This is a genomic window from Blautia sp. AM29-29, from assembly GCF_003480555.1.
Classification (GTDB): domain Bacteria; phylum Bacillota; class Clostridia; order Lachnospirales; family Lachnospiraceae; genus Fusicatenibacter; species Fusicatenibacter saccharivorans.
Genome location: NZ_QUJD01000017.1, coordinates 1 through 57671, shown reverse-complemented (window position 1 = coordinate 57671; position 57671 = coordinate 1). Strand labels below are relative to the sequence as shown.

The following is a 57671-nucleotide window of genomic DNA, read 5'->3' as shown; positions in this document are numbered from 1 at the left end:
AAGCCGATCACCGGAATCGTGACGATCACTTTGCTCACGGTTGCTCTCACGGTAATTTCCGTTGTGTCTCCACTGATCACATTTTTTACGGATGCGGTTCCGGCAGCGGTGTCGAGGGACTGTATCGTATAGATATACTTTCCGGAATTGTCATCAACCAGGATTTTGTCTCCCGTCGCAACCGATGACGTATCTGTCTTCTTTGCGTACGTGACAGCGCCGCGGGAAATGTTGGTATTTCCCATCCCGTCTGAGACAAGTGTCGTGATGCCGGCAAACGGCGGAATCACCAGTGCGCCTGCTGACAGGATTGCAAGCAGAAGCAGCGTATTCACAATTACCTTCAGTAATTTTGACATATTCAATTCTCCTTGTATTCTCAGTCTTTGCCCCCTATTATAACCCCTTTTCTTCGATTATGCAAGAAAACGTTACGCATCGTGTCCCGGCCGCCCGGTTCCGCGTGTCGAATTTTTCGATTTTTTCTTGAAGATCTGTCCTGTTTCTTCTATACTATATACATAACCAAAGGGGGAATACTTTCATATGAATACACTGATCAAAACCATCGAAGATCTTTCCCTGAACGCATGGCCGTCTCACCAGATCGAGCTGTACGACGGATGGATTCTTCGTTTTTCTTATTTTTATACACACCGGACCAACAGCGTCGAGCAGATCGGGCCGTCCACGATTCCGGTGGAGGAAAAAGTGCAGTACTGTGAGGAGATCTACCGTCGCTGGGGTACACCGGCAATTTTCAAGATCAGTCCGCTTGTCAATCCCGGCTTTGATGCAATGCTCGCCGACCGCGGCTATGTAGTCCAGCACACGACGCACGTCATGACAATGGATCTGGCGAACTTTGCCAAAAAGAATCCTGCCGTTGCCGTGACCGTCAGCAGCTTTATCCCGCCGAAATGGATTGACAGCCTCTTTGCTTTAAAGAGCACGACGAACGTGATGCACCGCATGGTCGTTCCTTCGATGTACCGCGCCATTCCAAAAGAAACCATCTGTACCTCCATCCAGGATGAAACCGGAACGATCATTGCCACCGGCCTTGGCATCCGCGACCGCGATTACGTCGGTGTCTATGCCATCCATGTGCATCCTGCGTACCGCCACCGCCACTACGCTTCCTCGATCTGCCGCACAATCCTCTCCGAGGGAATCCGGCTCGGTGCAACGAAAGCGTATCTTCAGGTTGTTGAGGGAAACACGCCTGCGATCACACTGTATGAATCGCTCGGTTTTTCCTATCTCTATACCTACTGGTTCCGCGCGAAGAACGTGGTCTGATTTTCGTCTGATTTCACATAAAAAAGCATAGCAAAACGGCATGTCAAAATTTTCTGACATGCCGTTTTGCTCTATGTTTATGCTATAAGTGCAGTAAGATTATTCAGCAAAAGGACTGCTTAAATATTTTTCAACGCCGTCCATGGCTTCGCTCTCGTCTTTTCCGTTTGCGGTCACGGTAACTTCCTCGCCATTGTCCAGACCAAGTGTCATCATACCCATAATGCTCTTCGCATTTACTTTTTTTCTGCCGCTCTCGACATAGATTTCACTTTCGTACTGGCTCGCTACCTGTACCAGCATGGCAACTGGTCTCGCCTCCAGGCCGCTTGAAAGACGAATTGTGATTGGTTTCTTAATCATAATACTTCTCCTCCTTGTTTCCTTCGCAAATCTTCTGCAATCTCTTTTAGTTTCCTTAATCTATGATTAACTCCGGATTTACCAACAACCGGCGTTAACATCTTGCCCAGTTCCAGAAGCGATGCTTCCGGGTATTGTAAACGGAGCCTTGCCATCTGCTCCAGCGGTTCCGGCAGAGAAGAAAAGCCTGTGGTTTCTTCGATATACCGGATATCTTCGATCTGGCGGATCGCCGCGCTGACCGTTTTGTTGATGTTGGCAGTTTCACAGTTCACCTTTCGGTTGACACTGCCGCGCATTTCTTTTAAGATCCGCACGTTTTCCAGATTCATAAGTGCGATGTTGGCTTCCATGATGCCAAGCATCTCCACAATCTGTGCGCCTTCTTTCATATAAACCACATGGTGATTTTTCCGGAGAACGATCCGTGCATCAATTCCAAAGCTTTTCAGAAGTTCCTGCACCTGTTCTGCTCTCGGTGCATCGGGGCAGACAATTTCGAGATGGTAAAACCGGTTGGGATCGCTGATGGAACCGGACGCTAAAAATGCGCCCCGCAGAAATGCCCGTTTGCAGCACTGACGCTGTACCACAACAGCCGGAATCGGCATTGCTAACTGCCGGTCTGTCTCGTGTAACTTCACTGCCTGCAGAATCTGACGGGTTTCTTCCCTGTCATTTACGCGGATCAGATACGTATTTTCCTTCTGATTCAGCTTAACTGCAAGCTCTGCCTCTATATTAAATGTTTTTTTCAATAAAGTAAAGTACTTTCTTGCCACATACGCATTCTCTGTCTGAATCCGTATCGTCCCGTCCTTCTCGGAAATCTGTCCGCAGAGTGACAGGATCGCCGCTGTTTCCGCAATCTGGCAGTGGCGTGCCGTCGGAAGATGTCTCGATAATTCCTCTTTTACCTCGCTTGAGAATGACATCCTTCCACCTCTAAATTCCTTTTCGGATGGCGTCTTTTTCCAGATCCCGGTGCTCAATCCGGATTCCATAGTCCTTCGCGTTGGAAAGACGCCGGTACAGCTCGTTGGCAAGGGTTACGGAACGGTGTTTTCCGCCGGTGCAGCCGATGCTGATAATGAGCTGATGCTTGCCCTCGGAAATATAATTCGGAATCAGAAAACGGATCATATCCTCTAATTTTTCCGCAAACACCTGCGCTGTCTCAAATCCCATCACATAATCCCGCACCGGAGCATCGTTGCCGGAGAGCGGGCGCATGCCTTCTACGTAGTAGGGATTCGGCAGGAACCGCACATCGAAAACAAGGTCCGAATCCGCCGGGATTCCGTATTTGAATCCAAATGAGAGCACAGTAATCATCAGATTTTTGAATTTCTGATCCTGCACGAAAATCTTATCGAGCTCCGCTTTCAGCTCTCTTGTGAGAAGCTGGCTCGTATCGAGAATGTAGTCCGCATCTTTTTTCAGGAACTCAAGTGCTTTGCGCTCTTTTCTAATTCCCTCATCCACCCGTCCAAGACCTGCCAGCGGGTGCGTTCTTCTCGTCTCTTTGTATCGTTTGACCAGCACGTCATCGGACGCGTCCAGAAACAGGATCTCATAGCAGATTCCGTTGATGCTCATCCACTCCAGAACATTCTGCAGGTCCGGAAGCGCCTGGCCGCTTCGGATATCGATTCCAACTGCCACTTTCTGGATTTCTCCGGAAGTACCGTCGGCGGTAAGCTGTGCAAATTTTTCAACCAGCGGGATCGGAAGGTTATCGACGCAGAAATATTCCGCGTCCTCCAGCATTTTCAACGCAGTACTTTTTCCCGCACCGGACATGCCGGTCACAATTACAAAACGCATGTTTTTTCTCCTTTGGTGGATAACGAAAATCAGAATTCCCCGAGGAACTGGATTTCCGGCTCAAGCTGTACGCCAAACTGTTCTTTTACTTTTGCCTGGATCTGACGGATCAGTTCCATCACATCCGATGCGGTTGCACCGCCTGCATTGATCAGGAAGCCGCAGTGTTTTTCCGATACTTTTGCACCGCCGACTGCGTAGCCGGAAAGTCCGGCATCCATCACAAGCTTGCCTGCGAAATAGCCTTCCGGCCGTTTGAATGCGCTGCCGGCGCTCGGATACTCGAGCGGCTGTTTCCCTACCCGCTTGTTTTTCAATTCCTGCATGCGGGCAAGAATTTCTTCTTTATCTCCCGGAACAAGCATAAGTTCTGCTCCAAGTACGACGTAGCCTCTGTCTTTGATGACGCTGGCACGGTAGCCGAAGCCGAGCTCTTCTTTTTCCAGTTCCCGGATCTCACCTTCTCTTGTGAGTACAGTGACATTCTGTACAATATCCTTCATCTCTCCGCCGTAGGCTCCCGCGTTCATACGGACGCCGCCGCCTAAAGTTCCAGGGATTCCGGAGGCAAACTCCATACCGGAAAGACCGGCTTCTCTTGCCGCCTGGCTGATGGATACAAGCATGCTTCCGGCTTTCGCCCGGATTCTGTTTCCTTCCACTTCGATTCCCTGAAAGTTTTTGTAAACCGAAAGAATCACACCGTGGTAGCCCTCGTCACTTACAACGAGATTGCTGCCGTTTCCGGTGACGAACCACGGGATCTCTTTTTCTTCGCAGAGAGCCACGATTTTTCTGATTTCTTCTTCTGTATGAGGAGCGACGAAATAATCTGCCGGACCGCCCACACGGAAGGTCGTATGATTTTTCATCGGTTCTGCGGTCTGTACCGCATCTTCCCCTGCAATTGCATAAAGTTCTCTGACAATCTCTTCTTTGATCACGATTTTTACCCTTTGCCGCATCTGCGGCCGAACATTTCATTACGAATTACTACGAATTACAGATTATACTTTTTAGACGCGAAAGCAGCCGACATCCCTCACTTCTTCGTTCGTTCTGCCAGCCGCTGTTTTTCTTCTTCGTCTGCCCGCCTTTTTGCAGGCTCACGGGGTATTCTACCACGAACCCTCAAAAAGTGCAACGAACTTTTTCGTTCCGGCTCTTTTTTCTATCAGATCTTCCGGATTGGTATCATTTCCTACATCAGACAGTCTTTTCCATGGATTCTCGCCGGGGTGACAAGCACCATCTGATTCATGAGATTTTCTTCTGAAAGAACAGCAACGCGCAGATATTCTCTCGTGTGTCCCGTCCAGTAATGGACGCCGTCGATCTCGACTTCTTCTTCCATGAGCACTTCCAGCTCTTTTCCGAGGAAGCCTTCCATATATTCCTGTCTCCGTCTCTCGTCCAGTTCCAGCAGAACGTGGCTGCGCTTCGTCTTCTCCTGCTCCGGAATCTGGCCTGCCATCGCTGCGGCGCGGGTGCCTTCTCTTCTCGAATACTTGAAGATGTGAGTCTCGAAGAAATGAATGTCCTCGACAAAGGCGCGCGACTCTTCAAACTCCTCCTCACTCTCCTGCGGGAAACCGACAATCACATCGGTCGTCAGCGCCGGATTTCCATATACCTTACGCAGCAGATCGCATTTGTGTTTGTATTCTTCTGCGGTATATTTCCGGTTCATCCGCTTCAGTGTTCCATTGCTTCCGCTCTGCAGCGAAAGATGGAAATGCGGGCACACCTTCGGCATTGCGGCGATCGCCTCTGCAAACTCTTCGGTGATGATGCCCGGCTCCAGGGATCCGAGACGGATTCTTCTGATGCCGTCCACTGCATCAACAGCGCGGATCAGGTCGAGCAGCGTCTCTTTTTCGCCCTCTGGGAAATCGAGTCCGTAGGAGGAAAGGTGGATACCGGTCAGCACGACTTCCTGGTATCCGGCCTCCACCAGACGTTTTACTTCTTCTACCACATCACTCTGGCGGCGGCTTCTGACTCTGCCGCGCGCGTACGGGATAATACAATAAGTACAGAACTGATTGCATCCATCCTGTACTTTCAGGAATGCGCGGGTGTGCTCCGCCGTTTTGCTGATCGAGAGTGTCTCGTACTCACGGTTGTGTGTCATATCCACGAGGAAGCTCTTACACTCCGCGTCGGATGGTTTTCCACCATCCTCACGTTCTGCCAGAAAGTTTTCCAGAATATCCACAAGATCTTTCTTCTTATTATTTCCGATGATCAGATCAATCGCCGTATCCTCTTCGAGTTTTTCCCCAGCCGCCTGCACATAACAGCCGCAGGCCACGACAACCGCATCGGGATTCATCTTTTTCGCTTTGTGCAGCATCTGCCGCGATTTCCGGTCCGCAATGTTCGTCACGGTACACGTATTGATAATGTAAACATCCGCTCCCGGTGCAAAAGGCACGATCTCGTACCCTCTGTTTTCGAGGAGCTGCTGGATGGCTTCCAGCTCATATGCGTTCACTTTACACCCAAGATTATGCAAAGCTACCGTTTTTTTCATGCCATACTCCTTTCTTCTTCATCTTTATTATTAAAAATCACGAAGATTCCACTTTATCTTTGTATGTTTTCGCATTGACTTTTTCCCCTCCAGACGGTAAGATAAAGCTGTTAAATGAGGGTAATAAATAATGTTAACCAAATAACAGGGAGGATTACAAACATGAAAACAGTACAGATTTCTCTTAATTCTATCGACAAAGTAAAATCTTTCGTCAACGACATTTCCAAATTCGATTTTGATTTCGATCTGGTATCCGGAAGATACGTAATCGACGCAAAATCCATCATGGGAATCTTCAGCCTCGACCTTTCCAAACCGATCGACCTGAACGTCCATGCTGATGGAGATGCTCTTCAGACCGTACTTGATGTTCTTGCTCCGTACATTGTATAATTACGATAGAACATAAGGGCCGCGCACTCGCCGCGGCTCTTTTTTTGTCTTTGTTTATCATCAGGACCGGATCTTGTTTTTCAGAACCCCCAAAACAAGATCCGGCCTTTTTGTTCTTTAAAGCAAGTTTTCCTTAGCAGACCTCGATCGTCTCTGCGGTAGAAACTGCGCGTTCCATCATCTCATCGATCACGTCATCCAGATGGCGCTCGGAGCATTTGATGACATTCAGGTTCGGTTTTGTCACCGGATGCTTTGCAACGAAGATCGTGCAGCAGTCCTCATACGGCAGAACAGATGTCTCGTACGTACCGATTTTTTCGGAAATATCGACGATCTCCTGTTTGTCGAAACCGATCAGCGGACGGAAGACCGGCATGGTGCAGACTTCGTTGGTAACGGCGAGGGAATGCATCGTCTGGCTTGCCACCTGTCCGATACTCTCTCCGGTGATCAGGCCAAGGCATTTGTCCTGACGTGCAAACGCTTCTGCGATCTTCATCATATAACGGCGCATGATGATGGTCAGCTCGTCGTGCGGGCATTTTTCGTAGATTGCAAGCTGGATCTCGGTGAAGTTGACCACATGCAGACGGATCGGGCCGCTGTAGCGTGCAACGAGTTTTGCAAGATCCACAACCTTCTGTTTGGCTCTCTCGCTGGTGTACGGCGGAGCGTGGAAGTAAACGGCATCAATCTTAACACCGCGTTTTGCGATCATGTATCCGGCAACCGGGCTGTCGATACCGCCGGAAAGCAGCAGCATGGCCTGTCCGTTTGTGCCGACCGGCATACCGCCAGGGCCTGCGATGCTCTCGCAGTACAGATAAATCTTCTGACGCAGCTCGACGTTCAGATAGATATCCGGCTCGTGAACGTCTACTTTGAGGTTCGGGCAGACATCGAGGATGCGGCCGCCCAGCTCGCAGTTGACTTCCATTGTGTGCATCGGATAGTTTTTGTTCGCACGGCGTGCGCATACCTTAAAGGTTTTCTCCTCGGTCGGGTACAGCTCTTTCACGTAGGAAACCACTGCCTCTGCCAGATCTTCAAAGCCGGTGTCCTCTAAAATGACAACCGGGCAGATCTCGGCGATACCGAAAACTCTTGTCAGCGCATCGACAGCGCCCTCGTAATCAAAGTCTCCTTCGGTGTTGACATAGATTCGTCCCATCTCACGGGTGACCTGGAAATTTCCGTCTACCGGGGCAAGCGCGTGCTCCATCTGTACGCAGAGCGCTTTCTCGAACAGATGACGGTTCTTTCCTTTAATGCCGATCTCGGCATATTTTACCAGAAATGCTTTGTACATCATCGTTTTTTATTCTCCTTTTTTCTCAGCCAGATCACGGAAGAACAGAGGATATTCCTCAGAAAATTTCTTCAGGATCAGGTCAGATACCTGACGCATCTGCGGATGTGCGGCGTTGGCGCTTCGAAGCCGGATAAAGTGGCGCCACTCTCTTAAGTTCATGGTCATGACGATCTCGGTTTTCAGAGAGTTCGGAAGAATGCTTCTTGCCTCCTCCGGCTTTGCTCCGAGTTCGAGCATCTGGAAGTAATACTGCTCTGCAGCTTCCATTGCTTTCTGCCATACCTCGTATTTTTTACGGTCGTTCTCGTCGTCCAGATCATAGGAAAATCCGGTTGCCAGATCGATACAGGTGATCTGGTTTCCAAATTTATCTTTCGAATAGTTGCAGTAGCGGGTGCTCTCCTGGCTGTAGCTTGCGATACGGTGGCGGACGATCTCATGGGTCACGCCGCGGTCGCACGTTACTTTTACGGTGATGGAGCCGTGCTCAATGACGGATTCATGGCCGCGTTTGATGATGCCTGCGATGAATTTCTCTGCAGTGCCTTCTCCAATGCGCTCCTCGCTCTTGTAGCAGACTCTTCCGATTTTCTCGATCCGGCGCAGCATATCCTCGTAGGATTCGGTGCTCAGGATTTCAATTTCCGGCTGTATTGTAATCATAATTTTCCTCTTTCTATTATTTCCTGGTAAATCTGCGCAGCATCGGCAGTACCTCGCGCAGCGTATCCAGGGTGTAATCAATCTGTTCCAGTGTCGTAAATTCGCTGAAGCTGAACCGCACGGCAGACTCCATCTCGGCTTTCGATGCGCCGATGGCAGTCAGCGTCGGGCTTCCGGCTCTCTTGTGTGATGAGCAGGCGCTTCCGGCGGAAACGTAGATCTGGCGGTCCTCCAGCGTGTGCAGCAGCACTTCACTACGCACATTTAAGAACGATGCATTGACAATCTGCGGCGCACCCTCTTCTTCCGGCATGCCATGGATGACCACATCGTCCAGCTCCCGCAAGCCTTCGATCAGACGGTGTTTGCAGGCACGCATCTGCGCAGTCTGCTCGTCAAAATGCCTGTAAACGATCTCAGCGGATTTCGCAAGGCCTGCGATGCCCGGCACATTGTCGGTTCCGGAACGCATGCCGTTCTGCTGGCCGCCGCCTAAGATCAGCGGACGGATTTTTACTTTCTCATCAATATATAAAAAGCCGCTTCCCTTCGGTCCGTGGATCTTGTGGCCGCTCACGGAGAGCATGTCGATGCCCATCCGTTTCGGATAAATCCGGTATTTGCCGAACGCCTGGATCGCATCGACATGAAAATACGTTTTCGGATTTTTCGCCTTGATTCTGCGTCCGATCTCCCCGATTGGCTCAACAGAACCGATCTCATTGTTGACATACATAATCGAAACGAGAATCGTCTCCGGCGTGATCGCTTCTTCGAGTTCGTTCACATCCACAAGGCCTTCTTTATTTACCGGCAGGCGCGTAATACGGAATCCCTGCTCCTCCAGAAATGCCAGCGGTGCCGACACGGCCGGGTGCTCGATCGCGCTTGTGATGATGTGGTTTCCCGTTCTCTTATTTGCCATTGCTGTTCCGACGAGCGCCCAGTTGTCGGACTCTGTGCCACCGGAGGTAAAGAAAATTTCTTTTTCTTTGACTTTCAGAATCTTTGCCAGCGTTTCCTGGGCGGTTCTGATATATTGTTCTGCTTCTACCCCTTTTTGATGCATCGCAGACGGATTTCCATAATGATTTACCATCAGATCACAGACGAGATCTGCGGTTTCCTGATAAACACAGGTGGTTGCGGAATTGTCCAGATATGCTTCCATTATCTTGTTCGTTCCCTTCCTTCTAAAAGATACACCAGAATGGAAAGCACGGTCATTCCGGCCGTTTCCGTGCGCAGAATGCGCTTTCCGAGCGTAATCGGCTCTACCTTTGCCTTCATGGCCATTTCCACTTCCGCTTCGTCAATGCCGCCCTCCGGTCCGATCAGGATCGCAATAGATTCACCCGGTTCAATGGATTCCAGAATTTTTCTCGTTCCTTCCATCCCCTCTGCGTTCTCATACGGCATCAGGCGAACGTCTGATTCTGCCATCATTGCAAGCGCCTGCTGAAATGTAACAGGCATGTGTACCGTCGGAATCTGCATCCGTTTGGACTGCTTTGCCGCACCAAGCGCGATCGTCTGCCAACGCTCTGCTTTCTTTTCCGCCTTTTTCCGGTCCAGCTTCACAACGCAGCGTTTCATCTCCACCGGAACAATTTCCGTCGCACCAAGTTCCACTGCTTTTTGGATGATCAGTTCCATTTTGTCACCTTTTGGCAGACCCTGAAACAGCACAATTCCGGACGGGAGTTCTCTGTCTGCTGCTGTGACTTCTTCTACTGCGGCAAGAACCTCCCCTTCCGGGAAATCCGAAACGGCACAATGATATTCCTTTTCGCCTCCGGTACTGACCAGTATTTTTTCGCCCGGCCGCATGCGGAGCACATTTTTGATGTGATTAACGTCACTGCCCGTGATGTGGACAGTGCCGTCATAAATCTGACTTTCTTCTACAAAAAAACGGTACATGAATCTGTTCTCTTTCTCTTCTGGTGTTTCGCTTTTCTTAATTTACATCGGTTTTCTTGCTGTAACAGAAACCCATTCGCCCTGATGTGTAACTTCAACTACTTCAAGTCCCGCTGCAACGACTGCCTCTTTGACAACTTCCTCTTTCACATCGAGAATGCCGGATGTGATATAAACAGCGCCCGGCTTCATCTGGTGTACGATTACCGGCGTCAGCGGAACAAGAACATCTGCAAGAATATTTGCGGTAACGATATCGTATTTTTCGTATCCGACTTTGTCCTGTACTTCTTTGTCATCAATGATATTTCCGATCATCATATCAAACGCTTCTACCGGAATTCCATTGACTTCTTTGTTTTCCTCAACTGCAGGAACCGCACACGGATCGAGGTCTGTTCCGACCGCATGACGCGCACCAAGCTTCAGTGCAATAATCGAAAGAATACCGCTTCCGGTTCCGACATCAAGCAGCTCGGTATCCTTTGTCACATATTTCTTTAACTGACGGATGCAAAGCTGTGTTGTCTCATGCATACCCGTTCCAAAGGCTGTGCCCGGATCGATATGGATGATCATTTTATCCCGGTCTTCCGGCTTTACTTTCTCCCAGGACGGGATGATCAGAATGTCGTCCACATAGAACTGTTTGAAATACTGTTTCCAGTTGTTGATCCAGTCCTTGTCCTCTGTCTCAGACTCTGTGATGGTGCACTCTCCAAGGTCCAGGAACTCCTGCATTTCTGCAAGTGCCGCGCGGACATCTGCAAGAACCTTCTCCTTGTCCTCATCCACATCGAGGTAAAAATTCAGGTAGGCAATGCCGTCGTCATCCGGAATATCCGGCATGATATCCACGAACATCTGCTGTTTGTCGCTCTCGGTCAAAGGCTGTTTGTCCTGAATTTCCACGCCTTCGATTCCCACATCGGCCAGAGTGGAGATCACAATGTCTTCCACTTCCGATCTTGTTTTTAATGTAAATTTATTCCATTTCATTGTTTAAACTCCTTTTTGCGCTTCTCTTTTCCATACGTGCAAAGAAAGCCACATCTATCATACACGATATCGTTCCTGTTGTAAATGTTATTTTCGGCTTTTACGGCCCGTCTCAATCCAAAATCTTTGTCAGAAAGCCATCTTTTTTCGCCTTCTGATAACGCCATACCAGCCCGAGTGTGGATAAAATGCGAACCCCAAGATCTATCAGATTGAACCGGTACAGTGCCGTAAGGTCTGCCCCAAGTGCCGTATACAGACGGACACCAAGCAACGGCAGAACACTGTTGGTCAGCGTCGTCATCATCGTAAAGAGGCTGATCAAAAGCGAACGGTTCTTTTCCGGTGCGGCATTTAAAAGAATCTGTACCGTGCAGAGTGCAACAGCACACTGTGGAGCGTTCAGAACCGTCATCAGAACAATAAAAGTAACCCCGCGGTACGCCAACGGTAAATGTGGAACCAAAATCATAATAACCGGGCAGAAGCAAAGACCGATCCCGGCGAAAATCAGTGCAAAATCCGGCGATTTTTTCCGGACAACCTTCGCGATCATTCCAACTGCCGCAAGCTGACCGATATTGAAAACACCGTTGCAGATGGAAAGTGTCATCTCCGACATTTTGCAATATTTGACCTGTCCTAAATACCACATGCTCCAGTCAAGCTGCCAGGTGATATAGAAAAAGACCACCGGCACGAAAAACCAGCGCAATGCTTTATTTTTCCCCACGCTTGTGATCGCCTCCAGCAGATCAGAAACAGAAAAACGTGAGGATGCCTTCCCCGCTTCTGCCGGAGCTTTGCCCTCCTCCTGCTGTTCCACCGGAATTTTTTTGATTGCAGCGGCCTGCAGCAGAACGCAGACAGCACACAGATAAAAGAAGCTTCGGAGTACCAGAAGTTTTCCATCGGCCGTGTGGCATCTTCCCATCAAAATCCCGCAGATCACCGGTGCAAGAATGCCAATCACAAACATGAACTGATTCCGAAAGGCATAGACATCGTTTCGCTGCCGCAGTGAAACCGCAGCACCGAACATTGCCTGCCACTGCGCATTGTAAATAGCAAGTGCCCCCGCAGTAAATGCCAGTGATACAAAAAACAGCTCCATACGTCTCTCGCCGAGTGCCGGTACACTTCCAAGAAATGCATAGCCGGCACACATCACAAGAAGCGTAAGCATCGGTATCGTCTTTGTCGACTTCAGACGATCCGCCAGAATTCCAAGCGGCAGCAATGCTGCACACGCTACAATGTTCGGCACCATCTGGATAATGCCGATCTGACTGTCGGTTGCACCCATGTTTGTTGCATACAGATTCAGACCGAAACTGTTAATCGATGTGATATATTGCAGAAATACACCCTCGACGGCAAACAGCAGCATGATCTGCGCAGATGGCGGCATCTTCTTTGCCCGGTAAAACAGACTCTTTTTCATTGCTTCATCCCCCATGCCTTCTTTTGTCATCTTCACGTTCCTGCCCCCTGCCGGATACGTAAAGATTCTGCTCTCATAATGGCAATTTCATGTTCAAATGTCAACAGAAATACCCGGATCCAATGTGAGAATTTTAACGGCATTTTCTGTCAATATTCACGAAAGAAAAAAGGGCATTCTCCCTGTTGAATGCATGGGTTTGGCATAAGAAAAAGGAGCCCCCGTTTTACCGGGAACTCCGCATATTGGAAATGTTTATAGCAATCTCAGAAACTATAGCAAGACCAGAAAATAACGCAAAAAAGGCAGTGCTGCAGGGCGCGAATTACAAGGAACGGATTTGAAGGCGTACCGGGGTACGACGAAAATCCGTGACGCAGTAATTCACGTTCTGCAGTGCTGAATTTTTTGCGTTATTTTCTGGTCTTGCTATAAATTCATCTCCCACCGCAGAACGTGTCTTCTTGCCGGAAGAGGATAAAAAAATTCAGAACTGCTTTTTTGCATTATTTTCGGGGTTTGCTATCAGAATTCGATCTCGCGCAGATATCTGTGCAGCGCATCCTGCCAGGTCGGCAGTTTTTCGAATCCGTTCTCGGTCAGTTTCTCTTTGCTCATGCGGCTGTTGGACGGACGTTTTGCTTTTGCCGGGTACTGGTCAGAGCTTACCGGTGATACACTTACTTTTCCGTAAGCCGGATCGATCTCAGCGGCCTGTTTGAAAATCTCGCAGGCGAACTCATACCAGGAGCAGAGTCCCTCGTTTGTTGCATGGTAGCGGCCGTAGTTCTCTTTCTCTGCCATGTCAACAAGCAGGCGGGACAGGTCGTAGGTGTAGGTCGGGCTTCCTACCTGATCATCTACAACAGTCAGATGATCGTGTGTCTTTCCAAGGTTCAGCATGGTCTTGATGAAGTTCTTTCCGTTCACGCCGAATACCCATGCGATGCGGACGATGTAGAATTTTTTCACCCATTTCTCTACCGCGAGCTCTCCCTCGTATTTCGTCTGGCCGTATACGTTCAGCGGATGACGCTCATCATCCGGCTCCCACGGGCGGGTACCCTGGCCGTCGAATACGTAGTCGGTGGAGATGTAGATCATTTTGCAGTCAAGGTCATGGCAGACTTTTGCGATGTTCTCGGTTCCGACTGCATTGACCTGATGTACTTTTTCTTTTTTGTCATCATCCTCAGCAAGGTCTACAGCGGTCCATGCTGCACAGTGGATTACGACATCCGGATTTGCTTCGGTAATGACTTTTCTTACGCTTTCTGCATCGGTGATATCCATTTCTTCAATATCAACGCCGATTCCTTCATGACCGCGTTTTGCAAGTTCATTCATGACGTCATGGCCGAGCTGGCCTTTTACACCTGTTACAAATACTCTCATAATGGTTCTCCTTTTTTCTGATTTTGTTATCGTTATGTTTTGTCTGTCTCTTGTTTTTCAGTCTGATTTTCTGTTTGTACCATGAGTATAAAGGATGACGTTATGTCATGGTCAAGCACTTTTTTCAAAAACTGCCCCGGATTTTTCTTCCGGGGCAGTTTTCTTCAACGCTGTTCGCTTTTATTTGTCGATATATTTTCCGTTCATCACATCCATCAAGTACTGGCCGTACTGGTTTTTCTTCAGTGGCTCGATGTCGGTCAGAAGCTGGTCTTTGCCGATCCAGCCGCTCAGGTAACCGATCTCCTCGAGGCACGCGATCTTGCGGTGCTGATGGGTCTCGATGGTTTTTACGAAGTTGGTTGCCTCTACCAGGCTCTCATGTGTACCGGTATCCAGCCAGGTGAAGCCCTGTCCGAGAAGCTCAACGTTCAGGCTGCTGTCTTCCAGATAGATCCGGTTCAGGTCGGTGATCTCAAGTTCTCCGCGCGGTGACGGTTTCAGGTTCTTTGCATACTCTACGACTTTGTTGTCATAGAAGTACAGACCTGTAACACAATAGTTTGATTTCGGTTTCTCCGGTTTCTCTTCGATGGAGATGGCTTTTCCCTCGGAGTCAAATTCTACGATCCCGAAACGCTCCGGATCATCTACATAATAGCCGAATACGGTTGCGCCTTTTCCGGTCTCAGCGTTTTCTACTGCTGCTTTCAGGCGTTTGTTCAGACCGTGTCCGAAGAAGATGTTGTCGCCGAGCACCATGGCAACGGAATCATCCCCGATGAACTCCTCGCCGATGATGAAGGCCTGTGCCAGTCCGTCCGGGCTTGGCTGTACCTTGTAGGAAAGCTGTACACCGAACTGATGGCCGTCACCGAGCAGTGCCTCGAAACGCGGGGTGTCCTGCGGGGTGGAGATGATCAGGATGTCGCGGATGCCTGCATTCATAAGAACAGACAGCGGATAATAGATCATCGGCTTGTCATAGATCGGGAGAAGCTGTTTCGATGTTACCATAGTTAACGGATAAAGACGTGTGCCGGAACCTCCGGCAAGTACGATACCTTTCATAATTCGTTACTCCTTTTTCGTATATGATACCTTTAGTATAACCTCATTCCCGGAAACGCGTCAACCCGTATCGTAACGTAACCGTTACTGTTCACTCAGCAGTGAAACACTTGCTGTTTCGCTGCGTAAGAACATGTTTCAGGTGTGAGCAACCCTCCTTTTGCGAAGCAAAACTTTAAATGAGGGTTGCGAATGTTACAGTTCGCTGGGCACCAGTGAACTGTAACACGTAACGGTGTGCGATAACTTTGTGACGTTTCTGTTATCAGCAGCTGTATTTCGTCAGTTTCTGGCGGGAATAGATCGAGCTGTTGCGGTTGAATACGTAGGCCGCGGTGCAGACAATAAAGAAATATGGCAGATAATCGTAGCCAAAAATCTCGCCGCCGATGAAAATAGCCGCCAGTAAGGTATTGGTTCCGCCACCGAAAACCGCCGCATAGCCAAGCGCCGCGGAAAGCTCCACCGGAATACCGAACAGATTGCCAAGGACTGCTCCCAGGGTTGCTCCGATGGTAAACAGCGGTGTTACCTCGCCGCCCTGAAACCCGGCGGACAGCGTCAGAATTGTCAGGATAAATTTCAGCGCCCAGTCATATGCATATACCTTTTCCCCATGAAATACCGCTTCCACCAGATTCGTTCCAAAGCCGCAATACCGTCCGCGGTACAGAAGCAGGAACAGAATGCTAAGGATAACACCGATGGAGAAAACACGTACCAGCGGATTTTTGATTTTTTCGCCGAGATATTTTTTCGTGTGCTTTAAGCACCAGGCGAAGAGGCCGCCTGTGATTCCAAAAATAATACCAAGTGTAATCAGACGCACCAGCAGGAACGGTGTCAGGCTTTCGCTGATGTGGACAGCCAGATTTTCTTTGCGGATTCCAAGCAGGGAAGCTACAGCGCTCGCAGAGAAAGATGCGGTAAACGCCGGAAGCAGTGCCTCGTACCGCATTTCACCCGCAGCGAGCACCTCTACCGCAAAGATCACAGCTGCAATCGGCGTTCCGAACATGCCCGCAAAGCCGGCGGCCATACCGGTTACCAGAAAGATACCGGGCGCGTTTTTAAACGGTAATTTTTTGCCGGCAAAATAGGAAAACACAGCACCGATCTGAACGGCAACGCCCTCGCGGCCGGCGCTTCCACCGAACAGATGCGTCAACGCCGTTGAGAGCATTGCCAGCGGAATCATGCGAAGCGGAAGCTCTGTCTCCTCCTCATACGCTACATCAAAAATCAGACTCATGCCTCCTTTTCCCCTGCCACCGAATTTCTGATTGACTGCCACGATCACAAGACCTGCCATAGCGAGAAACGGCAGACACCAGAAAAGATGTGCCACGCGAACAGCCGTGACTTTCAAAAGCAGACGGCAGAACAGCGCCTCAATCAGACCGACTGCCGCGCCGAGCGGAACGCCGGTCACACCGAGCAGCAGCAGGGCGCCGTAGGTGCGAAGGGATTTCTTCAGTTCTTCTTTCATTCTCTTTCTCTCCTTTTCGAATTCTGCTGTTATCATATCACGAAGCGGACAGATTGTGAACTATGGATACCTTTTCCTCCATACTCTTTGCCAGTGCGTCGGCAAATTTTTCCTGCATCCGGATTACTTCTGTCATCTCCTGCTCCGTAAACTGCGCCGCAGCTTCCTCCTCGGACTGAAACAGCGGAAGAACCAGCTCTCTCGCATACTGTTTTCCCGTTTCAGTCAGACTGATGATTTTTTCCCGCCGGTTTGCCGGATTGACTTCCATTTCGATATATCCTGTTTCCGTTTTTAGTCCGTTTTCGTACTTTTTGTTTTAGTGTTTTTTTCTTCCTTTGTCAAGATTTCCAAAAGCCTCTTTTTTCCGTATATTTTCCGGCATTTTTCAAATACTAGCAACTGTCCAGACACTGTTAGGGAAAGGAGATTTTGAAGATGAGAAAAATCAGAAGAGTGTGTATGACGCTGGCATTGGCGGTATTACTGGCCGGGATGACGGCCTGTGGAAACAACACCACGAACGACACCGGAAATGGCAATACCAACACGGAGAGCGACATGGGACAGACGGATAACAGAAACGATGTCAATACGACAGAGATGCCGTCAAACGACAATGTAAATGATGTGACGGAGGGCACCGATGGGAATGCCAACGGTACGAACGGTACAAATACCGGGGATAGAAATACCCTTGGAGATGATGTCGGCGACGCCGCTGAAGATGTGACCCGTGGTGTCGGTGAGGGCGTTGAGGATGTCGGCCGCGCGGTGGACGATGTGGTAAGCGGCGGCGATAATGAGACGCAGAATCCGCAGGAAAACGGAGCAACTACACAGAATGGAGCGGGGATGGCACAGTAAATATGCACTTCTGCTGCTCCCGTATCTAAAAAACTTCCCTTGGCGAACGATATATGCAGGTTCGCCGGGAAGTTTTTTTACTGCCAGGCACATCAGCACCTGGTTTGATCCGTCACTTTCGATTTTTTCTTTTACAGACCGCATCTGAATTTTCTGCCCTTCGCGCCAAGAATGCTGGCCATCTGATCGCCCCACGCTGCACGCTCTGCATAAATATCAACCCGTTCCAGATCTCCGCTCCGGTCCACAAAGGCAGGGAACAGAAATCCACAGATAGGATTTCCCGGCTCGTATTCTCCAACCAACGGGCAGACAGCGCAGATCAGATAGGGGAACATCTCCTCGGATTCCCCCAGGCGCTCTTTATCGGAAGCCTTTGCAGGAATATCATACCGGTCATAAAACATGTAAATGGCATAAGCCCCGTGAATCTGCAATCCTTCGATCAGGATATCATAGAACGTTTCCAACAGCGCATCGTTCTTCAGTCCGCATTCCCGCAGCGCCATCAGCATCTGCCAGATACTGCCCGGCCCCTGGGATGTTTCCGGAAAACGGTATTCCCGCAGCTTCTCATTCGATTCCGCAAACGGAATTTTCTTGGCAATCGCCAGATTCCTGGCCTTTTCCGAACCGGACAGTTTCAGAAAATGAATGTTGAAACTGCCGTCATACTCCCCATCCGAATCCGTATAGCAACCCGCCATCCGCACAAACGAAGTCCGCGCCGGCGTCATCCTCCTCGTCAGCTCCAGCATGTCTTCCCGATTAATCATACATTCCCTCCGACAGTAAATATATTCGAAACTCTCTGCCTTTGATCTTATCATAACATGCTTTTTCTGTCAGCAGGTTTTTAAATTGCGTTCTTTCTCTCCATCTGATAAAATCGAAACAGTATCTCGCATTTTATAATTTTGATATAGAGAGATGTTGGGACAAAACACCTTTTGACTCAATATCACAGAAAGGACGACACATGAAATTAGCAGTAATCAGTGATCTTCACGGGAATTATTATGCGCTCGCAAAGGTGCTGGCATTTCTTCGCAGTCAGGAGATCGACGGTATCATCGGGCTGGGAGATTTTGTAACAGACGGGCCTTTTCCGCAACGGATGATGAGAGTGCTTCGCGAAATGCAGGAGGAGTTTCCCTGCTATCTGGTGCGGGGAAACAGGGAAGAATATCTGCTGGAAAATCTCCGGCATCCGCAGAACTGGAAGGCAGGTTCCTCGACAAGCGGACTTTTGGATTATACGTTTCGGAATCTTACCGGACAGGATCTGGAATTTTTCGAACAGCTGCCGACAGACGGAGTTCTGGTCGGAAAAATGCATGAGTCAGGCCGGCTGATTCCTGTTTTTGTTCCGCAGGAAGAAATCATACCGGATACCTGCCGCGAATCTCTCTTCCCGGCACTTCGTCTCTGTCACGGCGCGCCCGGAGAACTCCGTGGGAATTTCGGTCTGCATCCGGAGCTTTTGCTGTCCCATCTGGAAAATCTCGATGCCGCAATCCTGCTCGGCGGGCACAGCCACAAGCAGGAGCAAAGAGAATATGCCGGAAAAACATACCTGAATCCCGGTTCCCTTGGGCTTGCGCTTGATGGAGTCGGCGGCCATGCCCATTTCGCGATTCTGACGCTGGAAAACAGCACATGGCAGATCGAATGTTTTCAGATTCCCTACGATCTCGAAGGCTACCTCGCCGAATTCGACCGCGCCGGGCTGGAAACGCATGGCAGTGTCCTTGCCCGTTCCTTAAAACGGACATTGACCTGCGGCGTGAATTATTTTTATCTCACCGTAAAACGAGTGCGTGAACTCGCCGATGCACTGGCACTGACCGATCTGGACGAAGAGGTCTGGAAAAAGGCGGAACAGGAACTGAAATAACCGTCCATTCAAAAGACGGCAGGCTGTGTACTCACACACAGCCTGCCGTCTGTTTCTATTCCCTAACTTCTATTTTTCTTTTCGAAACACAACCGTCTCAAATCTTCTGACCACTCCATCATACTCTCCCGTCATCGGCTGGTATGTTTCCGTATCCATCGGAAATGCAGCCGGTTCAGCTCCGTAGTTCTGTACAAACAGATACTTGTATTTCTCATCCTCCCTTGTTGCAACATCGAGCCCTTCCGGGATTTCGGCTGCCGCGCGTTCCAGGCCTTTTTCTTCTGCCAATTTCCGGCAGAAGTCATCGTAAAATGCCTGTTCAAAATCTGCGCAGACATAATACGCCTCGCCCTCTCCAAATACATTTTTCGTCAGTGCCGGATATCCCGCATAGAAATCGTCACGGTATGCCAGCAGCGTTTCGGCACCGTTCGTTTTTACCAGGTCGCAGAAATTTCGGATTTCATATGTCTTTCCTTCTCCCACACCCGCATTCACATCCTGATCATACAATGCGTCCAGCTCGGTGCTCCGCAGGCCGAATACATCCATCAGTCCGTGCGGGGTTCCGCCGAGGAAACAGAGGTCGTTTTCATCCACAACTCCCGACCAGTATGTCATCACAAAGGTGCCGCCGTCTGCCACGAAATTCCGGATTTTTTCCTCAATTCCGGCCCGAAACAGATACAGCATCGGTGCAAAGACAATCCGGTAGCCGGAAAGACTCTCCTCCATATCAAGGAAATCCACATTCACACCCAGTTTCCGAAGACCGCCATATACTTTCTTCACGGTATTCATGTAATGCAGTCCCATATTCCGTGGTCCCTGCGCATCCTCCATGGCCCAGCGGCTTTCGCAGTCATGCAAAATTGCAGCCTGTGCCTTCGTCGTGCTTCCCGCAATCTGCGCCAGATCCAAAAGCGCCTCGCCCGTCTCTGTCACCTCACGGAACACGCGCGTATCCTTTCCGCCGTAGTGGTCAATGACCGCCCCGTGGAACTTCTCGCTCGCACCGCGGCTCTGGCGGATCTGGAAATACTGGACACTGTCGGAACCATGCGCCACTGCCTGCAGCGATGCCGCCTTTAAAAGCCCAGGCCGTTTCAGCTTGCTGACACTCTGCCAGTTCGTGCTTGTCGGGCAGGACTCCATCAGAAGGAACGGTTTTTTCATCAAACTCCGCATAAAATCGTGCTGCAGTGCCGCATCAAGCGCAGTCACCTCTTCTGCTTCCTTGTGCCAGGTCGGATAATTATCCCATGACACCACATCAATCAGATCCTTGAACTTATGATAATTCAGTCCCTGGAAATCATACATCATGTTGATTGTCACCGGAAGTTCGGAACCGCCCGCGCGGATCGCTGCTTTTTCCCAGGCAACAAAGTCTGCTGTCTGATCTGTCACAAACCGTTTCCAGTCAAGATTCAGTCCGTGAAGCCCCATCTCACCCTTTGGGGACGGACTCTCAATCTGCTCAAAATTCTGATACGAATGGCTCCAGAACGTTGTATTCCACGACATATTCAATGCATCAATCGTCTCATATTTTTTCTTCAGCCACCCCTGAAATGCCTTCTGGCAGAGCGGGCAATGGCATTCTCCACTCAGTTCATTCGAAATGTGCCACATTTTTACCGCCGGGTGCTTTCCAAACTTCTCGCTCAGCAGGCGATCAATTTTCCCCACCTTTTCCCGGTAAACCGGCGAAGTATAACAGTGATTATGGCGTCCGCCGAACAGATTTTTCGTGCGGTCCGCGTTTACGCGCAGTACCTCCGGGTATTTGTCTGCAAGCCACTTCGGGCGTGCTGCAGACGGTGTCGAGAGAATTACTGAAATCTCATTCTTATACAGCTGATCCATGATCTTTTCCAGCCATTCCAGGTGGTATACACCCTCCTCCGGCTCGAGCACAGACCAGGAAAAGACACCAAGCGTCACCTCGTTGATATGCGCCTCCTTCATATATTCGATATCCTGCTCCAGAATTTCCGGCATCGCAAGCCACTGCTCCGGGTTATAATCCCCTCCATAGATAAATCCACTCTGGTTCATGTTCGTTTTCCTTTCTCTGTTCATCGAAATATCGTCTCTACGTGCAGCTTCTCAATTTTGCAGGCACATCCATCCGCTGCATCCGGCTGCTTTTCCAGAAAAATCGGATCACCCGGATGCAGAGGATAGACAACGAGTTTCAGTTTCTCCGGAAACTCAAAATAGCCAAGGCTTAACAGGGCCTCCTGACCGGTATAGAAATAATCGTTGATTTTCTCTTCCCCATCAAACACTTCCATACGGTTTCCGTACCAGGTCAGAAAAGCAAACGCATCGTGATAATTTTTTTCGCCCGGATAAGCAAGCTTCAGTTCGTATACTGCTTTCTCTTTATCCTGCTCTTTGCAGACAAGCTCTGCCTCCGGCTCCTGTGCTTTGTAAATACGCTCATACAGCGTAAAGTTTCCTCTTTTTCCACACTCTTTGAAATCCACAATGCCTTTTTCCACTGCCGGATACACAGCGATCATGGTTTTTCCACTGCCTGTCACAACAAGCTCACCGTTTTCTTCCCAGACATAATTTTCGGAAAGAACGAGATAATCCTGATCCAGATGCACCTTCCATGCATTCAGCGCCTCCTGCCGGGAAATCAGGCAGAGTTCTGCGCGCGCATCGCCCTCCCACTGAATCTGCGGGTCGAGATCACCGTAAAATACGAACGCATCTCCCTTTTTCGTATGTAAAACGCAGAGCGGTGTGGCAAGTGCCGTGTGAAGAACCGCATCGTTTAGTTTCATATTGTACGGAAAAAATCCATACATTCCCTCTTTCAGGTCAAATGCCGGAAATCCCACGCTCGCTTTTCCATCCAGGAGTCCCTCCAGTTTCACCTGTGGATGATCATCCATCTTCCATCTTCTCTGGTAATTGTTAAAAAAGACGTATCCATGGTCCGCATCGTGACGGCACGCTGTCCGAACCGTGTGCATATCTCCCGGCAGAATCCTTATCGTTGGAATTTCAGACCGAAGTGAGGCCATATCCTCGCCAAAATCATTCAAAAACAGCGCCAGCAGCTTGATCTCCCGATAGCTGTCCGAGATTGTTCCGTACTGCCGGATCGGCGCGTTGAAATCGTAATTGATCTCCGGCAGGTCGTTCAGATATCCTGTCGCGCGGCTCTCCTGCAGGGTGGACAGTTTTCCCTTCGGATTGCTGCCGCCGTGGTACATATAGTAGCCGAGCAGCCCTGCTCCACTTCCCATTTTTACGGTAGACATCGCTCCGACATCGCATCCCTTCGCCACCGGTCTTCTGTGCATGGTAACCTGAAGCCCGCCTCCAAGTTCTGCCGTCAAAAACGGAAAATCCTCCTCGTTGTAACTGTTTGCATTTTCCACATGATGATCACACGCAATCAGTGCATCGTTCCTTGTGTGGCTGAACACAAAGTTTGCGTTCGGCTCAATCTCGCACGTTCTCTGATCCCATGGTGCTTCACAGTAGCCGCCCATGACCGGAAGCAGATCGCCGATGCAGGCTCCGCCCCAACCGGTCGCCGTGTACAGCGGCACATCAAAGCCAATTTCCTTTGCCATTGCTGTCAATGTGCGGATATGCGCCTCGCCCTCCGGTCCCTGCAGACCGCCGACGTGGCCGTACTCATTCTCGATCTGAATACCGATCACCGGACCGCCGTCCTTTTCCATGCATCCATCGACCTGCGCATAAACCTTTTTCCAGAACCGTCTGACATAGCCAAGATATTCCTCGTTGTTACAGCGGATCGCCATGCCCTCTTTCTCTCTCTCGATGATCCAGTCCGGGAATCCGCCGTTCCGCACTTCCCCGTGCACAAACGGTCCGATACGCAAGAATACCGACAGTCCGACTTTCCGGCACAGTCTTACAAACGTTCCGATATCCCGGCATCCTTCAAAATCAAACACATTTTCCTCTTCCTCGTGGTGAATCCAGATCACATAGGCCGAGACGACAGAAACTCCGCCCGCCTTTATTTTGCGCAGTGATTCCTCCCACCACTCTTTGCGGTACCGACTGTAATGCATTTCGCCCATCACCGGAAACCACGGTTTTCCATTTTTAATCAGATAATCCCTGCAATAGCTGTACTCTGCTCTCATCGTCTTATTGTCCCTCTCTTTTTACTGTCTGCAGACAGAAATTCCGCATCATGCCGTACATCGGCGGCGATGAAATTCGGATTCCGGCAGTGACTTCCTGCGGTTTTCTGATTTCGCATGTCACTTTGTAGCCGGTCCATGCATGTTCTGTCGGATGAATCACAGTCTCTTCTTTTCCCTCTTCCGTATTGAGGAACAGCCGCACATCCACATTTGTTGTATCGGTTCCCTGAAAGGCAACAGATAATGTATACGTTCCTGCCTCCTGTACCTTTACCGTCTGGCAGATCGAAAACGTAAAGTTTTTCGGTGCTTCTACGCGTACCGCATTCACCGGCGGAGCTGGGAACGGATCGACAAACTCCGGAAACAGCTGTACTGCAACGGCATCCTCGGATTTTTCTACGTTCCAGCGCGCCAGGCCGTCTTCCCAGCCGACATCGAGCAACAGATTCTCCGCCTCCGGCAGCTCTTCCACCACGCAGATCTTCGCATGTGCAGCAAACGGAACACCTTCCACATTTCCTGTCACATCATATTCGCCTGTCACGCGTGTGTCCGGCACTTCGTTCCAGTTTACCCGCCGCTGCTCCACCATTCCGTCATACAGCAAAACCGGGAGCATCTCCGGCAGACCGCATGCTTCGTCTTTTACTACGGTCATTGGCTCCGGCTCGTAAATCTTGGCCGGTTTTTCCGGACAGGCATCATTCCGTGTAAACAGGAAAGAACGAATGCCCTCCATGATGGTTCCCTTCTCCTCCAGCAGACCCATATTTTCCGACCAGCCGCCCTCACCGTCTTTCGGAACACAGATCGGTTCCCAGTAATAGATACCCTGCCCCATTTCATCCGGCAGCGAAGCAACGATATTGGCAACCAGATCCAGCACCTGCTTCTGTCCGGCAGGCGTCGCCGGAAATCCTGCGATTTTTTCCTGCTGTTCATCGATAAACCCATGCGCACTCTTTCTCCATGCATGCGCCGTCTCAACGACCATAATCGGCTTTTTGTAATCCTGGATCAGCTTCGTCATTGTCTCTTTCAGATCCGTGAAAGTGCCGTGCCAGAATGGATAATAGGAAAGTCCGATCAGGTCAAAATCCTCGAGTCCTGCCTCAAAGGAACAGTCAAACCACTCTTTCAGATAGAAATACCGTCCGCCCTGGTCGAGATGGATCATAACCTGCATCTCATCTTTTCCGGCTGCAGCCCGCGCACCGCGGATTCCGGCATTTACAAGCTGTACCATTTTTGTATAATCCGGCAGCTCTCCGTCCGGAAACAGAAGGCCGCTTCGGATCTCATTTCCGATCTGAACAATATCCGGCAGAACGTCCTCCTCTTTTAATGCCGTCAGCGTATCTCTTGTATAAGAAAAAACAGCCTCTTTTAATTCTTTAAAGCTTAAGTTTTCCCAATCTTTCGGCTTTCTCTGCTGACCGGGATCCGCCCAGAAATCAGAATAATGGAAATCCAGCATAAAGCTCATGCCATGTGCCCGGATCCGTTTTGCCATCGCCAGTGTATGCGCATAGCTGCAGTATCCGCCGGACTCCCTGACATGCTCCGGCGCATTCCAAATACGGAGCCGTACGGAATTTACCCCGTATTTCTGAACGAGATCCAGCGGATCCATAACAGTTCCGTCAAAGTCCTTCACCTGTACTCCGGCATCTTCCAGCTCCGGTATAAAAGATAGATCCATTCCCTTCTGAAATTCCATTGTTCTGTCCTCCCTGCTACGTTAGTTTGTCGATTTTCGGAATAAAATGTCGTAATCCAGCATCGTCTTCTTCTCATAATTTTCCCCTCGGAGCCGCTGGATCAGCTGACGCACGGCTGTGCCTCCCATCTGGGATGCTGCCACACTGACTGCTGTAACTGCAGGGGAATAGCAGTCCAGATTGGTGCTGTTGTAGAGCGAAGCAATCGCGACGTCCTTGGGAATTCGATAGCCTTCCGCCTGGAGCCGGGACATCACCATCGTACAAATCTCGTCGTCGCCACAGATGATGCATTCCACTTTTTTGGATATAATATTTTCAATGATCGCATCCAGAAACTCCATACGGATCGAACCATTGTAGAAAAGCTGATCCTTCTCGGAAATTCCATTTTTAATCAGCGCCCGGCAGAAACCTTCGTGACGCTTGCGGTCTACGTTATAGCTCATATCCTTGACAAGAAACGCAAATCTGCGGAATCCCTTTCCGATCAGCAGCGTTGTCATTTTCTCTGCCGCACCCTCATTGTCGGTATCCACCTGGATAATGTTGTCATACCGGCATGTTCCCGTCAGTGCTGTCGGGAAATTTGCCTGACTTAAATACTGCAGCGCACGGTCATCCTCAAGCGCACGTGTCAGGAGCATACCATCCACCCGGTTCGACTCCACCAGCGACTGCAGCTCTGAAATATCATGCGCGTTGCTCGTCGTAATCAGCACATTGTACCCGAGCATCGATGCCGATTCGCAGACGCCGAGCAGACAGTTCTGGAAATAAACACCGCTTCCATAATAAACGTCTGAAGGCAGTACCACGCCGATGTTGTGCGTCACCGTTCGGGTCCGCGCCATCTCCTCCCGCTCTTCTCCCCGTTTTGCCACCTCGAGAATCCGGTTTCTGGTCTTCTCTCCGATTCTGCCCTTACCGGACAGTGCACGGGAAACGGTACTTTTTGATACCCCTATCTCTTTTGCAATTTCCTCCAGTGTCATAAAAATACCCTGTCACTTTCTGTTAAATTTGAAAAATTCCTATATTTTTATATTTAATACGAATGCTGTTAGAAATCAAGTCATCCCTCAAAGCTTTTTGAACCATCACTTGATCTCTAAAAGAAGGAACGGCCGCGCCGGAGCTTCTGGCAGACCAGCGCGTCCATTCCCTGTTTTATTTTACTGTTTTATTTTTCTTCTTTCTCCGCTACATACTCTGCTGCCTGACGGTTCATCTCATCCAGAATATCCTGGATTCCGGCGCTGTCCATAGCTGCGTTCATGGCATCGATGGAAGCGTCCACATCGTCAACGAGACCGTTGATCAGCGGGTTATAATAATTGTCGATGGCTGCCTCTACTGCTGCAAACTGTGTACTTACATTGCTGGAATCAAAGTTAAATCCGTCGTAAACATGATCTTCTTTGATGTTGTTGTTGAAGGCATCTTTGATGCTTTCATACTTGTCGTCCAGAGCCGTTCTGTTCTCAAGATATTCCTCTCTCTGGATGGTGCAGTTGTTCCATCCCCAGTTGCAGTTACTTGCTACACCATAGCCGCTCTCATCAATAACTTTGTACTGATCATCACCGACTGCTTCCCAGTGCTTTCCTTCGATACCGAGCATAGCCAGATCGTAAACATCCGGGTTGGTGTAGAATTCATTTAATACCATCATGGCTCTCTCTTTGTTTTTACTGTTTGCGTTGATGGCAACACCGTTGTTGATGTAAGAGTTTACTTTTTTCGACAGGTTTTTGTTCGGGTCTACCATCGTTACATTCCAATCCGGATGTTCCTCATTTGCCTGTTTTCCGTAGGTAAGACAGGTTCCGAGATTCCAGCTCATGCTTGCTGTTCTTCCGGTCAGAAGTCCGGTCTGTCTCTCATCGCTGCTGTTTAATACGTCGCTGGACCATGCTCCGGCGTCTACCAGGTCTTTCATCTCCTGGCAGTACTCACGGAACGCATCCCATTCACCGATGTACTGGAATTCAAGATCTTTCGGATCCTGGGTATGATACAGAATCAGCTCGCCGCCCTTCGGTGCTCCGCCCGTTGTGGAATAGCCCTGGGACTGGAAGAATGGATACCACGGTCCGCCCTGACTTGCATAGATACCGTCTGCTGCACATGCTTTGTAGAACTTCATCAGGTCATCCCAGGATGTAATATCATCCATACCGTATTTTTCCATCAGGTCACCGCGCACTGCCAGAACTTCCTGACCAAACTCGTTGGCATAGCTCGGAACCATGTAGATTTGTCCGTCAATCTTTGCCTGCTCCCATGCCATTTCCGGAACAACCTCCCAGATATCCGGTGCATACGTTTTGATAAAGTCCTCAGAAAGCGGTGCAAATCCGCCGAGGGAAACGGTCTGCTCGTAATGGCACCAGCTCGATGCGGTAAAGATCAGGTCAAAATCTTCCTGTGAGGAGAACAGCAGGGAATATTTCGTGTCATGCTCGCCCCAGGAAAGGAATTCTACGTTCAGAGAGCAGTTCAGCTTCTCTTCCAGAATCTCATTGATTTTGGCGTAAACCTCATCAAAATCCGGGGTACGGTCGCCGATCAGATACATCGTCAGATCGACATGCTCCGAAGTGTCTGCACTCAGGTTGTCTCCCGATGTGCCGGAAGCTGCGGAGCTGCTTTTGCTGTCGCCCGTGCTTCCCTTTCCGTTGCCGGAACCGCATCCTGCCAGCATACCGGCTGCCATTGCGGATGCAAGTAATACAGATACCAGTTTTTTTGTGCTCTTTTTCATAAAGAACCTCCTTCATAAATATAATGTGTAATTCAAGCGGATATTCGCAATCCGCTTTGCTACTTGCTCATAACCGAATAACTGCTCCGCAGTTTATCAGAAGGAGCTTGCACTCCTCCTGATACAAGCAAGTCCCCACCCGCCTGCTTATTGCTTTTCGCAATGGAAACAGGGGACTTACTTGATTCAGTTAAATTAACATGATTTGTATCAGCCTTTGACTGCTCCGATTGTGATACCCTGTACAAAGTATTTCTGTACCAGCGGATATGCCAGAACGATCGGGCCGGTTACTACAATGGTAAGTGCCATTTTCAGGGACTGGGTCGGCAATGAGATTGCGCTGACGGCAGAGCCTGCGGCGTTGTTTGCAAGAAGCTTTTTATATGCCTCAATATCATTAACCTGCTGATACAGGAAATACTGCAGCGGATACTTGTTCGTGTCTTTGATATACAGCATCGCATTGTACCAGTCATTCCAATAAGCCAGTGCAATGAAGAGGCCCACGGTAGCAAGTGCCGGTTTGATCAGCGGCATTACAATCCGGAACAGAATACGGAACTCGCCGCAGCCATCAATCTTGGCCGCTTCAATCAGAGAATCCGGAAGTCCCACGATGTAACTCTTCATGATCAGAAGGTTGTATACGCTGAACAGCAGCGGAAGGAGCAGTGCAAGGTAGCTGTCCCGCAGATTCAGGGTCTGTGTCATCAGTACGTAGTACGGAACAAGACCGCCGGAAAACAAAGTGGTAAAGTAGAAGAAAAACGAAAACTGATTTCTCCACTCAAACTCCTTACGTGACAGTACATAAGCTGTCATAGTCTGCAGCAGCAGACCAAGTACCGTTCCGACGATGGTCAGACCGATGGTCGTGCCGTATGCGCGGAAGACAACCATAGGATCTTTAAATACGGTTTTGTATGCCTCCAGGCTGAAATCCTGCGGCAGAAGGCTGAAACCGTTCTGGATAATGGCCGATTCCGAAGAAAACGAGCCGGATACGATCATGATGAAAGGAACGAGGCAGACCAGCGCGATGATTCCGCAGAATCCGTACGCGATGATATCAAGTGCAACCGCATCTTTTCCTCTTTTGATTTTACTTGTATGACTGGAAGATCCCACTTTTCATCCCTCCTAGAATAAGGTGTAGTCTTTATCATAAAGACCAACCAGTTTGTTTACGATTACGACAGTGATAAAGCACAGTACCGACTGATACAGACCAACAGCTGCGGACATTCCGAAGTCGTTGCTGCTGATTAAGGCACGGAACGTCAGGGTATCAATTACATCGGTGTAGTTGTACAGAAGACCGTTACTTCCAACCAAGTTGTAGAACATATCAAAGTTTCCTTTGAAGATGCCTCCGACGGATAGCAGAAGCAGGATGATTGTGGTCGGCATGATCATCGGGATTGTTACTTTGAAAATTCGCTGGAACACGTTTGCTCCGTCGATGCGGGCTGCTTCATAAATCGAAGTGTCAATTCCCATAATTGCTGCCAGGTACATAACAGAACCGTATCCGATTCCCTTCCATACATTAAAGAAGACAAGGATAAACGGCCATGCCTTTGGTGTCGTGTAAAACTTGATTGGTGTTCCACCGAAGGTTTCAATCAGTCGGTTCAGAAAACCGTAGTCGGAACTGAAAATATTGAATGCCATAACTCCTACGATAACCCAGGAAATGAAATACGGCAGAAACATCAGCGACTGTGTGATCTTACGGTAATGTTTGTTGCGGATCTCGGTCAGAAGCACGGCAACGGCAATCTGCATCGTCGTGTTGATCACAATAAATGCCAGATTATACAGCACGGTATTTCTGGTAACGAGTCCGGCCTGTCCTGATTTAAAGAAGAACTTGAAGTTATCAAATCCGTTCCACGGGCTTCCCCAGATACCTCCTGCGTAGGAGTATTTTTTGAATGCCATTACAATTCCTGTCATCGGGTAGTAGGAAAAAATCAGGGTATAAATTACTGCCGGTGCAAGCATCAGAAGAAATACCCGGTACTTGTAGAGCTTTTTGCAAAACCCTTTCCAACCATTCTTTTTCATCTTCTCATTCCCTTTCTTGTTTGCGCAACTTTTTGTTGCTCAACTCTTTATTTTTCTTTGTGCCATTATCATATCATTTCGGCATATTGTTTACAATTCGCAGTTTTTATAAGATATTTCTTGTCGAAATATACTGTTTTACTATTTTTTGTGCAAAACGCGCAACTTTAGCGTTTTACCTTGTTGCGCATTGATTTTTCCATTACCGTTTGCGATTTTCACGTTCTCTTTTGATATTCCGTATTTTTTCTTGTGTATTCTGCCAAATATTCTGCAAAATAACTTCCTCAATTCCGAAAATCCCGTTGTAAGAAAAGAAAAAGTGCGCAACGTTTCGCATTTTCGTTGCGCACTTTCTGGTTTCTATTCACTTTTTCCCTGTTTCTGCCTTATTTCGCAGCAATGACATCCTGCATGTCATACATGCCAGCCGGTTTTCCAGCCAGGAATTTTGCAGCCTCTACAGCTCCTTTTCCGAAAACTCCTTTGGAATATGCTCTGTGGGACAGGGTAACAACCTCGTCCGGGCCTGCGAAGATGACGTCGTGGTCGCCGACGATGGTGCCGCCGCGTACAGCAGAGATTCCGATTTCTTTCGGGTCACGCTGCTCGTGGCGCTGGCTTCTGTCGTATACGTAGTGGTACTGGTTGTCCATTGCCGCGTTCAGGCTGTCTGCCAGGGCGATGGCGGTTCCGCTTGGAGCGTCGCATTTCAGTTTGTGGTGTTTCTCCACGATCTCCATATCAAAGCCTGCTTCGGCAAGCACTTTTGCAGCTGCCTGTACCAGTTTCATCAGCGTATTCACACCAAGGGACATATTTGCAGAGCGGAGAACCGGGATTTCTTTGCTGGTCTCCTGCACTTTTTTGAGCTGATCCTCGGTGAGGCCTGTGGTGCAGAGGACGAGTGGAAGTTTTTTCTCCTTGCAGGCATCGAGCAGTGCGTCGGCTGCCTTGTAGGAAGAAAAGTCAACGACTACGTCTGCCGGAACATCGCATTCTGCCAGGCTTTTGAATACCGGATAATCGTTCTGGCCGTTGTCGTTCATATCGATTCCGGCTATGATTTCTGCATTTGCATCTTCTTTTACCAGGCCGGTGATGACCTGTCCCATATGGCCGTTGCAGCCATGCATAATAATTTTAACCATTGTCTTTTTCCTTCTTTACTTCGTGTATTCTTAACTTAAGCCAGTTTGATTCCAAAATCTTTCATAGCCTTTGCCAGGCGCTCCTGGTTCTGCGGCTCCATCTCGGTCAGCGGCAGACGAAGCGGGCCAACCTCTTTGCCCATCAGGTTCAGCGCTGCTTTTACCGGAATCGGGTTTACTTCGCAGAACAGCGCATCGATGAGCGGCAGTGCTCTCAGCTGGATTTCTCTGGATCCGGCCACATCGCCGTCGAGGAATTTCTGTACCATGTCGTGGGTCTCACGCGGTGCTACGTTGGAAAGAACGGAGATTACACCGCTTCCGCCAAGGGAAAGGATCGGCACAACCTGATCGTCGTTTCCGGAGTACAGATCGATCTTTCCATCGGTCAGCTGCATAATTTTTGCGACCTGGGAAATGTTTCCGGAAGCCTCTTTGACTGCAACGATATTCTCAACGTTGTTGAACAGATAGACGATCGTTTCCGGTGCAATGTTTACGCCGGTTCTGCCCTGAATGTTGTAAAGGATGACCGGCACTTTGACGCTGTCTGCGATTGCGGTAAAGTGTGCAATCAGGCCCTTCTGTGTTGCTTTATTGTAATACGGAGAAACGAGAAGAAGTCCGTCCACGCCGTATTTTTCTGCTTCCTGAGACAGATAAATTGCTGTCTCCGTGCTGTTGGAGCCGGTTCCTGCAATTACCGGGATTCTGTGATTTACTTTTTCCACGGTATATTTGATGGCATCCAGATGCTCCTCATGGGACAGGGTCGAAGCCTCACCGGTGGTTCCGCAGATAACGATGGCGTCGGTTCCGCCGGCGATCTGCTCCTCAATCAGTTCTCCGAGTTTTTCGTAATTCACTTCCTGTGTTTCGGTCATCGGTGTGATAATTGCAACAGCTGCACCTTTAAAAATAGACATTCTCTTTTCCTCCTGTATGTTGTGTCAGATAAAACCATAAGAAATCAGTCGCCGGAGCTTATCTCCCACGGAAAATTTCACTTTCCGTTTAAAAAAGAGGCGCCTCATCCCAGATAAGATCGCCTCCAAATTCACACATACGCAGTATCTATGATCAGATAGCTCTCCATCTCTCGATGACAGTCGCAGATTTTTTCAACCTGCGCCCAGGAGCATACCGGTTCAGCGCCGGATGTCCTTCGGCATTCTTCCCTTTTCCTCTTCTTCTTTTGCTGCTGAGGCATCCGAAAAGGTACTCTTGAAGTAATGCGACCTCTATCCACTTCAGTTCTGCTTTTACTATAGCATCATTAAATTTTCTTGTCAACAGCGGATCGCGCTTTAACTCTCACTATATTCCAGCTTGCTCACCGAAACCTCATATGCAGTCCGCTTTTCCATTTCCGTCTCGCTCAGCCGCTTCATATATTCCCGGCTCTGGATCCGTCCCCAGATGAGAACGTGGCCGCCCACGGCAAACGCAGAGGCATACCGCGCATTCCGTCCCCAGCAGATGCACGGGATATAATCTGATTTTCCATACGGACGGTTGACCGCGATCAGAAGGTCGGCGATCTCTCTTCCCAGAGGTGTTTTCCGGTAGACCGGCGGTTTACATATGTATCCATCGAGGTAAATCTGGTTGGATTTGACGGAATCGTCCTCTTCCTCCACGAAGCTTAATTCCCGCGCAAATACGGAGAGTACCAGACGGTTCTTCTTCTCCTCGTGGCGGTTGTAGGACCGGAACTGACCGCTGATGCAGATCCACTCACCCTGGTAATCCTGTGATACGTCCACCAGCCGCTCGGAGACCATCACCGGAATGATGTCCTGCGATTCACTCAACCGCTTGACCATCACATCGACGAGGTAAAAGCCCTCTCCGAATACCTGATGGCTGAATGTAAACGGGGAGACAATCTCTCCCATGATAACCACCTGATTGTTTTCAATCATCTTGTCTGCCATAATGAAAATCCCCTTCCTTTGTCTTTTCTTTCTGAATATTGATTTCTGATCGGTACTTTGCTGATCTATAATCCTAATGTATGAACCACATTTCTTTTTCAGAACCACTTTTTTCCAGATTTTTTTATTTCTATTCAAATCAGCATTCTGCCCAATTTTTTGTATATGTTTCTGTAAAAACCGCACCACATGCTTCGTATTTTCTACCATTGCAATACAAAAAATGTCACATCTTCCCTGTTTTTTTTCTCTGTTCTGTGCTATAATAGTTCAGATAGGCAGGCATCCAGCAGAGACAAAACGGCAAGGCACCTGCCTTTGTGCTGTGATAAACATTCCCGGCCGGCTTGAAATTTTGAAAAATTGAACCCGGCAGGGTCAACCCATAGGAAGAGGAATGAAGAAATGAAAACAACGAGAGAAGATGTAAGAAACGTTGCCATCATCGCCCATGTCGATCATGGTAAAACTACACTGGTAGACGAGCTTCTGAAACAGAGTGGCGTTTTCCGTGCCAATCAGGAGGTTCAGGAACGTGTCATGGACTCGAACGATATCGAGCGTGAGCGTGGAATCACCATTCTTTCCAAAAATACAGCAGTTTACTACAAAGGAACGAAAATCAACATCATCGACACCCCAGGCCATGCGGACTTCGGCGGCGAGGTTGAGCGAGTTCTGAAAATGGTAGACGGCGTTATTCTGGTTGTAGACGCATTCGAGGGCGCTATGCCGCAGACCAAATTCGTGCTGAAAAAAGCACTTGAGCTGAATCTTTCCGTTATCGTCTGCATCAACAAAATCGACCGCCCGGAGGCACGCCCGGACGAAGTCATCGACGAAGTGCTTGAGCTTCTGATGGATCTCGACGCATCCGACGAGCAGCTTGACTGTCCGTTCCTGTACGCATCCGCAAAGCTGGGTCATGCCGTACTCGATCTGAACGACACCCCGAAGGATATGACACCTCTGTTCGAGACCATTCTGAAATACATCCCGGCTCCGACCGGCGATCCGGAAGCTGGCACACAGCTTCTGATCAGTACCATCGACTACAACGAATACGTTGGACGTATCGGTGTCGGCAAAGTTGAAAACGGAACGATCCGCGTGAACCAGGACGTTATGCTGGTCAACCACCACGATCTGACCAAGAAGAAAAAAGTAAAGGTCAGCAAACTGTATGAATTTGACGGACTGAAAAAAGTAGAGGTTACTGAGGCAGGCATCGGTTCTATCGTTGCTGTTTCCGGTATCCCGGATATCCACATCGGAGATACTCTCTGCGGCGATCTGGACAACCCGGTTTCCATCCCGTTCCAGAAAATCTCCGAGCCGACTATTTCCATGAACTTCATCGTAAACGACAGCCCGCTGGCCGGTAAAGAAGGTAAATACGTAACTTCCCGCCACCTGCGTGACCGTCTGATGCGTGAGCTGAACACTGACGTTTCTCTCCGCGTCGAGGAGACTGATTCCGCAGACTGCTTCAAGGTTTCCGGCCGTGGTGAGCTGCATCTGTCCGTCCTGATCGAAAACATGCGCCGTGAGGGATATGAGTTCGCAGTAAGTAAGGCAGAGGTTATCTACAAAGAGGACGAGCGCGGACGCAAACTCGAGCCAATGGAAATCGCATACGTTGACGTTCCGGACGAGTTCTCCGGTACTGTCATCCAGCTCCTCAGCGAGCGTAAAGGCGAGCTTCACGGCATGAGCCGCGCAAGCGATGGTTCCACCCGTCTGGAGTTCGAAATCCCGGCACGAGGCCTGATTGGTTTCCGTGGAATCTTCATGACCTCCACCAAAGGAACTGGTATCCTGAACACCGAGTTTGAAGATTACGCACCGTACAAGGGCGACATTGAATACCGCAAACAGGGTTCCCTGATTGCTTTCGAGGCAGGCGAGTCCGTTACCTACGGTCTGTACTCCGCACAGGAGCGCGGTACTCTGTTCATCGGACCTGGCGAGAAGGTTTACGCCGGTATGGTTATCGGACAGAACGGTAAGGCCGAGGATATCGAGCTGAACGTCTGCAAGACGAAGCACCTGACCAACACCCGTACTTCTTCTTCCGACGAGGCACTGCGTCTGACTCCGCCGAGAATCCTTTCCCTGGAGCAGGCTCTGGACTTCATCGACAAGGACGAGCTTCTTGAGGTTACTCCGGTTTCCTTACGTATCCGTAAGAAAGAGCTGGATTCCAGACTTCGTAAGAGAGCGGCAATGAAATAAATTTTCATAAAATGACATAAGAACCGCCGGTTCACTCTTGATTTGAGAGTAAACCGGCGGTTCTTTGTCGTTTTTCTATTCTGTTTTCTATTCGTTTGTCGTTCCGCCATGGAAGCCGTAATACGTCTCTCCCGCTGCAAGATCCACGCCGTTTGCCGCTGCAAGAGTATGAATCGTGACAAGCTCATACCCGCGGTTGATCAGCTCCGGCACGATCGTTGCACACGATTCTACGGTCGTCTCGTGGATATCATGCATCAGGATAATGTCTCCCGGGCTTACACTGTCGAGAACGGCGCTGATGTTTGCCTGTACATTTTTTGTCTGCCAGTCCAGGGTATCGACATCCCACATGATGCTCGGGCGGCCGATAGATGCGAGCAGTTCATCGGTGCTGTTTCCATACGGGAAACGGATGACAGTTGCACCCTGTCCGTTGTTGTACTGGGCGATCAGATCATCCGTCATCTGGAACTGGGCAAGGCCGTCGTCGGTGCTCAGTTCTTTCATATTCGGATGCGCATAGGAGTGGTTTCCAAGCTCACAGCCGATCGCCGCCATGCGCGGGATCACATCTGCACCGTATTTTTCCACATTGCTGCCGAGCATAAAGAACGTCGCCTGTGCCCCGTACTGCTCCAGCGTATCGAGAAGCGTGCTGGTATAGACGCCTGGGCCGTCATCAAAGGTCAGGGCTACCATCATCGAGCCGTTGCGGTCTGGCTGGTAAACACCCTGGTCATCAAAGTAACAGCCTTTTCCGCCGATCGCTTTCCAGCCGGTCGCCATGTAACCATTGGAATCAAAATGGTACTGGTTTCCGTCGATATCTGCCCAGCCGTTGACGTAGTACGTTGTGGCATCCGTTGCGTACCACCAGCCCGACGAGCTGTACTGCCATCCCGGCGTCTCATTCGGCGGCGTGGTCTCCGCAAGCTTCTTAATTCCCGCATTTCCCGATCCGTCCTCCGCCTCCGGCGCCGTCTCGCTCACCGTCTTTGCGGCTGTGTCATTACTCAGTACAATTCCTTTTTTCGCAAGCTGCGCTCCCGCAAATTTCCAGATAAGCGCAAGAAAAAGAAGGCCGATTACCACACACAGGGAAATCCGTGATACTTTCTGCATCATCTGTCTGCGGCGCATCTGCTTTCTTCTCTGTTTCAATGATTTTCTTTCCATATGATCTGTTTATACTCCATCGTCCCGCCCCTTTGCGGAACTTTCTTCCATCGTAACACAAACGTTTTTCGACATTTTTCTACTTACTATCATAACGTGATCTGACCTAAGATGCAAGGCACAAATTCTTACATTTTTCCACTTCTGGTAAATTAATGTTTATCGTTTCTTAACATCTTGTCACAAAAAAAGAGTGACTCTGCACCCATGGTAAAAGCGGATACAAAATCACTCTTTGTCACTCTCTTTTAAAAAACCTGGTTTCTTTCTGGTGCTTTGCCACCAAATCACAGGTCTTTCACCTGTCCAGCCTGATTATCCTCTCTGCTTAAGAGTAACTGCAAAGTTTTAACGTTGCCAGAACAACGGAAGCAAACACCTTATGCCTCATGTCCTATTTTAGTCAGGAAATCGCTGCCCATCACCCATTTTTCGTTTTCCAGCGTCACAACGGACTCGAGTTTCCAGGTGACGGTCTCTATTTTGGTTTTGCGGAAGAAATGGAGGAAACGGGTTCGTCGCTCGATCGCAGCGGTCACGTTGGTTTCGATCTTCATCTGGTTGGATTCGTTGGTTACGGTTGTGGAGACGCTGCTCACGGTGATGCTGGTGATTCCGGTGTTGGTGTCGCTGTTCAGGTAGGCATCGCAGAGCTGCTGGTACTGTTCTTTGGCGGTTTTCTGTACGGCGGTGTCGGCGGAAAATTCATTTTTGATGGTGCTGAAGGATTTTCCGGCGGCTGCGGCTGTGAATACCTTGTCCAGGGACTCTTCTGCGCGGTCGGCGATGGTTTTGCCGGTGGAATCGTTGAGTTTTAAATCCGGCAGGAATTCCATGCTGCTGTTGTCCTGCACGAGGACGATCTCGCGGTATGGGTCTTTCTGTTTTTCGGTCAGTTCAATGGTGTGGCCGCCGAGGAAGAGATACGGGATTTTGTAGATGCTGACGTTATCTGCTGTCTCTTTTAAATACTTTTTCCCGACCTGCACGCCGTCCAGATAGAACGAGGCATCCGCCGGGACGGTGATTTCGACATCCGTCACGCAGCTGTCTTTCGGCACAACGTACCACTCTTTGAAGTTCCATTTTACGGTATCCCCGGCGGCGATCTCCAATGTTTCTTCCTGCGAGTCGCTCATGCCTTTTAACGTGTACCGCACAGTATAAATCCTGTTTTCCCCGGTCTCAAGATTCTGTTTTCTGCGCATGAAAAAGCTCTTGATCTCCGGTGTTTCCTGCCCGTCAGTGCCGTCCTGTTTTGCTTTCCAGGTCATTGCATTGACGTAGTTCTTCCGCGACAGAAACGTGCTGTCCGGGAACTGGCATACATCGTATGCACTGTTCCAGTCTCCTGCCAGGCATGCTTCCACGTAATTCCGTCCTGCCGCCTGCGGCGCATACAGATACGCGCCTGCCATAAAAAATACGGCGCACAGAATCAGAAACAGACTGAGATTCACGATCAGAATCCGCAGACTCATCGGCAGATCACGAAATTTTGCCGCCTGTATTTTCACAGAAAGCTCCGTCGTCTCTTCTCCGTCTTTTTCCACATGGCGGAATCTTTTTCCTTTTCTTTTCCACTTCTGGAGCATAGTTTACCTCATCTTTTCCTCTTATTTAGACTGTTCTTTCACCGCATACGTATGCACCCGGTCGCTCTTCTGGCTGTATGCCTCTCCCTCGGAATAATACTCCTCCGATGTCGTGGAAAAACGCGTAATCGTCTCTTTCACACGCTCTCCCGCCGTTTGCTGGTGGAGAAACAGCGCTGCAATCATCAGAATCACAAATATATCCAGAATCAGTACCGCCGCATTTGCCACGATGCCAGGTAATTTTTTTATCCACATAGGCTTCCCTCTTTTCTGTCTCCATTGTAACAAAATGCTCCCGAAAACACAAGGAAAGCAGAGACCCCGGCGAACCGAAAATTCTCTGCTTTTCACAAATGACATATTTATTTTTTAACCTTGTTTCAATCCACAGTCGGTAATTTCACAGAGTCTGACATGTCAGCAGAATGCTGACTGTGGTTTGCCTCATGTCAGTGGGGGATACCGATTTCTCTCCGCCCGCCACTGCCGTTAACTTTCTTATTTGCAATTCATCTCACCACCTATAGAGGTGGGAGAATCCTTGCTATTATTTGTTGAAGGGTTTACTCCTCGGTATCATCCTTTGACGGAATCATTTCCTCAAAGTCGAAGTCGAGCATCGGCTCTTCCTCTTCAGCTGACGGCTCTTCAACCGGAGCTTCTGCCATCGGAGCTGCCGGAGCATCGTCCTCAAGATCTTCGGTCAGAATCAGATCCTCGTCCTCTTCTTCCTCGATCATGCTGTCGGTATTCAGATGAATGTTGCTGTAGCACTTCATACCGGTACCGGCCGGGATCGGTTTACCGATGATAACGTTCTCTTTCAGGCCTACCAGATGGTCAACCTTACCCTTGATAGCAGCGTCGGTCAGAACCTTGGTGGTCTCCTGGAAGGATGCTGCGGACAGGAAGGAATCGGATGCCAGGGATGCTTTGGTGATACCAAGCAGTACCTGTTTTCCTTCTGCCGGCTCTTTGCCTTCTGCGATCAGAGCTTTGTTGGTCTCGTCGTAATCCAGGAAGTCTACCATGTCGCCCGGAAGGAATTCGGTATCTCCGTTTTCCTCGATGCGGATCTTCTTCAGCATCTGGCGAACGATAACCTCGATATGCTTATCGTTGATTTCTACACCCTGCAGACGGTAAACTCGCTGTACCTCGCGGATCATGTAATCCTGAACGGCACGTACACCTTTGATCTTCAGGATATCATGCGGGTTGACAGAACCCTCGGTCAGCTCGTCTCCGGCTTCCAGAACTGTTCCGTCTGCGATCTTAATACGGGATCCGTAAGGGATCAGGTATGTCTTGGATACGCCGTCTTCCGGATTGGTAACAACGATTTCGCGTTTCTTCTTGGTGTCTTTGATCTGTGCAACACCGGCGATTTCGGTGATGATGGCAAGTCCTTTCGGCTTTCTTGCCTCGAAAAGCTCCTCGACACGAGGAAGACCCTGTGTGATATCTCCACCGGCAACACCACCGGTATGGAAGGTACGCATGGTCAGCTGTGTACCAGGCTCACCGATCGACTGTGCTGCGATAATTCCGACAGACTCACCAACCTGTACTGCCTCGCCGGTTGCCATGTTGGCACCATAGCATTTTGCGCAGATTCCGTTACCGGAACGGCAGGTAAGAATGGTACGGATTTTTACTTTTGTATAATGCTCACCGTTCTCGTTGATGCCGTCTTTGATGACACGGGCAGCACGTTTCGGGGTGATCATATGGTTTGCTTTTACAATGACGTTGCCGTCCTTGTCTTTGATCGTCTCGCAGGAGAAACGGCCTGTGATACGATCCTGCAGACTCTCGATCTGCTCTTTTCCGTCTGTGAACTCGCTGACCCACATACCCGGAATTTCGTCCTTGCCCTCGGCACAGTCGATTTCACGGATGATCAGGTCCTGAGAAACGTCTACCAGACGACGGGTCAGGTAACCAGAGTCGGCGGTACGAAGCGCGGTATCGGACATACCTTTTCGTGCTCCATGTGCGGACATGAAGTATTCCAGTACCTGAAGACCTTCACGGAAGTTTGACTTGATCGGCAGCTCGATGGTGTGTCCGGTTGTATCGGCCATCAGTCCTCGCATACCAGCCAGCTGTTTGATCTGCTTATCGGAACCACGGGCTCCGGAGTCAGCCATCATGAAGATGTTATTGTATTTATCCAGTCCGTCGAGCAATGCTTTTGTCAGCGCATCGTCGGTCTTCTTCCAGGTATCTACAACCTCTTTGTAACGCTCTTCGTCTGTAATCAGACCACGTTTGAAGTTTCTTGTAATCTTGTCTACCGTTGCCTGTGCTTCGGCGAGCATCTCCGGCTTCTGCGGCGGCACGGTCATATCGGAAATGGATACGGTCATGGCTGCACGGGTGGAGTATTTATATCCGGTTGCCTTGATATAGTCCAGAACCTCTGCGGTTTTGGTAGCTCCGTGTGTATTGATGACTTTTTCCAGAATCTGTTTCAGCTGTTTCTTTGCAACGAGGAAATCAACCTCAAGCGCAAGCTCGTTACCCGGAACCGTACGGTCTACGTATCCCAGATCCTGCGGCAGAATCTCATTGAAGAGGAATCTTCCGAGTGTGGAGCTTACGTTCTGCTGCATTACAGTACCATCTTCCATCTCTTTTTCGCAGCGGATGGTAATCTTGGTCTGCAGGGTAATATATCCGTTCTCGTATGCCAGGATGGCTTCGTTCATATCGCGGAAGAAGCTTCCTTCGCCCTTCTCGCCCGGACGCTCCTGTGTCAGATAGTAGATACCAAGAACCATATCCTGGGAAGGAACGGCTACCGGACCACCATCGGACGGTTTCAGCAGGTTGTTCGGAGAAAGAAGCATGAAACGGCACTCTGCCTGCGCTTCTACAGACAGCGGCAGATGGACAGCCATCTGGTCACCGTCGAAGTCGGCGTTGAATGCGGTACAAACCAGCGGGTGCAGCTTAATCGCTTTACCTTCTACCAGAATCGGCTCGAACGCCTGGATACCCAGACGATGCAGCGTAGGGGCACGGTTCAGCATAACCGGATGCTCTTTGATGACGTCCTCGAGAACGTCCCATACCTGCGGCTCGAGTTTCTCGACCATTTTCTTTGCATTTTTGATGTTATGTGCAGTGCCGTTGGAAACCAGCTCTTTCATAACGAACGGTTTAAACAGCTCGATTGCCATTTCTTTCGGCAGACCGCACTGGTAAATCTTCAGTTCCGGTCCTACGACGATAACAGAACGGCCGGAGTAGTCAACACGTTTACCAAGAAGGTTCTGACGGAAACGGCCGGATTTACCTTTCAGCATGTCGGACAGAGATTTCAGAGGACGGTTTCCAGGACCGGTTACCGGACGGCCGCGGCGGCCGTTGTCGATCAGGGCATCAACTGCCTCCTGGAGCATACGTTTCTCGTTGCGCACGATGATATCCGGCGCACCGAGCTCCAGCAGTCTCTTCAGACGGTTGTTACGGTTGATGATACGGCGGTACAGGTCATTCAGGTCGGATGTTGCAAAACGTCCTCCGTCAAGCTGTACCATAGGACGCAGATCCGGCGGAATAACCGGAACCGCATCAAGAATCATCCACTCCGGACGGTTTCCGGACTCACGGAATGCCTCAACAACCTCAAGTCTCTTGATGATGCGGGCTCTCTTCTGTCCGGTAGAATCTTTAAGACCTGCCTTTAATTCAGCAGACTCTTTTTCCAGATCGATTGCCATCAGAAGCTCTTTGATGGATTCCGCACCCATACCTGCACGGAAGCTGTTTCCGAACTCCTCTCTGGCATCCTGGTATTCTTTCTCGGTCAGAACCTGTTTGTACTGTAATTTGGTATCGCCTGCATCAAGAACGATGTAGTTTGCGAAATACAGAACCTTTTCCAGAGTTCTCGGAGACAGATCCAGGATCAGTCCCATACGGGACGGAATTCCTTTGAAATACCAGATGTGGGATACCGGAGCTGCCAGCTCAATGTGTCCCATACGCTCACGGCGCACACTGGATTTTGTTACTTCTACGCCGCATCGGTCGCAGATTACGCCTTTGTAGCGAATTTTCTTATATTTACCGCAATGGCACTCCCAGTCTTTGCTTGGTCCGAAGATTCTTTCACAGAACAGACCGTCTTTTTCCGGTTTCAGCGTTCTGTAGTTGATGGTCTCCGGTTTTTTTACCTCGCCATGGGACCACTCCCGGATTTTCTCCGGGGAGGCAAGTCCTATTTTGATGGCATCAAAGCTCATCTGGTAATTTTCTTTTTTTGCTGTTTCTGGCATTTGATTACCCCTTTCCTCGCAAAGCGAAGATCTACAAGTTACATGTCATCATCTGAACTTTCATCCAGATCAAGATAAGAGTCTTCTTCTTCATCCTCTTCCACATCTACCATTTCTTCTCCGTCAAACTCTTTCTTGGAGAATCCATAGTCACCAAATCTCTCGTCCTCTCTGTCAGAGTAACGGTCTCCCTCGATGATGTGGTTCAGATTGGTATCACCGTAATCAACTGATTCCATAATTTTAACTTCGGTATTGTCATCACGCAGTACGCGGACATCAAGTGCCAGGGACTGCAGCTCTTTCAACAATACTTTGAAGGATTCCGGAATACCAGGCTCCGGAATATTGTCGCCCTTGATGATGGCTTCGTATGTCTTCACACGGCCAACCACATCGTCAGACTTCACAGTCAGGATCTCCTGCAGCGTGTAGGATGCACCGTACGCCTCAAGAGCCCAAACCTCCATCTCTCCGAAACGCTGTCCACCGAACTGAGCTTTACCACCCAGCGGCTGCTGTGTAACGAGGGAGTATGGGCCGGTAGAACGTGCATGGATCTTATCGTCTACCAGGTGATGCAGTTTCAGGTAATGCATGTGTCCGATGGTGGTTCTTCCATCAAACGGCTCACCGGTACGTCCGTCGCGGAGCTGTACCTTACCGTCTCTTGCGATGTCAACGCCCTTCCACAGTTCTCTGTGATCCAGGTGCTCTTCCAAGTACTGATATACTTCCGGAAGCAGAACATCTTTGTATTTCTCAGAGAATGCATCCCATTCCATGTTTACATAATCGTTTGCCAGTTCCAGGGTATCCTGAATATCTTTCTCGTTTGCGCCGTCGAAGATCGGAGTGGAAACGTTGAATCCAAGAGCTGCTGCTGCAAGGCTTAAGTGGATCTCCAGCACCTGTCCGATGTTCATACGGGACGGCACACCCAGAGGGTTCAGCACGATGTCCAGCGGACGTCCGTTCGGCAGGAACGGCATATCCTCTACAGGAAGTACACGGGAAACGACACCCTTGTTTCCGTGACGACCAGCCATCTTATCGCCGACAGAGATTTTTCTCTTCTGTGCGATGTAGATGCGGACTGCCTGGTTTACTCCAGGAGAAAGTTCGTCGCCGTTTTCACGGGTAAATACTTTGGCGTCCACGATGATACCATACTCACCGTGCGGTACTTTCAGGGAAGTATCACGTACTTCTCTTGCTTTCTCGCCAAAGATGGCACGGAGCAGACGCTCCTCTGCGGTCAGCTCGGTTTCTCCCTTCGGAGTTACTTTTCCGACCAGAATATCACCGGCACGTACCTCTGCACCGATGCGGATGATTCCACGCTCATCCAGGTCTTTTAAGGCTTCATCGCCGACGCCCGGAACGTCTTTTGTGATCTCTTCCGGTCCAAGCTTGGTGTCACGGGCCTCTGCCTCGTACTCCTCGATGTGGATGGAAGTGTAAACATCATCCTGTACCAGACGCTCGCTAAGAAGAACGGCGTCCTCGTAGTTATATCCTTCCCAGGTCATAAATCCGATCAGCGGGTTCTTACCAAGTGCAAGCTCGCCCTGGTAAGTAGACGGACCGTCTGCAATTACTTCGCCGGCCTCTACATGGTCACCTTTAAATACGATCGGTTTCTGGTTGTAGCAGTTGCTCTGGTTGCTTCGCATGAATTTGGTCAGATGGTAAACATCTTTTGTTCCGTCATCGTTGTTCATGCGGATCTCGTTGGAACAGGAGTAGGAAATGGTTCCTGCTTTCTTTGCAACGACGCAGACACCGGAGTCTACGGCTGCTTTTGCTTCGATACCGGTTCCTACTACAGGAGCATCGGTGATCATCAGCGGTACGGCCTGACGCTGCATGTTGGATCCCATCAGCGCACGGTTCGCATCGTCGTTCTGAAGGAACGGGATCAGCGCCGTAGCAACGGAGAATACCATCTTCGGAGACACGTCCATGTAATCAAACATGTGCGGCTCGTAGGACTGGGTCTCATCCAGATAACGTCCGGAAACGTTCTTGTTGAGGAAGTGTCCTTCTGCATCCAGCGGCTCATTTGCCTGTGCTACATGGTAATTATCCTCTTCATCTGCGGTCATGTAGACTACTTCGTCGGTAACACGCGGATTTTTCGGATCTGATTTGTCAATTCTTCTGTATGGAGCCTCAACGAAGCCATACTCGTTGATGCGCGCATACGATGCCAGAGAGTTGATAAGACCGATGTTCGGTCCCTCAGGAGTCTCGATCGGGCACATTCTTCCGTAATGGGAGTAGTGAACGTCTCGAACCTCGAATCCGGCACGGTCACGGGACAGACCGCCAGGTCCAAGGGCGGAAAGACGTCTCTTGTGCGTCAGCTCTCCAAGCGGGTTGTTCTGATCCATAAACTGGGACAGCTGGGAAGATCCAAAGAACTCTTTGATTGCAGCTGTAACCGGTTTGATATTGATCAGGGACTGCGGAGAAATCCCGTCGATGTCCTGTGTTGTCATACGCTCACGTACCACACGCTCCATACGGGACAGACCGATGCGGTACTGGTTCTGAAGCAGCTCACCTACGGCACGGATTCTACGGTTGCCCAGGTGGTCGATATCATCGGCATTTCCTGCGCCGTATTCCAGATGCATGTTGTAGTTGATGGAAGCGAAAATATCTTCCTTTGTGATATGTTTCGGAATCAGGTCGTGGATGTCACGTTTGATCGCCTGTTTGATCTCTTCGATATCGGTATTCTCCTCCAGGATCTTTTCCAGAACCGGATAGTATACTTTCTCGTTGATGCCAAGCTCTTCCTCGTCAACATCTACCCATGCTTTCAGATCTACCATCAGGTTGGAAAGAACTTTTACGTTTCTCTCCTCTGTCTGAATCCATACATACGGTACTGCTGCGTTCTGAATCTTGTCTGCGAGTTCCAGAGTAACGGTGGTGCCTTTTTCTGCAAGGATTTCACCGGTGGACGGATCTACAACATCCTCAGCGAGGATCTGGTTGCGGATACGGCTGCGCAGCGCAAGTTTCTTGTTGAATTTATAACGGCCTACCTTTGCCAGGTCATAGCGACGCGGGTCAAAGAACATGCTCATGATGAGGCTCTCTGCATTTTCTACTGCGAGAGGCTCGCCCGGACGAATTTTCTTGTACAGCTCGAGAAGACCTTCCTGATAGTTGGTGGAAGTATCTTTGGTGAAGCTTGCAAGAATCTTCGGCTCTTCACCGAACAGCTCTACGATCTCTGCATTGGAGCTTACTCCAAGTGCACGGATGAGGACTGTGATCGGAACTTTTCTGGTACGGTCTACGCGGACATAGAAGACGTCGTTGGAATCGGTCTCGTACTCCAGCCATGCTCCACGGTTCGGGATTACGGTACAGGAGAACAGTCTCTTTCCGAGCTTATCATGTGCGATGCCGTAATAAATACCAGGGGAACGTACCAGCTGGCTGACGATTACTCGCTCTGCACCATTGATAACGAATGTTCCTGTTGCTGTCATCAACGGCAGATCACCCATGAAAATTTCGTGCTCTGTGATCTCGTCTTTTTCCTTATTATATAATCTTACTTTTACCTTTAACGGTGCCGCATAAGTAGCGTCACGCTGTTTACACTCTTCGATTGAGTATTTTACGTCATCTTCACACAGTGTAAAGTCTACGAATTCAAGGCTCAGCCGTCCGCCGTAGTCGGAGATTGGTGAAATGTCATCAAAGACTTCCTTGAGTCCGCTTCTCAGGAACCAGTCATAGGAATCCTTCTGGACTTCAATCAAGTTGGGCATTTCCAATACTTCTTTTTGTCTCTGGTAACTCATTCGCATACTTTTTCCGGTAGGTATCGGACGTATTCTGTTTTTCTCCATTGACGTTGTCACCCCTTGTGTTATAATATATTTATTACCGCTCATGCCTGAACAAAAGGTTTTAGGCATATCTTGCCATAATAGTGCATTTTCTAGATTATCATGTTTTTTCAAGTGTGTCAACAAAACAGATTGTATTTTTTTCAGTACAATCTGTTTTTTACTGGTTTTTCTTCCGTGACCCTGTTAGAATAATACTTTAGATGTGATTGAAAGCACCGAATTTTCAGAAAAAACCGCCTGTTTGATTTTTTTATTTTTCAAATCAAACAGGCGGTTTTTTTATTCTAATTTTTTAATATTTCAGAGCTCCATCCCGATTTCGCTTATGCCGCGTCGAATCGTTCTTTTTAATGCTGAATATTGTCAGCCATCATGTCCATAAAGCTCCATGGTTTCAGAACTTTGTTGATCTCTGCAAACACTTTATCATCGTAGTTGTGTTTTACTTCCGTTTTGCGGTCAAACACCATGGTATCCGCATCCTCTGCTTCTACTTCCGGCCAGTGCGGGAGTCCGGCATGATCCGGGGTGCCGTTCTTTGCGAAGGCAAGAAGTGCTCCGAAGATTTCGCTTTCCAGTTTATCGCTGACATCCGGGATGCCACAAATTTCTACGAGATCTGCGTTTCCGAAGAAATATGGGATATCGGAGCAGTGCCATGCCGGCTTGCCGTGCTGGAACGGGAATTCCAGAGCGAAGTTGTAGAGATATGCTTTGCCGCCGCCTTTTGCGAACAGTTTGGCAAGTTTTACGGTCGGCTCACGCATTGCACGGTCGATGGCAAGAACATCTACGCCGTTCTTCTCCGGATATGCTTCTTTGAAAGCGTCCAGAACCTTTTCGGCATTGTCTCCATAAACCTTTTTGAGGATTTCCAGAATCTCTTCCGCTGTCAGTTTGTTCTTATCATAAGCTGCCGGTGCAAACGTTGCGAACTCGCCGTATACGGTTCCGATCATCATCGGAATCTGATGTGCATGCTCACGGAAGCCTGCGTCGAATGGATTTCCATAGAAGTAATCGCCCTTTTTCGGGCCGCCGCCGATGTAGCCGCCACTCTGTGCAATCGCCGGAGCCACTTTTGCATATGCAGCAGCAAGCTGCGGATACGGTACAGTTTCCAGCTGAGCCACATCGTCAAAGCCGAGCGCTTTCATCATTGCCGTAATAATCTCCGTGCCGTCTTTCTCTCCTGCGCCGAGCGGATCGTCCTCCATAACACCGCTCATGACAAGGCCTTTCTGGAACAGGCCGTCTGCTGATGGAATCTGCATCAGGTCAATCACCTTCATTCCGCCGCCGGACTGGCCGAAAATGGTTACATTCTCCGGATCGCCGCCGAACAGGGCAATATTGTCATGTACCCACTGCAGGGCTGCCACCATATCGGCGTGGCCTGCGTTTGCGGAGTTTTTGTATTTTTCCCCAAACGGAGACAGATCCAGATATCCTAAAATATTCAGTCTGTGGTTGACAGAAACAAGAATCGAATCACCTTTCTTTGCGATGCTGACGCCGTCATACGCAACCTGCTCGATGGAAGATCCCGCTGCGTATCCACCGCCGTGGAACCATACGAGAACCGGTTTTTTGGCTTCCGGATCAAGTTTGTTTGTCCAGATATTTAAGGACTGGCAGTGCTCATCCTGCGGCCAGTAGCGGTGCGGAACCATAAGCTCGCCGTTCGGTGTATCTTGGTTCTGAAGCGGGCATACAAAGCCGTAGTTTGTCGCATCCTTCACGCCATCCCATTTGGACGGAACCGGCATCTGGAAACGGTCTGCGTATGCATACGGAATTCCTTTGTAAATGTAAACACCGTCATAAAAATAACCTTTTAAATCGCCGGATGTGGTATGCAGCACCGGCACGCCATCGTAATCAAATATTTTCCCCATTTTGAAATACCTCTTTTCTGTAGAATTTAGCATTTATGTTGTTTTCAGTATAAACAATATTTTCGTCCTTTTCTACTCGAATTGTCGCAAGATCTTCTTATATTGTTGCTTTTTTTCCACTCTTTCTCTGTATTCTCCCACCGCGAGTGCAATTTTTTGAAGATTTTACAGAATCTGCTCCACCTCAATCAGCGCCGTCTCGTGCGGCTCCAGGCGTTCCTGCACCGTGAGGCTGCCTTCCGGGTCGGTTTCCTGCTCCCAGACACGGTATTCCGGGTCCGCACTGTGGCACAGCATCGCGCGCTCCATCCGGTTCATCCGCTCCGGAGCTCCCATCCGCACCCACGCATCGTAGCTGCTGCCGTGCTCTTTTGTCACTTTATACAGCCGCAGGCAATATTTTCCCGGTTCCAGTCCGGTCAGTTTCACTGAAAAGGTCCGGATTTCCCCCATATTGAATACGCGGTAACGGTCCGTGCGGGAAATATTCACGGCATGGCGGTAGCGGTACAGCATATCGTAGTGAACATAGTTGTACAGGTAAATCTGGCTTTGGTTTTTCTCCGGCTCCGTGCTGATAAAATAGCCGTCCCCACGCTTCACCAGACGAGATCCCATTCTTCCGAGCAGCCGCAGCGCAGTGCAGACCGCCTTTGGAATGCCGTTCATCGTGAACAGCCCAAAACCTCCATGATACGTTTCCCGCGCCGGAAATACTTCATCCAAACGGTCATTGACCGAGAAATACGCAATTCCCTGCAGCGCCTCTTCATTTTCCAGAAGATTTTTAAACAGCCATGCCGCTTTATAACAGGTATCGTTGCACAGATCCCTCTGCCAGATGTTGCTGCTGCACTCATCCACCAGAACCGGCAGTGCACCAAGCCCAGCCTTCTGCAGCAGACCTTTTACCTTCTCCCCGCGGTTCCGCAGAAAATCCGGGTCGCGGCTCACAATCATATTGATGCTCTCGTTGTTCTGGATCAGATTCATTTTCTCCTCTTCCTCTCCATAGATCACCGTGCCAAACGAGCGAAATGCAAAAATTTCCGGCACACATTCCTTTTCCTTCATAGTTTCGATAAAGGCTTTGAGATGTTCCTCCGGTCCAAGACCAAAGGAAAGACATGTTACAAGATCCGGGCTCACACGTTTCATCTCCTCGTACGATGCTTTCCACGTCCCAAAGAACTCATCTCCTCCATCAATCGTGATCACGTCTCCGCTGATCCACGGGTTGAAAATCCAGCGCCGCATCTGGTTGATTCCATACCGTTCCCTTAGATGTTCCATCAGGTTTTTAATCAGCATGCGCCACTCAGCCAGATCCCGCGGAGAGCTGCTTAGCGCCGGACGCATCGTTCTTCCCGGGTCTGTTTTTGCCAGCAGCAACGGCATATGGCCGAATTCCAGCAACGGCTTCGCTCCCGTGGAAAGGATGAAATCGATCACCTCATCAATATAGTTCCAGCAGAACTGAATCTCGCCCCACATATTCCGCCGAAGTACGCACATATCATCATCAAGAATTCCTTTTACGCGGATCAGCTCATAGCCGAGCTCCTGCACCAGCTGTTCCAGCTCATCCTGCACCTCGCGGTTCAGCACACTTGCCGCATAGCCAGCATTGATCACGCGCTTCCAGTGGCCTGCCACTCTTGGTTTCCGTCCGTTTACTGCCGCTGTCACGGAAACGGCACTCTCATTTATCGTCTCAATCTCCTGCTCCGTGACCGCTGCATACTGCAGGAGACTCTGGAAAATATCATGGTCTCCCGCCGCCTCTTCCCGCTCTTTTCCTTTCTTTTCACGCTGTTTTACTGTATATTCCATCTGCTTCCGGTATTCGCTCGGTGTCATACCGCGGTATTTGCGGAATGCGCGGATCATCGCCGTCTCATTGACAAATCCATTGTGATAGGCAATCTCCGTCAGCGTTGCGCCGCTGTGCATTTCCTGTACGGCATGCGCCAGGCGCACCTGCGTCACGTACTCCCGAAATGATACACCGAAATACTACGGAAAGCTCCGTGAAATATAGGCACGGCTCAGATAAAGATGATCCGCCAGATCCTCCAGCGTAATCTCTTCCCGGCAATGCTGCAGAATATAGTCTGATGCCCGCTGAATGCGTTCCCTTCCGCCCCGGCCCTGTTCCACCTTTTCCCCGGATGTAAAGTAAGAAAGCAGATCCTCCAGAAGCGCCGTCACACGGCTTTTCATATAGATCGGTTGTTCCTCATTATTCTTGTACATCTCAAGAAAGATCCGTGCCATATCCCGCCGGATCAAATCAAATTTTTCCTGCTGATCTTCCATATAGAAAAACGACTGACATTTGACTTCACATTTCAGCAGCTTAATGTGAAATGAAGCAATCGTCTCCGCTGAAACGCAGAGCGACAGGGCAAGTCCGTCTTCGTCCAGATCCAGATCACAGATCTGAAACCGGTTGATCGCAAAGATAGATCCCATCGGGAGATTGTGAACTTCCCCGTCCTCGTAGCTGACTCTTCCACTCCCACGAAGCAGAAATAAAAGTTCAAAATCCGGATTCCACAGTTCCCGTTTCTTCTCCGGCCGGAGTAGCCGAAAACGGAATCCCGGCATTTCCTGTTTTGTTCCTCTCATCATTATGTCTTCGTCTCTTTCCATTCCACACCTCATAATAGTTTTTTCTGTTGTATTGTACCACAAAAAAGATCCCACAAAAAGATCTTCTCCTTTTGTGGGACCGATTTTTCGGTTTTTGTTTTAGTTTTTGCAATTATTCCTTCACCTTCAGCACCAGACACTGATACGGCTGCAGACGGATCGTTTCCTCGCCTGCCTCGCAGGTGTCATAGTTATTCAGAAGTACTTCTTCGATTGTATCTGTAAATGGCAATGTAATGCCATCCGCAAGAGAAGTAGTAAGGATCAGAATATTATTCTTCTCATCCTTTCTGCGGTACGCCAGAACGCCGCTTACCGTCTCGTATTCCGGAACCAGCGTTCCGTAGAGGAAGGTTTCTTCCAGATCTTCACGTCGTCTTACCGCCACCATTTTGCGGTAGAACCACAGCAGGGAATCAGGATCTTTTTCCTCGGCCTCATAGTTCAGTTCCGTATAGTTTTTATTCACCGGGAACCACGGCGTACCTGTTGTGAATCCCGCCTCGGCAGATGCATCCCACTGCATCGGAGTTCTGCTGTGCTCGCGGCTCTCGCGGTTGATCTGCTCGAGCGCTTCCGCATCCGTTTTTCCTTCGGCAATCAGGCGGTCGTAAATAGCAAAGGTCGGTTTATCGACGAATCCCTGAATGGACTGTTTCGGGTCGTCGCGCATGCCGATTTCCTGTCCCTGATACAGGAACACAATACCCGGCAGGAAGAAATTAGTGACCGGAAGCATTTTTTCGCTGTAGAGGTTCTGATCCTCCGGCATCAGGAACCGGTCGATGCTGCGCGGTTTGTCATGATTTTCAAGGAAATTACAGAGCATGCCGCGGCCATCCACGATTTTCTGTGCCGCAAAAAGCTGATCGCGATAATCGTCAAACAGCGCCACGGTATTGCCCCATTTCGGATTACGCACATTGTCGAGGGTGTGACAAAAATCGAAAACGGACGAGAAACTGCCGTTTTCCCCAATCACATCCTCCACATCCTCCGGTCCCATGTGATCGTACTCTCCGATCGTCAGCGCATCGGTCGGCGCAAAGGTGCGCTCCTTCATTTCACACAAGATATCGGCAAGACCGTCTACATTGTTGAAATACTCGAACGCCATATTGTACTCGTCCGGTCCATCCGGCGGAAGGTTGGTGTACTGATAATTCTTTTTCAGATGGCTGATCGCATCAAGACGGAATCCGCCAAGTCCCAGATCCATCCATTTTAAAATCATCTCATAAATTTCTTCCCGCAATTTGGGATTCTCCCAATTGAGATCCGGCTGCTCTTTTGTGAAGATGTGGAGGTAATACAGTTTATCATATCCCGGTACTTTCTCCCACGCGCTGCCGCCAAAAATCGACCGCCAGTTGTTCGGCTCTTTGCCGTCTTTTCCTTCCCGGAACACATAATACTTTCCGTACTTTCCAAACGGATCTTTGAGTGCCGCCTGAAACCACGCATGCCGGTCAGAGGAATGATTCACGACAAGGTCCATCAGAATGCGGATGCCGCGTTTTTTTGCCTCCGCAATCAGCTCCTTCATGTCCTCCATCGTTCCAAACGACGGGTCGATATCCATGTAATCGGAAATATCGTATCCGTTATCCACCATCGGGGATGCAAACACCGGACAGAGCCAGATGACATTGGCTCCCAGTTTTTCTATTTTGTCAAGATGACGGATCACGCCTTTCAGATCTCCTATGCCGTCTCCATTGGTATCCTGAAAACTCTTCGGGTAAATCTGATATCCGACCGTTTTGTGCCACCACTTTTTCTCCATTACTCTTCTCCTGTTCATTTTGTTTTTATAATGCGGGCCGTTCTTTAGGTTTACCGCAAAACCTATAGTGTTTCCACTATATCACAAAAGAATGGATTATGCTACTTTTTCTTTTTGATTTTTCCCGATGTCCGCTTTACCGTTACGGTTCACTGTTTTTTCATCAGCGGCAAAATCACGCAGGAAGCAGCTTTTCTGCCCATATGAATGGTCTGATGTGCAATTTTATTTTCCGTTTTTTCCGACCACAGCCCTTTCTGATTGCTGTGGACATGGTACTGCGGGAAGTCGGAGGAGGAAACATCTACACGAATGCGGGAACCCTTTGGAATCGTGTATACAATATTCCACATAGTAATCTGTACCTCTGCCACGCTGCCCGCCTCATAGGCTCCGGCCTCCGTTTTTCCCTGCTCCAATGTTGCAATCGAGGAACGAATGTTGTACGCTTTTCCTTCCGGCGTTACCTCCATGATTTTAGCGGTAAATGCCGTATCCTCGCAATCACTTTCCACGAACAGACGGACGGAAGCTTTTCCGTTCAGCGTGAAAGTTTCTTCCAGCGGTTCTGATACAAAACTCAGGACATCCTCACGATAGTCCGGTTCCGGCTGGAGATGGCTGCCGATCTGCGGCATCGTATGCAGAAGGGCTTCTCCGCCGATACTCTCGACCGGAGTGGCCGGGTCAAACGTGTAGTTTCTCGTTTTTTCCCGTTCCGGCGCGTCTGCCCGCAATGCTTTTTCATCCAGATACAGCGTCATGTTTCCCGCAGTTCCTTCTTCTCCCAGTCGGTCGGATACGATGTCAATCCACCGGTCCGCTCCGATTTCATAGGCACGGATCCGCTGCGTCGGGATTTCTTTTTGTTTCAGCGTCAGCTCAAACCATTCCAGCATCTTTGGAATTTCTTCATTCTGCGGGTGCAGCACCTCTTTGCCCTCGAGGCAGATCTGGAAAAAGTGGTTCCAGGCGCCGATTTCGAGCCAGCTGTGCTGTTTTGTTTCCTCGTTCAGCCGCTCCCACGTTTTCATACTGCTGCCGTGGTGATGATCGTACCAGCCGCTTAAAAGATAAATCGGAACCTTCGTTTTTGATGGAATTTCCCGCAACTGTTTCCACCAGCCCGTCTGCCAGAGTTCCGCATCCGGGCTCGGGCTTGTGATGTATTCGCGGTAGGACGGAACACGCTGTCCCCACAGCGCCTCGTCCACTTCAATCTGCGGCAGATAACGGCAGCTTTCGCGATAGTCAGCATTCACTGGTTTTTCCGCATTTTCCATCGACCATGCGGTCAGGATATCGTGGCGGAAGCAGCCCTTCTCGTAGGCTGATACAAAACGATCCGTTCCATAGTCCTCCAGAAACATTGCGGCAACTTTCCCCTCCGCGGCATCAGCGAACGCCCAGCCGGTCATGCTTGTGTAGGAATGGCCCCAGTAGCCTAAGATTTCGCACCATGGCTGCTCCACAAGGTAATCCATGGTGTCAATGCCATCGTTCCGCTCATTAATGTTTGGCTCCCATTTTCCTTCCGACTGCTCTCTGCCGCGGCAATACTGGTAGACATACACATAACCCCTGCGCGCCAGTCCCTCGCCGTAGGCACGGTGAATACGGTCGTTGCCCGGATAGCAGGTACGAGTCAGGATGACGGGATATTTCTTGTTTTCTCCTGATCCGCCTTCCCTTGGAAAATAATAGATTGTATGCAGCTTCACACCATCGCGCATCTCGATCTGGCTGTCTTTTCTTTCAAATGCTGCACAGCTTTCGGAAACGCCGCTTTTCGCAAATTGTGCTTCTACGCGTTTTACCGCAGCCGCCATAAAATCTTCTGCCATTGCCCTAAACCTCCATTTCCAGCAGTGCCATACCGAGTGTCTTTCCATGTTTGTCCAGCGCCAGCGATCTTGTGACACCGCCGCCGAGTGTCTTGTCGAGGACAAAGTTCAGCGCATGGATTCCGTTCAGTTCGTAGCGGGTTACTTTTCCGTGACAGATTTCGCGGAAGTATTCTGCTACGCGTGCTTCTGTTACTTTTTCTTTCAGCATTTCATAATTGTTCTCATCATATGGGATCACCGAAATATTGGAGATCTCGCCTTTATCGCCTGTTCTTGCATGTGCAATCTCTTTTAATTTCATCGCCTTATACCTCCCGGAATGTAACTTTTGCTTCTACTGCATCGCGCGGCACAAAAATTGAGCAGACCGAGACAATCTCGGACACCCGTTTCACTGCTCCGCCGCCTCCTGCGGGACCGTTGGTATAGAGAGCCTCCACCTCGTTTGCCAGCAGAACGGCATTTTTCCGGTCTTTCGTTCTGCCTGCGGCGCGGAGACGCACTTCACACGGAGTTCCACTTCCGATCTCCTTGGAAATTGCATCACGATACAGGGAATTGCATCCGATAAAATCAGTACGGTACTCTTCCAGCTCGATGTCTGTCAGTTCAATCCGCTTCTCCAGAATCTCCGCCGCCAGCTCCGCCCGTACCATACAGTTGCTTCCGCCGTAGGAAATTTCACCCTCACCGATGAAGCAGTCCTTGTAGCCGACACTCACTTTCAAAGTTTCCGGTCTTCCATGCGTTGTCGCATGCTCGGCGCGAACCTGGTTTTCCCCGATCTGCCGGAACGTCACCTTTGAAAAGTCCGCTGTTGCATCCGGGGTCAGGTAAGCCTTTGGGTTGTGGATTTCGTAGATCATCTGCTCTTTACAGGTATCCACGCTCACCAGTCCGCCACTTCCCTCGACTTTTGTCACGGTAAATGCGCCTGTCCCGTCGATCTCAATGAGCGGGAATCCAAGTTTCCACAGATCCGGCACATCCTTGTAGCCCGGATCCGCAAAATAGCCGCCTGTCACCTGTCCGGCACACTCCAGCAGATGGCCTGCCAGAACCGCCTGTCCCATCTGATCCGGGTTGTCGTCAATGTTCCATCCGAACTCATATACCAGCGGTCCGATCGTCAGTGCAGGATCGGAAACGCGACCGGTAATGACAAGATTGGCGCCCTCTTTCAACGCTTTTGTGATGCCTTCTGCGCCCATATAGACATTTGCGGAAATCAGAACATCTTTTTTCTCTTTTAACAGCGTGCCATCCTCCAGCACCTTCTCATTTTCATATTTGTCCAGCTCTTCTGTAATATCATCGCCGGTCACACAGGCAATTTTCAATCCTCCGACACCCAGTTTTCTGGCAATTTCACACGTCCGTTCTGCAGCAGATACCGGGTTGGCAGCTCCCATATTGGTAATAACTTTTACTTTGTTTTTCGCCATCAGCGGGAGAATTTTTTCCATTCGGTAGTCGAGCAGCTGGTTGTAACCCTTCGACGGATCTTTCTCTTTGTCCTGCTGCCCGATCGCAACGGTGCGTTCCGCCAGACACTCGAAAATAATGTAGTCCAGATTTCCTTTTTCCATCAGCTCCACTGCCGGCTCAATGCGGTCTCCCGCATAGCCTGCGCCGCTTCCGATTCTGATTTTTTTCATGTTCTATGGCCTCGCTTTCTTTGATCTGAGATCATTGTAATGCGATATCCGGGCAGATACTACAAAAGGGATCGTAATTTCTAAAATTTTAGAAATCATGATCCCTCTTTTATGTGAGTTCTGTTACAGCAAAGACAGAAAATACCACAAAGCCCCAAAGCTGCAGAAATTCCGGCATTTCATTCTCCTTCTGTCTTATTCTTTGATTTTATTATATAACGTTGCCAGCGAAATTCCGAGTTCCTTTGCCGCTTTTTGCTTCCCTTCCATATCCCGTCCGTACAGCAACAACGTATTTTGGATCTCCTGCCGTTCAAAGCGGCGCACCCGCTCTTCCAGCGTCATGTGAGCCTCTGATTCCCGTTTTTCAAACTGTACGAGACTCGTCACAATTGAGATGCTTCCGCGGATCTGATGCTCTTCCCAGATCGGATAAACACTTGCAAAGTATTCCTGCGTTCCCTCTCTCCGCACCATTCCCTCGACCGGGATGCCGCTCCAAATGACTTCCGGAGCAATGGCAGATTTGCGGTAATCCGTGATTTTATGACCTTTCGCGGTTTCAAGCGGAACGCCGATGAAATCGCTGTAGACTTGATTGAAGAACACAATCCTGCTGTGCTGATCGCAGATCAGGATTCCCTGCTGTAAAGATTCCAGAACGGAATGTACCTGCATTTTTCGTTCCTCCCGTTTTCTTTTTCTGTACTCTCGGAGTCTTTCTGTCATGGGGATATTTAGCCCTTATACTCCTCCGTAAATGTCTTGTATAAATAGATCACATTCTCAATTTTATCTCCACGGTCGCAATTACATTTTGATACCACATGGCATCACCATACCTTCCGGCAATTTTTAACTTTATTGCCACAAAGTATGGACTCAGGTGAACCTCACATGACTAAAGCCACGTGCTTCCGGCCGCTTTAAGCGGCAGACCAAATATCGGCGGATACGCCTGTTATTTAGATTTTGCACAGATATGTGCTTCTTCCATGCCGGATACGGCAGGTTTCCACATAACAGGTAATCCACTGCATATCTGCCTGTGTTTATGCTGCTTTACGCAGTTCCATTTCTGAAATCAGTTCTCTCAGATCTGCATAAACACATGAGGTTCTACGCTTTACTGCAGGAACTTTTGCCTCCAGCAAAGACCTTTCCGTTTCCGGTAAGGGTTTTAAATTTTCACGGATAAAATATCTTGCTCCGATATTATACGATGCCGACAAATCACAGTTGTATCTTTTTCCGGTCTGAAACGTACACAGACGATGATCCCGTATATCACGGGCAATTTCTCCTGATCCATCAAAGGCAAGCCTGCTCGTGTTCCAGGCACAGATTCGGGA

Annotated in this window: 45 protein-coding genes, 2 pseudogenes and 1 riboswitch (1 of these 48 running past the window's edge); of the genes and pseudogenes, 5 read left to right on the top strand and 42 right to left on the bottom strand. The window is 49.5% G+C overall.

Features of this window, described 5'->3' with window-relative positions; genetic code table 11:
* A protein-coding gene (locus DW769_RS12525) for a hypothetical protein (RefSeq protein WP_118750447.1) crosses the window boundary here: on the bottom strand, positions 1-359 show its 5' portion. Its footprint begins 709 nt before the window's first position; 359 of the gene's 1068 nt are visible here — the first part of the coding sequence; it begins with the start codon at positions 357-359; its stop codon lies beyond the left edge, outside the window.
* A gap of 187 nt (positions 360-546) precedes the next feature.
* Here DW769_RS12525 and DW769_RS12520 point away from each other — a divergent pair, with 187 nt between their 5' ends.
* Positions 547-1302: a GNAT family N-acetyltransferase gene (locus DW769_RS12520; protein ID WP_118595667.1), complete on the top strand. Its 756-nt coding sequence runs from the start codon at positions 547-549 to the stop codon at positions 1300-1302.
* Positions 1303-1401: 99 nt separating this feature from the next.
* Here the strand turns inward: DW769_RS12520 and DW769_RS12515 are convergent, their stop codons facing one another.
* The 5 genes from DW769_RS12515 to mtaB form a co-directional block, all read right to left on the bottom strand.
* Positions 1402-1665 (bottom strand): HPr family phosphocarrier protein, encoded by a 264-nt coding sequence (locus DW769_RS12515; protein WP_022461839.1) that lies wholly within the window; start codon positions 1663-1665, stop codon positions 1402-1404.
* Complete coding sequence (gene whiA / locus DW769_RS12510) at positions 1662-2600, bottom strand: DNA-binding protein WhiA (protein ID WP_055220767.1); 939 nt, start codon at positions 2598-2600, stop codon at positions 1662-1664. Before whiA ends, DW769_RS12515 begins: the two co-directional genes overlap by 4 nt.
* A 10-nt stretch (positions 2601-2610) precedes the next feature.
* On the bottom strand, positions 2611-3492 hold the full coding sequence (gene rapZ / locus DW769_RS12505) for an RNase adapter RapZ (RefSeq protein WP_022461841.1): 882 nt from the start codon (positions 3490-3492) through the stop codon (positions 2611-2613).
* Between the two features lie 29 nt (positions 3493-3521).
* A complete protein-coding gene (gene murB / locus DW769_RS12500) occupies positions 3522-4433 on the bottom strand; it encodes a UDP-N-acetylmuramate dehydrogenase (protein WP_416388259.1) in 912 nt (303 codons plus the stop codon).
* A 260-nt stretch (positions 4434-4693) separates the two neighbouring features.
* A complete protein-coding gene (gene mtaB / locus DW769_RS12495) occupies positions 4694-6028 on the bottom strand; it encodes a tRNA (N(6)-L-threonylcarbamoyladenosine(37)-C(2))-methylthiotransferase MtaB (RefSeq protein WP_117801360.1) in 1335 nt (444 codons plus the stop codon).
* A 162-nt stretch (positions 6029-6190) separates the two neighbouring features.
* Between mtaB and DW769_RS12490 the strand changes: the two genes are divergently transcribed.
* Positions 6191-6424, top strand: a complete 234-nt coding sequence (locus DW769_RS12490; RefSeq protein WP_022461844.1) for an HPr family phosphocarrier protein — start codon at positions 6191-6193, stop codon at positions 6422-6424.
* Positions 6425-6557: 133 nt separating this feature from the next.
* Here DW769_RS12490 and thiI read toward each other — a convergent pair whose 3' ends face one another.
* From thiI to DW769_RS12440, 10 genes are all read right to left on the bottom strand, one after another.
* Positions 6558-7736 (bottom strand): tRNA uracil 4-sulfurtransferase ThiI, encoded by a 1179-nt coding sequence (gene thiI, locus DW769_RS12485; protein WP_082424694.1) that lies wholly within the window; start codon positions 7734-7736, stop codon positions 6558-6560.
* A gap of 9 nt (positions 7737-7745) precedes the next feature.
* On the bottom strand, positions 7746-8402 hold the full coding sequence (gene thyX / locus DW769_RS12480) for an FAD-dependent thymidylate synthase (protein WP_022461846.1): 657 nt from the start codon (positions 8400-8402) through the stop codon (positions 7746-7748).
* Between the two features lie 16 nt (positions 8403-8418).
* Positions 8419-9573 carry a cysteine desulfurase family protein gene (locus tag DW769_RS12475; protein WP_118660036.1) on the bottom strand — a complete coding sequence of 385 codons (1155 nt, stop codon included), beginning with the start codon at positions 9571-9573 and terminating at the stop codon, positions 8419-8421.
* Complete coding sequence (locus DW769_RS12470; protein ID WP_118750445.1) at positions 9573-10325, bottom strand: 16S rRNA (uracil(1498)-N(3))-methyltransferase; 753 nt, start codon at positions 10323-10325, stop codon at positions 9573-9575. Before DW769_RS12470 ends, DW769_RS12475 begins: the two co-directional genes overlap by 1 nt.
* Before the next feature lie 42 nt (positions 10326-10367).
* Positions 10368-11324, bottom strand: a complete 957-nt coding sequence (gene prmA, locus DW769_RS12465; protein WP_118750444.1) for a 50S ribosomal protein L11 methyltransferase — start codon at positions 11322-11324, stop codon at positions 10368-10370.
* Between the two features lie 112 nt (positions 11325-11436).
* Complete coding sequence (locus DW769_RS12460) at positions 11437-12798, bottom strand: MFS transporter (RefSeq protein WP_118750443.1); 1362 nt, start codon at positions 12796-12798, stop codon at positions 11437-11439.
* 495 nt (positions 12799-13293) lie between these two features.
* The gene (rfbD, locus tag DW769_RS12455) at positions 13294-14163 is read right to left on the bottom strand and encodes a dTDP-4-dehydrorhamnose reductase (RefSeq protein WP_022461851.1); all 870 of its coding nucleotides are present in this window, start codon (positions 14161-14163) and stop codon (positions 13294-13296) included.
* A 180-nt stretch (positions 14164-14343) separates the two neighbouring features.
* Positions 14344-15234: a glucose-1-phosphate thymidylyltransferase RfbA gene (gene rfbA / locus DW769_RS12450; RefSeq protein WP_118750442.1), complete on the bottom strand. Its 891-nt coding sequence runs from the start codon at positions 15232-15234 to the stop codon at positions 14344-14346.
* A gap of 265 nt (positions 15235-15499) precedes the next feature.
* Positions 15500-16723: a chloride channel protein gene (locus DW769_RS12445; protein ID WP_055227751.1), complete on the bottom strand. Its 1224-nt coding sequence runs from the start codon at positions 16721-16723 to the stop codon at positions 15500-15502.
* Between the two features lie 37 nt (positions 16724-16760).
* Positions 16761-16994, bottom strand: coding sequence for a hypothetical protein (locus DW769_RS12440; protein ID WP_055220781.1), 234 nt, complete (start codon positions 16992-16994; stop codon positions 16761-16763).
* A gap of 167 nt (positions 16995-17161) precedes the next feature.
* On the opposite strand from DW769_RS12440, the gene DW769_RS12435 reads away from it, so the two are divergent.
* Positions 17162-17590: a hypothetical protein gene (locus DW769_RS12435; RefSeq protein ID WP_117510459.1), complete on the top strand. Its 429-nt coding sequence runs from the start codon at positions 17162-17164 to the stop codon at positions 17588-17590.
* Positions 17591-17721: 131 nt separating this feature from the next.
* On the opposite strand, the gene DW769_RS12430 is transcribed toward DW769_RS12435, so the two are convergent.
* Positions 17722-18366, bottom strand: coding sequence for a DUF4317 family protein (locus tag DW769_RS12430; protein ID WP_055220785.1), 645 nt, complete (start codon positions 18364-18366; stop codon positions 17722-17724).
* A gap of 203 nt (positions 18367-18569) precedes the next feature.
* Between DW769_RS12430 and DW769_RS12425 the strand changes: the two genes are divergently transcribed.
* On the top strand, positions 18570-19487 hold the full coding sequence (locus tag DW769_RS12425) for a metallophosphoesterase family protein (RefSeq protein WP_117801348.1): 918 nt from the start codon (positions 18570-18572) through the stop codon (positions 19485-19487).
* A gap of 69 nt (positions 19488-19556) precedes the next feature.
* On the opposite strand, the gene DW769_RS12420 is transcribed toward DW769_RS12425, so the two are convergent.
* The 10 genes from DW769_RS12420 to DW769_RS12375 form a co-directional block, all read right to left on the bottom strand.
* Positions 19557-21551 carry a beta-galactosidase gene (locus tag DW769_RS12420; protein ID WP_022461858.1) on the bottom strand — a complete coding sequence of 665 codons (1995 nt, stop codon included), beginning with the start codon at positions 21549-21551 and terminating at the stop codon, positions 19557-19559.
* Between the two features lie 20 nt (positions 21552-21571).
* The gene (locus DW769_RS12415; RefSeq protein WP_022461859.1) at positions 21572-23638 is read right to left on the bottom strand and encodes a beta-galactosidase; all 2067 of its coding nucleotides are present in this window, start codon (positions 23636-23638) and stop codon (positions 21572-21574) included.
* A 4-nt stretch (positions 23639-23642) separates the two neighbouring features.
* Positions 23643-25364, bottom strand: coding sequence for a glycosyl hydrolase 53 family protein (locus DW769_RS12410; protein ID WP_022461860.1), 1722 nt, complete (start codon positions 25362-25364; stop codon positions 23643-23645).
* A 21-nt stretch (positions 25365-25385) separates the two neighbouring features.
* Positions 25386-26360, bottom strand: a complete 975-nt coding sequence (locus DW769_RS12405; RefSeq protein ID WP_055227760.1) for a LacI family DNA-binding transcriptional regulator — start codon at positions 26358-26360, stop codon at positions 25386-25388.
* 188 nt (positions 26361-26548) lie between these two features.
* A complete protein-coding gene (locus DW769_RS12400; RefSeq protein ID WP_022461862.1) occupies positions 26549-28132 on the bottom strand; it encodes an ABC transporter substrate-binding protein in 1584 nt (527 codons plus the stop codon).
* A 210-nt stretch (positions 28133-28342) separates the two neighbouring features.
* On the bottom strand, positions 28343-29263 hold the full coding sequence (locus DW769_RS12395; RefSeq protein WP_022461863.1) for a carbohydrate ABC transporter permease: 921 nt from the start codon (positions 29261-29263) through the stop codon (positions 28343-28345).
* Positions 29264-29275: 12 nt separating this feature from the next.
* Entirely contained in the window at positions 29276-30205 is a 930-nt protein-coding gene (locus DW769_RS12390; RefSeq protein WP_117801346.1) for an ABC transporter permease, read from the bottom strand.
* A gap of 389 nt (positions 30206-30594) precedes the next feature.
* Positions 30595-31356 (bottom strand): 4-hydroxy-tetrahydrodipicolinate reductase, encoded by a 762-nt coding sequence (gene dapB / locus DW769_RS12385; RefSeq protein ID WP_117510456.1) that lies wholly within the window; start codon positions 31354-31356, stop codon positions 30595-30597.
* A 35-nt stretch (positions 31357-31391) separates the two neighbouring features.
* A complete protein-coding gene (dapA, locus tag DW769_RS12380) occupies positions 31392-32282 on the bottom strand; it encodes a 4-hydroxy-tetrahydrodipicolinate synthase (RefSeq protein WP_022461866.1) in 891 nt (296 codons plus the stop codon).
* Between the two features lie 151 nt (positions 32283-32433).
* Positions 32434-32608, bottom strand: a riboswitch (Lysine riboswitch).
* A 55-nt stretch (positions 32609-32663) separates the two neighbouring features.
* Positions 32664-33293 (bottom strand): single-stranded DNA-binding protein, encoded by a 630-nt coding sequence (locus tag DW769_RS12375; protein WP_055220802.1) that lies wholly within the window; start codon positions 33291-33293, stop codon positions 32664-32666.
* Positions 33294-33698: 405 nt separating this feature from the next.
* On the opposite strand from DW769_RS12375, the gene typA reads away from it, so the two are divergent.
* A complete protein-coding gene (gene typA, locus DW769_RS12370; RefSeq protein ID WP_055266953.1) occupies positions 33699-35528 on the top strand; it encodes a translational GTPase TypA in 1830 nt (609 codons plus the stop codon).
* Between the two features lie 87 nt (positions 35529-35615).
* On the opposite strand, the gene DW769_RS12365 is transcribed toward typA, so the two are convergent.
* The 15 genes and pseudogenes from DW769_RS12365 to DW769_RS16695 form a co-directional block, all read right to left on the bottom strand.
* Positions 35616-36707, bottom strand: a complete 1092-nt coding sequence (locus DW769_RS12365) for a polysaccharide deacetylase family protein (protein WP_117761431.1) — start codon at positions 36705-36707, stop codon at positions 35616-35618.
* 380 nt (positions 36708-37087) lie between these two features.
* Entirely contained in the window at positions 37088-38302 is a 1215-nt protein-coding gene (locus DW769_RS12360) for a hypothetical protein (RefSeq protein WP_117801344.1), read from the bottom strand.
* Positions 38303-38323: 21 nt separating this feature from the next.
* Positions 38324-38560 (bottom strand): hypothetical protein, encoded by a 237-nt coding sequence (locus tag DW769_RS12355; RefSeq protein WP_055266947.1) that lies wholly within the window; start codon positions 38558-38560, stop codon positions 38324-38326.
* Positions 38561-38868: 308 nt separating this feature from the next.
* Positions 38869-42594, bottom strand: a complete 3726-nt coding sequence (gene rpoC, locus DW769_RS12350) for a DNA-directed RNA polymerase subunit beta' (RefSeq protein WP_117510453.1) — start codon at positions 42592-42594, stop codon at positions 38869-38871.
* A 38-nt stretch (positions 42595-42632) separates the two neighbouring features.
* Positions 42633-46472, bottom strand: a complete 3840-nt coding sequence (gene rpoB / locus DW769_RS12345; RefSeq protein ID WP_055227767.1) for a DNA-directed RNA polymerase subunit beta — start codon at positions 46470-46472, stop codon at positions 42633-42635.
* A 350-nt stretch (positions 46473-46822) separates the two neighbouring features.
* A complete protein-coding gene (locus DW769_RS12340; protein ID WP_117761434.1) occupies positions 46823-48373 on the bottom strand; it encodes a carboxylesterase/lipase family protein in 1551 nt (516 codons plus the stop codon).
* Between the two features lie 165 nt (positions 48374-48538).
* Positions 48539-50206, bottom strand: coding sequence for a GH39 family glycosyl hydrolase (locus DW769_RS12335; RefSeq protein ID WP_279220888.1), 1668 nt, complete (start codon positions 50204-50206; stop codon positions 48539-48541).
* A gap of 12 nt (positions 50207-50218) precedes the next feature.
* Positions 50219-50374: pseudogene (locus DW769_RS17075) on the bottom strand (helix-turn-helix domain-containing protein); the annotation flags it as partial.
* Positions 50375-50389: 15 nt separating this feature from the next.
* Positions 50390-51007: an AraC family transcriptional regulator gene (locus DW769_RS12330; protein WP_147398858.1), complete on the bottom strand. Its 618-nt coding sequence runs from the start codon at positions 51005-51007 to the stop codon at positions 50390-50392.
* A 133-nt stretch (positions 51008-51140) separates the two neighbouring features.
* Positions 51141-52814 (bottom strand): alpha-glucosidase, encoded by a 1674-nt coding sequence (locus tag DW769_RS12325; protein ID WP_118750439.1) that lies wholly within the window; start codon positions 52812-52814, stop codon positions 51141-51143.
* 149 nt (positions 52815-52963) lie between these two features.
* Positions 52964-54658, bottom strand: coding sequence for a CocE/NonD family hydrolase (locus DW769_RS12320; protein WP_158579823.1), 1695 nt, complete (start codon positions 54656-54658; stop codon positions 52964-52966).
* Between the two features lie 4 nt (positions 54659-54662).
* Positions 54663-54962 (bottom strand): AtuA-related protein, encoded by a 300-nt coding sequence (locus DW769_RS12315; RefSeq protein WP_117510446.1) that lies wholly within the window; start codon positions 54960-54962, stop codon positions 54663-54665.
* Positions 54963-54966: 4 nt separating this feature from the next.
* Positions 54967-56319 (bottom strand): acyclic terpene utilization AtuA family protein, encoded by a 1353-nt coding sequence (locus DW769_RS12310; protein ID WP_117510445.1) that lies wholly within the window; start codon positions 56317-56319, stop codon positions 54967-54969.
* A 195-nt stretch (positions 56320-56514) separates the two neighbouring features.
* Positions 56515-56997 carry a helix-turn-helix domain-containing protein gene (locus DW769_RS12305; RefSeq protein WP_055220827.1) on the bottom strand — a complete coding sequence of 161 codons (483 nt, stop codon included), beginning with the start codon at positions 56995-56997 and terminating at the stop codon, positions 56515-56517.
* A gap of 374 nt (positions 56998-57371) precedes the next feature.
* Positions 57372-57671 (bottom strand): annotated as a pseudogene (locus DW769_RS16695) (IS200/IS605 family accessory protein TnpB-related protein); the annotation flags it as partial.

Bases quoted from the DNA above. Each gene is read 5' to 3' on its own strand.
- DW769_RS12520 (WP_118595667.1), top strand. From the start codon at position 547: ATGAATACACTGATCAAAACCATCGAAGATCTTTCCCTGAACGCATGG.
- DW769_RS12515 (WP_022461839.1), bottom strand. From the start codon at position 1,665: ATGATTAAGAAACCAATCACAATTCGTCTTTCAAGCGGCCTGGAGGCG.
- whiA (WP_055220767.1), bottom strand. From the start codon at position 2,600: ATGTCATTCTCAAGCGAGGTAAAAGAGGAATTATCGAGACATCTTCCG.
- rapZ (WP_022461841.1), bottom strand. From the start codon at position 3,492: ATGCGTTTTGTAATTGTGACCGGCATGTCCGGTGCGGGAAAAAGTACT.
- mtaB (WP_117801360.1), bottom strand. From the start codon at position 6,028: ATGAAAAAAACGGTAGCTTTGCATAATCTTGGGTGTAAAGTGAACGCA.
- DW769_RS12490 (WP_022461844.1), top strand. From the start codon at position 6,191: ATGAAAACAGTACAGATTTCTCTTAATTCTATCGACAAAGTAAAATCT.
- thiI (WP_082424694.1), bottom strand. From the start codon at position 7,736: ATGTACAAAGCATTTCTGGTAAAATATGCCGAGATCGGCATTAAAGGA.
- thyX (WP_022461846.1), bottom strand. From the start codon at position 8,402: ATGATTACAATACAGCCGGAAATTGAAATCCTGAGCACCGAATCCTAC.
- DW769_RS12475 (WP_118660036.1), bottom strand. From the start codon at position 9,573: ATGGAAGCATATCTGGACAATTCCGCAACCACCTGTGTTTATCAGGAA.
- DW769_RS12470 (WP_118750445.1), bottom strand. From the start codon at position 10,325: ATGTACCGTTTTTTTGTAGAAGAAAGTCAGATTTATGACGGCACTGTC.
- prmA (WP_118750444.1), bottom strand. From the start codon at position 11,324: ATGAAATGGAATAAATTTACATTAAAAACAAGATCGGAAGTGGAAGAC.
- DW769_RS12460 (WP_118750443.1), bottom strand. From the start codon at position 12,798: ATGACAAAAGAAGGCATGGGGGATGAAGCAATGAAAAAGAGTCTGTTT.
- rfbD (WP_022461851.1), bottom strand. From the start codon at position 14,163: ATGAGAGTATTTGTAACAGGTGTAAAAGGCCAGCTCGGCCATGACGTC.
- rfbA (WP_118750442.1), bottom strand. From the start codon at position 15,234: ATGAAAGGTATCGTACTTGCCGGAGGTTCCGGCACACGTCTTTATCCG.
- DW769_RS12445 (WP_055227751.1), bottom strand. From the start codon at position 16,723: ATGAAAGAAGAACTGAAGAAATCCCTTCGCACCTACGGCGCCCTGCTG.
- DW769_RS12440 (WP_055220781.1), bottom strand. From the start codon at position 16,994: ATGGAAGTCAATCCGGCAAACCGGCGGGAAAAAATCATCAGTCTGACT.
- DW769_RS12435 (WP_117510459.1), top strand. From the start codon at position 17,162: ATGAGAAAAATCAGAAGAGTGTGTATGACGCTGGCATTGGCGGTATTA.
- DW769_RS12430 (WP_055220785.1), bottom strand. From the start codon at position 18,366: ATGATTAATCGGGAAGACATGCTGGAGCTGACGAGGAGGATGACGCCG.
- DW769_RS12425 (WP_117801348.1), top strand. From the start codon at position 18,570: ATGAAATTAGCAGTAATCAGTGATCTTCACGGGAATTATTATGCGCTC.
- DW769_RS12420 (WP_022461858.1), bottom strand. From the start codon at position 21,551: ATGAACCAGAGTGGATTTATCTATGGAGGGGATTATAACCCGGAGCAG.
- DW769_RS12415 (WP_022461859.1), bottom strand. From the start codon at position 23,638: ATGAGAGCAGAGTACAGCTATTGCAGGGATTATCTGATTAAAAATGGA.
- DW769_RS12410 (WP_022461860.1), bottom strand. From the start codon at position 25,364: ATGGAATTTCAGAAGGGAATGGATCTATCTTTTATACCGGAGCTGGAA.
- DW769_RS12405 (WP_055227760.1), bottom strand. From the start codon at position 26,360: ATGACACTGGAGGAAATTGCAAAAGAGATAGGGGTATCAAAAAGTACC.
- DW769_RS12400 (WP_022461862.1), bottom strand. From the start codon at position 28,132: ATGAAAAAGAGCACAAAAAAACTGGTATCTGTATTACTTGCATCCGCA.
- DW769_RS12390 (WP_117801346.1), bottom strand. From the start codon at position 30,205: ATGAAAAAGAATGGTTGGAAAGGGTTTTGCAAAAAGCTCTACAAGTAC.
- dapB (WP_117510456.1), bottom strand. From the start codon at position 31,356: ATGGTTAAAATTATTATGCATGGCTGCAACGGCCATATGGGACAGGTC.
- dapA (WP_022461866.1), bottom strand. From the start codon at position 32,282: ATGTCTATTTTTAAAGGTGCAGCTGTTGCAATTATCACACCGATGACC.
- DW769_RS12375 (WP_055220802.1), bottom strand. From the start codon at position 33,293: ATGGCAGACAAGATGATTGAAAACAATCAGGTGGTTATCATGGGAGAG.
- typA (WP_055266953.1), top strand. From the start codon at position 33,699: ATGAAAACAACGAGAGAAGATGTAAGAAACGTTGCCATCATCGCCCAT.
- DW769_RS12365 (WP_117761431.1), bottom strand. From the start codon at position 36,707: ATGGAAAGAAAATCATTGAAACAGAGAAGAAAGCAGATGCGCCGCAGA.
- DW769_RS12360 (WP_117801344.1), bottom strand. From the start codon at position 38,302: ATGCTCCAGAAGTGGAAAAGAAAAGGAAAAAGATTCCGCCATGTGGAA.
- DW769_RS12355 (WP_055266947.1), bottom strand. From the start codon at position 38,560: ATGTGGATAAAAAAATTACCTGGCATCGTGGCAAATGCGGCGGTACTG.
- rpoC (WP_117510453.1), bottom strand. From the start codon at position 42,594: ATGCCAGAAACAGCAAAAAAAGAAAATTACCAGATGAGCTTTGATGCC.
- rpoB (WP_055227767.1), bottom strand. From the start codon at position 46,472: ATGGAGAAAAACAGAATACGTCCGATACCTACCGGAAAAAGTATGCGA.
- DW769_RS12340 (WP_117761434.1), bottom strand. From the start codon at position 48,373: ATGGGGAAAATATTTGATTACGATGGCGTGCCGGTGCTGCATACCACA.
- DW769_RS12335 (WP_279220888.1), bottom strand. From the start codon at position 50,206: ATGGAATATACAGTAAAACAGCGTGAAAAGAAAGGAAAAGAGCGGGAA.
- DW769_RS12330 (WP_147398858.1), bottom strand. From the start codon at position 51,007: ATGATGAGAGGAACAAAACAGGAAATGCCGGGATTCCGTTTTCGGCTA.
- DW769_RS12325 (WP_118750439.1), bottom strand. From the start codon at position 52,814: ATGGAGAAAAAGTGGTGGCACAAAACGGTCGGATATCAGATTTACCCG.
- DW769_RS12320 (WP_158579823.1), bottom strand. From the start codon at position 54,658: ATGGCAGAAGATTTTATGGCGGCTGCGGTAAAACGCGTAGAAGCACAA.
- DW769_RS12315 (WP_117510446.1), bottom strand. From the start codon at position 54,962: ATGAAATTAAAAGAGATTGCACATGCAAGAACAGGCGATAAAGGCGAG.
- DW769_RS12310 (WP_117510445.1), bottom strand. From the start codon at position 56,319: ATGAAAAAAATCAGAATCGGAAGCGGCGCAGGCTATGCGGGAGACCGC.
- DW769_RS12305 (WP_055220827.1), bottom strand. From the start codon at position 56,997: ATGCAGGTACATTCCGTTCTGGAATCTTTACAGCAGGGAATCCTGATC.